We start from the raw sequence: 57,671 nt of genomic DNA on the forward strand, positions 1-57,671 counted from the left end.
TAAAATTAAAAAACTCAATAAAAAATTAACCACTATTTATATTAGCCACTCAGACCCTGATTATTATTTCGGCTTAGAGACAATTACAAAAGCCTTTCCTGAAGCTAAAGTAATTGCAACATCTGAAACCGTTGCCGCTATTAAAGCGACTAAAGATGGCAAGCTCGCTTATTGGGGAAATGAGTTAAAGGGTGAAGCTCCGACCCATGTGATAGTCCCCGAAATCATCAAAGGGAATAGCTTTACTGTTGATGGCGAGAAACTAGAGATAAAAGGCCTTGACGGTGCTTCGCCAGATAGAACTTATGTGTGGGTTCCATCGCTAAAAGCCGTTGTCGGTGGTGTGATTGTTTCAGACAATATACACGTTTGGGTGGCTGATACACAGACTAAGGCATCACGCCAAAATTGGCAGCAAACGTTAGAAAGTATCAAAGCACTGAACCCGACGATTGTCGTCCCTGGTCATTTCACGGGAGCATCTAAATTGGATATTGGTACGGTGACATTTACTCAGCAATACTTACAAGATTTTGAAACCGCCGCGCAATCGAGTAAAAACTCGAATGAATTAGTACAGCAGGTTGCAGCTAAATACCCACAACTGGATGATAAATCAAGTTTAGAGCTAAGCGCTAAGGTTATTAAAGGCGAAATGCAGTGGCCTCAATAAATTAGTATCACTCCCTTATAACAACCATTTTGTATATTTAACATACTGAATAATATGCCTAGAAATACAACCGCGAGTATAAGGGAGATTGTTGTATATAACTGTTGATAATAATGATACAACTTAACTCAAATTAACCCCAAATTATTACAGAGGATCAATAATGAAAAATATAACCCTACACTATATTTATGACCCTTACTGCGGCTGGTGTTATGCAGCAGCCCCTTTAGTGGAAATTGCAACCAAACACCCCAGTACCAATGTTGAGATGCATGGTGGTGGCATGTTAGCCGGTGATGCGCGTTTGCATCTTGATGATAATTTTCGCCAATATATTATGCAATCAGATAAACGTATTGCAGCGATGACAGGGCAAGTTTTTGGTGATGACTATATAAAAATGCTCCATGAACCTAATTTAGTCATGGACTCCCTACCACCACAAACCGCTATTTTAGCTGCAACCAAGCAAGGTAAAGGCTTTGAGATGCTTAAAACCATTCAAAAAGCCCATTATATTTCTGGGCGTCATATTAATGATACGGCAGTGCTTGCTGAATTAGCCCAAAAGCTTAGCTTGAATGCTGAGCAGTACACCAGTGATTACACGCAATGTGAACAAAATGAAACTGCAAAACACATACAGAATAGTAAAGCATTGCTCGCCCAGTCTGGTGCGTCAGGTTTCCCTACGCTGTTAATTCAGCAACAAGGGAAATGGTTACGGGTTCCTTTACAAAATTACCTTGGGTCACCAGACAAATGGCAGCAATTTTTAGACTCGTTGGTCGCTGCTGCGTCTTAACCCTTACATTTAGTTGTCGCTAACCAATACGCAGTATAGATAAATACAGCAAGATACTTGCACTAATGATAATTGTAGGCCCGAATGGTATGGTTTGGGCTATTTCATTTACTAACGGCTTAGCACTTACACAACTTGGAGAATGACCCCCTTGGCTTATTTTCGGCAATACCCAATGAGCGAATGCATAATGTAACAGCCCTAAACAAGCCGCAAGCCCTATAAAATAAGGTAATAACCATACCCCTAACCATGCAGCACACGCTGCAATTAATTTTAAGTCCCCTCGCCCCATCTGTGGTTGTTTTTTAATTTTTTCCACGAGTGTAACGGTAATTAGCATCATAAAATAACTCAATATAACTGCATAGATAGCCGAAATGACATTGCCTTGGGGTAAGTTAATTTGATATAGCAAACCAGACCACAATAAAGGATAGGTTAGTACATCCGGTAAATAACCCATTTTATAATCAATAATAAATAACGGTGTTATTAAATTAATAAAAACCACTAAAAACAACATTACCCATAAACTATTAAATGACCCAATAATAATACAACCGAACACCCCATATAGAATAAGTAAAGTATGAAGTTTAATTGTTATTTTGTTTTTCCCAAAACACCAAACAGGGAGATAAATAAGTAACTTTTGAGTCATTAAAACGGATAAAAACAACACAACAAGAAATATAACATCTTGTTTGCATAGATGAAATCCAATTGACTCAATAAAAAAAAGCCTTTCATCCCCCTGCCAGGAAGATATCATATTTGTCATATTATCAATAAATGATTTAATATATGATAATAAAAAATAAAATAATTCCTTCATTTTATACTTCCTTCCATTACGGAGCCAAAATAAATATACTCGCTATTCTGGCTTATCCCAACACTTTAATTCCGTGTTATTTCGTCGGTTTATTCGACATTTTCAGGTTTTATTTTTTTGAGTAATTATTGATAAAATTGCCACCGCACAGACGTACTACAATTAGCATTTTTTTCGTTATAAACTAAGCGCTAGTGCTTGTGTTTAGAGATTCAATCCCCATATTCATCAAAGCTATCTTATTTATTAACCTAGTCTGTACTAAGGAAAAGCTATGCGCATCCCACGCATTTATCACCCAGAGCCTCTTAAAACGAATATGACAATTTCTCTTGGTGATGACGCCACAAACCATGTAGGGCGAGTACTACGCATGACTGCGGGGCAAAAACTCGAACTTTTTGATGGTAGCAATCAAACGTTTGATGCTGAAATTACTGAAGCGACTAAAAAGAATGTATATGTTCGCATTGTAGATAGCCGTATTGATGATAGAGAGTCCCCTCTCGATTTGCATTTAGGGCAAGTGATGTCCCGTGGAGAAAAGATGGAATTTACCATCCAAAAATCCGTAGAGTTAGGGGTAAATATCATTACACCACTGTTATCAGAGCGTTGCGGCGTTCGCTTAGAAGGTGAGAGGTTAGCGAAGAAATTACAACAATGGCAAAAAATTGCTATTGCGGCCTGTGAACAATGTGGGCGCAACCGTATCCCAGAAGTCCGCCCCGTACAAACACTTGAAGATTGGTGTGCAGAAGATGATGGCGCATTTAAAGTTAATCTTCATCCTAGGGCAACAGAAAGCATCAATACACTGCCAACTGAATTGAAAAAAGTCAGGTTGTTAATTGGCCCTGAAGGGGGGTTATCAGCCGATGAAATCGCAATGACAGCAAATTATCAATTTACCGATATACTGTTAGGGCCTAGAGTATTACGAACAGAAACGACTGCGCTAACCGCTATCACTGCACTGCAAGTGCGCTTAGGTGATCTGGGTTAAGGAGAAAAAATGATCAAGCTCGGTATAGTGATGGACCCAATTTCATCCATCAAAATCAAGAAAGACACCAGTTTTGCGATGATGTTGGAAGCTCAGCGTCGTGGTTACGAAATCCATTATATGGAAATGAATGACCTGTATTTACACCAAGGTGAGGCTAGAGCACAAACTAAAATAGTCACTGTCGAAGAAAACCCTGACAAATGGTATGAGTTTCATGGTGAGCAAGACATCGCACTTGGTTCACTTGATGCTATTTTAATGCGTAAAGATCCGCCTTTTGATACCGAATTTATTTACGCTACCTATATTTTAGAGAGAGCAGAACAAGCGGGCTCTTTAATTGTCAATAAACCGCAAAGTCTGCGTGACTGTAATGAAAAATTATTTACCGCTTGGTTCCCTGAGCTGACACCAGATACGTTAGTCACTCGTAGCCCACAAAAACTGAGAGAATTCCACCAGCAACATGGGGATGTTATTTTCAAACCTTTAGATGGCATGGGTGGCGCTTCCATTTTCCGTCTAAAACAAGATGACCCAAATGTTGGTGTCATTATTGAAACGCTAACCGAACATAGTTCCCGTTACTGTATGGCTCAGAACTTTTTACCATCAATTAAAGACGGTGATAAACGTGTATTAGTTGTCGATGGCGAACCTGTTCCATATTGCTTGGCACGTATCCCTGCACAAGGTGAGACTCGTGGTAACCTTGCCGCTGGTGGCCGAGGTGAAGCTCGTCCTCTTAGTGAAAGTGATTGGGCCATCGCACGGGCTGTCGCGCCAACGCTGAAAGAAAAAGGCTTAATTTTTGTTGGTCTTGATATTATTGGTGACCGTCTGACTGAGATTAACGTTACTAGCCCAACCTGTGCGCGTGAAATCGAAGCAGCATTCGATATTTCTATCACGGGTATGTTGATGGATGCGATTGAACGTCGCCTAAAAAAATAAGCCATAAATGGTTAAAAAGGCCTGTTTAGGTCTTTTTAACTGGTTGTTTTAAAGTTGTTATTAAATTCAATGGAGCCTTAGTTTGAATCTGCAAAACCATTTTCTTATCGCCATGCCATCCCTAACAGACCCTTATTTTGAACAGTCTGTTGTTTATGTGTGTGAGCACAATGAAAAAGGGGCGATGGGGATAGTAATTAATAAGCCTATTGATGATTTTTCCGTCGATACAATGCTCAAAAAACTTGAAATTACGATATCTGATAAAGTTAATAACCGTAACTTAGAAAGACCTGTAATTGCTGGTGGCCCTGTGGCAGAAGAACATGGGTTTATCTTACACACACCAATAACTGGTTTCTTATCTAGCCTACACTTAAATGAAGATGTCATGGTCACCACCTCCAAAGATATTTTAGAAACGCTTGGTGGTGAGGATTCCCCCGAGAACTCCCTCGTAGCACTCGGCTATTCAAGCTGGGAACCGGGTCAACTTGAACGAGAAATTATGGAAAATAGCTGGTTAACGGTGGAAGCTTCCCCTAAGCTCATTTTTGATACCCCTATTAATGAACGCTGGGCTGCTGCTGCAAAATTAATCGGTGTTAATATTCATACTATTTCAATGCAAGCGGGGCACGCTTAATGTCTGGAAGAACTTTGCTCGCCTTTGATTTTGGAACTAAAAGTATCGGTGTTGCTATTGGGCAAGAAATTACGGGCACTGCTCGACCATTGGCTTCTTTAAAAGCCAACGATGGTCGCCCTGATTGGCAACAAATCGAAAAATTACTTAAAGAGTGGCTTCCTCAATTGGTCATTGTCGGCCTGCCACTTAATATGGATGGAACCGAGCAACTCGTCACAAGCCAAGCTCGTAATTTTGCCAACCGCATTCATGGTCGCTTTGGTGTCAAAGTCGAATTGCATGATGAACGGCTATCCACTGTAGAAGCAAAAGCTGGTCTTTTTGAGCAAGGTGGTTACCGTGCATTAAGCAAAGGAAAAGTAGACTCGGCGTCTGCTGTTGTTATCCTTGAAAGCTGGTTTGAGCAAAACTAAGTGGGGCTCCCTTACTGAGAGCCCACTAAAAGTAGAGGACTAACTGCCCCCTAAGATAGTCTTTAATATCACTGGGCTATTTTTATTTGGTAAGTTACTGATTTTGTATCTTGGCTTTTTACTTGCAAAGGATACTCAGTTCCCCATAAAAATGTTGCTGATTTATCTGTATTATGGGGTAATATCAAATTCATTTCTAATGGTATATCCGACACTATACGGTAATTATTTTTCGGCTGTGGGTATTCATGGTGCGCCGAAATATAACCCGTAAATATATCAATATTTCTTTCATTACCAATATCTAAGTAAGGAGCATCTTTGTGCTTTTGAAAGTACGGTGCGTACTTACTCGCAACAATAATAAATGAGTCTGTATCGACCACTTCTTTATTGTTATAGCGAATATTCGAAATTCTCCCTACCGTAGCCCCTTCATTTTTCTTACCGTATAAATCATATAACGGTAATTTGCTAATATTTACATCATAGGTTAGCCCCATAATTGGGTAAAATAAAAAGCTATGAGCATTAGTATTAATTAATGGTGTAGACTCATCTATTGGCATATTATAAATATTTGAGCTCATTTCCAACCATTCGATTAATTGTTGCTTGTTTACCTTTAATGCAGATAAAGAAGCGGGATAAAAAATCTTGTTTAAATCCCTATTGGTTATTTTCCTGTCTTGTATGTCAACAAAAAAACTTGCATCATTTAATGAATAAGATGGTGAAATAGAAATTAACACCTTATCGCTTTCACTCGTAAAATTTCGCATATAATAACGAAGGGAGTCCGCAAGTACAGTTGTTAGGCTTTCATTTCCAATCAGATTAAAATTATTATTGATTTTAAATTTGTCTTGGCTTACTTCTTTGTCTAAGTCACTTTTTAAGTCTTGTTCTGTATCATTTATGCACAACGATATTTTCTCAATAGTACTCTCTTTAGCAACAGAATTTTTTCTATCGACTTGATATCCTTTACTACTTTTTATATCCCACTTATCATTATTCTTTTCTAGAACAAATTTAATAGCGGATAGTGACTCCCCCCACTTACCCGGTTGAGCCGCTGGCTTGCCAAACATTTTCCCATCCTTAACATTAATATTTTCATTAGCTGTTATTTTTTCAGAAGGAAAAACTTCATGAGTATGACCAAATAAAATACCGTCTATATTCGGATTTTTTGCAAGATAAAATGCGACATTTTCCATACCATGTTCAACTTGTGATACATCAATACCTGAATGAGATAAGGCAATAACCAAGTCAGCCCCATCTTTTTTCGCCTGAATAGCAGTACTATTTGCAGCATCTAGCATATCAGTAAATGTAATCTCACTTTCAAGTTTGCTTTTATTAAAAAGCATTGTTTGCATAGGAACTAACCCTAAATATGCGATTTTCAGTAAATGCTTATTACCCGCGTCATCTAAAACCTCTTTTTCCTGAATAATATACTCAGGATAAAGGCTTTTTTGTGACGTATTATCAATAACATTACTTAAAACTACTGGAAAGTTCGCTCCAGAATAAGACCATTTCAAAAACTCAGCACCATTATCAAAATCATGATTACCAGGGGTTGCTACATCATAATTAAGTGCATTTAAACTACAGATAACAGGAGATATACGATAATAGCTTTCATTTTGGTTATAGCGTTTAATAATATGATTCCCTAATGGGTTGCCAGATAATAAATCACCAACATCAACTAAATAGGTGTTTTTATTATCATGCCTAAAATTTTCAATCGCACCAACTAGCGATTTCAAACCATATTTTTCACTTTTTAGATTATTAAAATAATCCTCATCACTTATGAAAGAGTGAATATCAGACGTACCAAGGATATTAATTTCCACTAGGTTATCAGCATAAGACAATGGGATGATAATACTTAAAAGTAATGCAACAGAAAATTTATTCTTCATATTAGTCACTCAAAGTTAATTCCTACAAAAAGCGCTAATCACACCAGCTTCTTATAAGACAATATACTCTTAATAATTCAATATACATGTAGGCAATAAGCAAAGTTAGACCTGGAGCTTAGATAAGCTAAACGACTCAGCAAACTCAGTATAATCAACACAATGTAACTTGAAGTATGTACAAGTAGCTTAATGCGTTATCCAGTTATCACACGCAAGTTGTGCTACTTTCATTTCTATATCAAAAGGAACAGGTTGCGGAATATTTTTTAATGCTTTGCTATCTAAAGCAATTTTTTCTAAACTTAATGTTTGTAAAGCGAGGCCTAAATCCATAACTTCAATAGGATTACCATTTCCTGCAGACAAATTAACAAGGTTTGCATCCGACATTAGGAATATATTTTTACCCGTTTTCAATTGGTATTTATTAATTTTAGGTATGACCTCTTCACTATTATTACTTAAATTCTTCAATGCATTCACATCAATTTCACGTTGGAAATGCCCCGCATTAGCCACAAGCACATTATTTTTCATTGCAGAAAAATGTTCTGTAGTAAGTATATTATCTCGCCCAACGACACTCACAACAAAGTCGGCATCCTGTAACGTACTGATTAATTCAGCAGTTTGAAAACCTTCTAAATGAGCTTCTAATCGAGTAAGCGGATTTGTATCTACTACCGTAACATGTGCCCCCATTCCCCTAAAACGCTGTGCCACACCAGAGCCACAATAACCATATCCAATCACCACTACTTTTTTACCGTGTATCATTACATTAGTTGCATGAGCAATACTTTCCACAACAGATGAGCCAACACCATATCGATTCTCTATAATTCTTTTAGACTGAGTATCATTAATAATTAATGTTGGCCAAAGCTGAGATGTGAAATCTTCCCTTAACCTATTTGCTCCTGTGGTTGTTTCTTCCGTCGCACCAATAATTACTTTTTGTAATGCCTTAAATTTAGGATCGGTAAGAACCAGCTCATGTAAATCTGCACCATTATCGGCGATGATATCCGGCTTCATTTCCAAGACATTTTTGCAATAGGCTATATGGTCTTCAAAAGATTCATCTCTCCTCGAAAAAACACTCACATTCATATATTTTACTAATGCTGCCGCTGTTTCATCTTGTGTAGAACCAGGAGAACCTGTAATAGCAATTTTTGCGCCACCTTTTGTCAAGGCTTCAAGCCATACCCCTGTTTTTGCTTCAACATGTAAACAAATACCAATTGTCAGACCTTTAAATGGTTGTTCTTTTTCAAGTCTTTCAATTAAACTTTGCATAATAGGCATATGTGCTTTGGCCCAATTAATACGTTTTATTCCTTTATCTGCTAAATTAATATCAGCAATAGAGTATTGATGAGTATCTAACATAATATATACCTCAATATTTTTACATTTTTATGAATAAGCATGCTGTTTTTTTCTATTTGAAAAAAACATGTACAGTACATAAATAAATGTGAATGTAATCGTATAGCTAGTGAATACAATCCAAAACATTTTCCAATCTACAACCCCATTTATCGTATTAAGATCTAATACCCAGCCACTCAATATGGCACCTAAGAAAGTACCAAATCCATTAACTAAAGTAGTAAATACGCCTTGTGCTGTAGAACGAAATTCAGGTGCTATTTCTTTTTCCAAGAATAAAGAACCCGAAATATTAAAGAAATCAAAGGCGCAACCATATACTAACATTGAAAGGAATAATGCTATTGTTCCTATATAGGTAAAATCACCATATGCAAATAACCCGAAGCGTAAAATCCAAGCTATCATGCTCAACAATAAAACTTTTTCTATCTTGATATACTTTAATAAAAAAGGAAGTAACAATATAAAAATCACTTCTGAGAATTGCGATATTGATAAAAAAATTGTCGGGTAGGTTGAAAAAATAGAGTTTTGAGCCTCTGGTGCGGCAGCCAGATCCTGCAAAAAGGGTACACCGAGAGTATTCGTGATTTGTAAAACAGCCCCTAGCAGCATAGAAAAAAACAAGAAAACAACGACTTGAGATTTCCTAAATAAGACAGCCAAATCACTAAATTTAAATGAATGAGGATCACATTCCAAATTATGGTTATCTTTATTTACCGATATAAAAATAACAGAATAAAGGCTTAAAGCCACGGAAGCTATTGCTGCTATATACAATTGATAATAACTCATTTCTAACTTTAATAAGCTAATAATCCACATTGCAGCTATAAAACCAACAGTTCCATACACCCTGATTTTTGGGAAATAATTTTCTGATTTTAATTTTTCCCTATCCAGTATTTCAAAAATTATACTATTACAGATTGACATTGTTGGCATATAAAAAATCAGATGAACTAATGTCATGGCGAAAAGCAAACTAACCGAAGTACTATGTGCCATTGCAATCAAAAAAAACGCCGATATTAAATGAATGGTAACATAGACGAATTTTCTATTATTAATTTTATCTGCAATTAGCCCCATTAAAATAGGTGAGCATAGTGATGCAATGCCTAAAGAACTAAAGACTAACCCAACATCTCCACCTGTAAAGTGGAGTGTATTAAACATATATGAAGCAAATGTAACTAGCCAAGAGCCCCATATAAAAAACTGCATAAACGAGACTATTTTTAATCGAGTAATTGTGCTCATAATAATTTATTTACCTCACTCAATATTACGTAAACACGTTTATATACAATGTACATTCGGTATGGCTAATAAAAACATTGATTCTACTACTGAGCATTTTCCTCTAAGGCATTTCTTGGTTTTAATTAATGTACTGGGTATTAAACAAGAATAAAGTGATATACTTCACAGCAAGTAATACGTATGACTCGACATGGATCACATAAAAACATAAAGCTTGCAAATTAATAAGCCCAAACAAAATTTATCATTTAGTATGAGCGTATTAGATCATTTTTAATTCGTTTAGAATAACGCGTCCATCTGTTTATAAAGTATTTTTTATGTTTTCACTCTTGATATGGAGAAAAAATGTCTACTGTTAACAGTAAAGATGTCGCCCGTTTAGCTAACGTCTCACAGTCGGCTGTATCTCTTGTATTTAGTGGTCGTTACCAAGGCCGAGTATCTGAAAAAACCCGTGAAAAAATCCTCTGTGTGGCAAAAGAGCTAGGCTATCAGCCTAATATCAATGCGCAAATTTTACGTAGTGGAAATTCACGTACCGTTGCATTTATTGTCCCCGATATTCAACAACCCTATTTCGGAAAAGTCGTTCATGCTGCAGAGCTTTCAGCAACCAAATCCGGGTATTCTTTAATTCTTTTAGATAGTTATGCCAACAAACAATGGTCTGAACATTTATTTTCATTATTTCAAAGTAAACTAATTAGTGGCTGCATTATTTATTCATGTGAAAAAAAACATATCGAATTATTAGAAAATTACCGAGATAAGCTGATATTCATAGAGTCTGATGATGAAAAAAATAATGACATTCTTTTAGATATTGATAAAACGATCAAATCTGCGTTCTCTATTACGCATAAAATGAAACGGTTTAAGGTTGGTTTTTTTAGATCTGATATCCCAAGGCAACATTTTCTAAATCGCCATAAATTATTTAACAATGAATTCGAGTCATTAAACTATGTAGAAAAATCTAAATGTGTCATTTACTCATCCTTTAACCTTGCTGAAGCAACCCAAAATGCAGCATCTTTACTTCAGCAAAAACCCAATATTGTATTTTGCGATGATGACTTATTAGCTGGTGCGCTTTATCGAGCAGCAAAGCAGCTTAACATCACGATTCCTAAAGATGTTGCCGTGATCGGATTCAATGATACTGACCTTTGCAATTATTTAAACCCCGAACTGTCTACGGTTAAAATACCCACTCAGTATATAGGCGAATTAGCGATAAAAATGCTTTTAGATAAAATTTCTGACCGGAAAGAACCAATAAAACAAGAAGTTATTAAATTGGAAATCATTACAAGGGGTTCAACACAGTTTTGATTATCGAGTTCGGGTTGCCGTTATCTTTTACTGCTGTCACTAGTGTGCCTATTTTGTCAGCATCACCGTCTGTTATGAATCAATCGGCCTTTTGCTATTATCTGGGAAAGCAGATTTAAGGACACTGTTAGAAAATGCTTTTTTATCAAGCTTAACCAGTATTTTTTTGAATTCCCCCTATGCAAAGGTGCCGTTCTGACGCGATTTGCTTTACACTATGGTCAATAACCGCAATTCATCTACTTGGTAAATAGACCTGTATGTGAATACACCAATATTGAATTAAACTATATTGAATAAAACAATGACCATTCAAAATAATATCTCTGATGTCACAGCACGTATTGATCTTGCCGCCGCAGAGTGCCAACGCTCACCACAAGACATTACGCTGCTTGCTGTAAGTAAAACCAAACCTTGTGAAGCTATTTCAGAAGCCATTGAGGCTGGTCTTTTCCAATTTGGTGAAAATTATGTTCAAGAAGGTGTTGAAAAAATTCAATATTTTTCAAATAGGAATGACCTTGTTTGGCATTTTATCGGCCCATTACAATCCAATAAAAGCCGCCTAGTTGCCGAACACTTTGATTGGTTTCACACCCTTGACAGGGCAAAAATCGCTCAACGATTGAACGACCAACGTCCTAGCGATAAAGCCCCTTTAAATGTTCTCATCCAAATCAATATTAGTGATGAGAATAGTAAATCGGGGATCACCTTAGCGGAATTAAACGAACTAGCCGCCCAAGTCGCCACTATGCCTAATCTGGTATTACGTGGTTTGATGACAATCCCTGCCCCCGAAACAGATTACGAACGCCAGTGTGCCACATTTCGCAAGATGGATGCTGCATTTAAGCAATTACAAACAAATTACGCTACCGTCGATACACTTTCTATGGGTATGACTGATGACATGCGCGCAGCAATTCATTGCGGCTCTACTTTGGTACGTATAGGAACCGCTATTTTTGGCGCTCGCCAGTATCACCAATAAATAAGGAGAACAGAATGCAACATCGTAAAATTGCCTTCATCGGTGCCGGAAATATGGCTCAAGCCATTATTACAGGTTTGGTTAACCACGGTTACCCTGCATCCATGATCACGGTTTGTTCTCCAACCCCTGTACGCCGTGACAAACTCGCCGAACAGTACGGTATAATCAGTCGCCATGACAACCTAGCCGCAGTGCAAGCCGCCGATGTGATTATGCTCGCAGTCAAACCACAAATGATGAAAGAGGTCTGTGAGCCACTGCAACAAGTTACCAATTTTGACCAAAAATTAGTCCTCACCATTGCTGCGGGCATCCCTGCTGAACGCTATAACGAATACCTCGCACACCCGCTTAATTTAGTGCGCATTATGCCAAATACGCCATCATTAGTGGGTAAAGGCGTTAGTGGGTTGTTTGCTCAAGGGCAAGTATCAGAGCAAGACAAAAAATTCGCACAAGAACTCATGCAAAGCGTTGGGACAACAATTTGGTGCCAAAAAGAGCAAGAGATCAATAATATTATTGCGATTACAGGCAGTTCCCCTGCTTATTTCTTCTTATTTATGGAAGCAATGCAGCAAAAAGCGCAACAACTCGGTTATGATAGTGTGCAAGCCCGTGAATTAGTCCTCAATGCCATAGAAGGCTCTGTGGAACTAGCTAAATCACAAAGTGATACAGCCTTTTCAACATTACGTGAACAGGTCACCTCTAAAGGCGGTACTACCGCGATGGCTTTAGAACAATTTTATAATGGAAATCTTCCGCAAACTGTTGCCAATGCAATGCAAAGTGCAATTGACAGAGCCGAAGAGATGGAAAAACTTTTTTAATTTAATCGCGGAATTTGCCATGAAGACTATCGTTTTTGTTGTCACTACTCTGATCCAGCTGTACATTTTTGTTTTACTACTGCGTGTTTGGATGCAATGTGTACGTGCCGATTTTTATAACCCATTTTCAAAATTTGTCGTTAAGGCAACTCAACCCATTGTTGGGCCATTACGTCGAGTGATCCCCGCTATTGGCTCAGTCGATACCGCTTCAGTTGTTGTCGCTTTTGTGCTGGCATTAGCTGCAATTATTTTCGGTATGTGGGCAACTAATTTACTGCCAATTTTAGGTGTTACGATCCTACCTATGGGGGTTATTTTATTATTAACCTACGCAGGTAAATTGATTTTCTGGATGATTTTAATCCGCGCTATTTTAAGCTGGGTCAGCCAAGGCCGTAACCCTGTTGACTATTTATTGTACCAATTAACAGAACCATTAATGGCACCAATCCGTCGTATTATTCCAGCAATGGGCGGGTTAGACTTCTCAGCCATGATTGTGATGTTTATCTTGATTGCGCTTAACTATTTGCGTGTAGATATTTCCTTATGGATTGACCCATCACTCACAGCAATGATGTATTCCATTGGTATTATGTAAAAATGAGTTCTAAATGATGCAAAAAGTTGTTTTAGCCACCGGCAATCCGGGAAAAGTGAATGAGTTAGCCGACTTACTCCGTGATTTTGGTATGGATATTGTCGCGCAAACTTCATTAGGTGTTGAATCTGCTGAAGAAACAGGTTTAACCTTCATTGAAAATGCTATCCTGAAAGCCCGACATGCTGCGGCGCAAACGGGCTTACCCGCAATTGCCGATGATTCAGGGATCTCTGTTGATGCACTGGGAGGAGCTCCGGGTATCTACTCCGCACGTTATGCGGGGGAAGAGGCGAATGATGAGCAAAACCTTATAAAATTACTTAATGCAATGGAACATGTGCCTGATGGCCAACGTCAGGCACAATTTAACTGTGTTTTAGTGTATTTACGCCATGCAGAAGACCCGACCCCCTTAGTATTCCACGGTCGTTGGCAAGGCATTATTACTCGTGAACGTAAAGGCCAAGGGGGTTTTGGTTATGACCCTATTTTCTATATTCCTGAATTGGGTTGTACTTCAGCGGAGTTAACTAAAGCAGAAAAACAAGCCATTTCACATCGCGGTAAAGCCCTAACAATGATGTTGGAAGCATTAAAAAATGCTTAAACAACCACCATTGAGTTTATATGTTCATATTCCTTGGTGTGTGCAAAAGTGCCCATATTGTGATTTCAATTCACACACCCTCAAAGGGGAAATTCCCCAAATGGAATATGTTGAGCACCTATTGGCAGACCTTGATATTGATGCGCAATTAATTGGTGAACGCCCTGTCAAAACTATTTTTATTGGTGGGGGAACCCCGAGTCTGTTAACTGCCGAGTCCATGCAAGCCTTGATGGATGGTATTCGCCAACGTATCCAGTTAGATGTACAAGCTGAGGTTACCATGGAAGCTAACCCCGGAACGGTAGAGGCAGACCGTTTCGCTGGCTATCAAGCTGCGGGGATCAACCGAATTTCCATTGGTGTGCAAAGCTTTGGTAATGATAAATTAATAACATTAGGCCGCATTCATGGCGCTGATGAAGCAAAGCGTGCCGCTCAATTAGCGACAAATTTAAATTTGAGAAGCTTTAACCTCGATTTAATGCACGGCCTCCCATCTCAAACTCGCAATGAAGGTTTATCTGATTTACGTCAAGCTATTGAGCTTGCCCCACCGCATTTGTCTTGGTATCAGTTGACCATTGAACCTAACACTCAATTTGGGTCACGCCCTCCCACGTTACCTGACGACGATACTCTGTGGGATATCTATACAGAAGGTCATAAATTATTGAGTGCAGCTGGTTATCAGCAATACGAAACGTCAGCTTATGCCAAACCGGGTTATCAATGCGAGCACAATCTTAATTATTGGCGATTCGGTGATTACCTTGGTATTGGCTGTGGAGCACACGGTAAAATCACGTTTGAAGATGGAAGAATTTTACGTACAGTAAAAACCAAGCACCCTCGTGGCTATATGGAAGGTCGTTACATTCATCAATCCTATGATGTTGACACCAAAGATAGGCCATTTGAATATTTTATGAACCGTCTCCGCTTACTTGAAGCAATGCCTCGTGATGAATTTACCCAATATACTGGGTTACCCGAATCAACAGTTAGACCAGCTATTGATGAAGCATTAACAAAGGGTTATATCACTGAGACGGATAACGAATGGCAAATTACAGAACATGGAAAACTGTTTCTCAACTCGTTGTTAGAATTGTTTTTAGATGAGGAATGATTTTTAAGCAAAAAATCGTTTGTTAAGCGAAGGTATATTTTCTCGTTCATTGAAAGCCCGCATCAACACCTGATGCGGGCTTTTTATTTAGAGATAAAAAAGAAATAAACGACAATAACAATGAGGATAGTAAATATTACCGTAGCCAATAAGACAACGGCAGATATTAATTACAGGGCATTAACGACAGCATTCACTTGTTCAGTTAAGCTGACTAAGCCACCACCTGACAAGTACCACAAGTCAGATTGTAAATAGGTAATCTTGCCATCTTTATAAGCTTTCGTTTCTTGAATGTTTGTATCTTCAAAAACGGTTTTATCTAATTTGCCTGCGCCAATCGCTTCACTACGGTCAATAATCAGGATCACATCAGGATTGGCTTGTGCGATGGCTTTGCTATCGACCACACGGCGTTTAGACTTATCGGCATTTTCATCAATAGGTAATTCAGCACGCTGTGCTTTCACTACGTTATAGACAACAGCTTGGTTATTTGGGATCAGCTTGCCATCATTATGCATTAACACTAATACTTTTTTATTTGAATCAGCGGCTTTTTTCTGAGCATCTGCAATGGTTTTATCTAATTCGACCAGTTGTTCATCAACTGATTTTTGATTGCCATACAATTCACCAATTACCCCAAGATTTGCCTTTACTGATTCCATATAATGTTTACTATCGGAGCCTAGGTTGATCGTTGGTGCAATATTTGATAGCGCCTCATAAGATTTGCCTTGGCGGCCCGTGATCACAATAAGATCAGGTTTTAACAGTGCAATTTTTGCTAAATCGGGCTGTTTCATCCCACCTGCATTTTCCATTGACGCTGGAATATTGCCTTTAACATAAGCAGGTGCATTTGCTGTTGGTAACGCAACGACTTTATCACCTAGGCCTAGTTTTTGCATTGAGTCATAAACACCGAAATCAAATAAAACCACCTTTTGTGGTTTTTTGGCCACCTCAGTTTCACCTGAAAGATGTTTAATCGTGACTTTTTCAGCACCTTGCGCTGTCACCACATTGGGTGTGAAAGCAGCCGGTTCCGCGCTAAAAGCCAAAGGAGCAGAGAATGACAATACAGAAACAAGTACTGCAGGAATGAACTTTTTCATTTAAACGATCCCAATTTAGTCATTAAGCCAAACCCGCATTGTAAAGAGAGTGACTTAGATGTCAACTAAATAAGAATCAATTTCATTTTCATTACCATTAATGATGCGAATATCACATTTATAATGAGAAGTTACAGAGAATGAAATAATAAAACAGTAAGATGATTTTATATCTTACTGTTTTTATACGGGATTAACTATTTAGTTAGCTTTGAGCGAGTTAAGTAGTGAAACGCGTTGTTGTTCCATTGAAGTCACTTTAGCACAGACTTGCTGCCCAAACTGTTGGAAGCTTTTTTCTTGTGTTTTCCATTCGGACTCAAGCTCTTGCTGCAACCCACCTAGATTACCCAACATCCCTTGCAAGGCCTTGCTTGCATCGCCCCCAGATAACAATTGTTTGCGCCCCATTTCATTGATGCTATCTTGCAAAATACCACCTAAGCTTTCATTAACCAGCTGACGCCCTTTTGTTTCTACTGTTTTCATCGCTTCATGATGGAATACATAACCGTTAGGGCGAGTCTCAATGATTTGATCAATTTGCCCATTCAGTTCTTTTTCTAGTTTAGTCAACCGGTTACGAATATTGCTATCCCCCCCAATGACTTTAACAACCACTTTATCAATGGTTTCCCTTGAAGTAGATAATTTTTTTTCTGATTCTTGTTTTATCCAAGGTAAATCACTACGGATCATCGATTGATAACGGATAGCTTGCTGTTTTTGCGTTTCTGTCGCGGCAATATTGTTACCATTGAGTGTGATATCGCCGTCTGGGGTAATTTTTAAATCACCGCTACGGCCAATGACCTGTACGCTTTCTGGCGTCATAAAGATGTCATCTTTCGGAGTGACAGAGCAATTATAATCTGCAGCTTGGCTTGTCGCGCAGGCAAGGAGTGAAAACGCAATTAATGTACGACGTAACATAAAATCTCCTAGTAAAACGTTATATCAACGACTAATGGCTTCAACCAGTGGCGTTAAAAAACAGAACGTCCAATTCGCTTTGATAATAACTCTAAGGCAGCACAACCAGCCAGAGAGTTCCCCGCCGCATCGAGTTCGGGGGACCAAACTGCTACAGTGAATTGGTTTGGTACCACACAAACGATACCACCGCCAACACCAGACTTGCCGGGCATTCCTATCCGAAATGCAAATTCGCCAGAGCCATCATACATACCACATGTCATCATCAACGCATTGATTTGCCTTGATTGTAGTGGAGTGATGATTGGGTCAATGGAACAAGATGACATTCCTTGTGATGTTAAATAGGAAAAACATTTCGCTAATTCAACACAGTTCATACTTAGAGAGCAATAATGAAAATAAGTTTCGAGAACGGTTAAAACATCGTTCTCAAAATTACCAAAGGATTTCATTAAATAAGCAATTGCGGCATTACGGCTTGCATGTTCCAGTTCTGAGCGGGCAACCACTGTGTCATAGCTTATATCAGGTTCACAAGACAATTTTCGAACAAACTCTAGCATCCGTTGCTTAGGCGCACTTAAACGAGATTGCAACATATCGGCGATCACTATCGCTCCCGCATTGATAAATGGGTTTCGCGGGATGCCTTTTTCCATTTCAATTTGAATAAGGGAGTTAAATGGTAACCCAGAAGGTTCTTTACCAACGCGACTCCAAATTTCATTTTCTTCATAGCGTGTCATCGCCAAGGTGAGGCTCAACACTTTAGAAATGGACTGTATTGAAAAGCGCTGATATGCCTCGCCCGCAGTAAAAATATCACCATCTATAGTGGAAACAGCAATACCTAATTGATGAGGCGGCACACAGCCCAAAGCAGGGATATAGTTTGCAACGCAGCCTTTTCCAATAAGTGGGCGTACTTGGTCTAGGATATCGTTGAGTAGCTGGTTAGAAAACATGGCGCTCAAAACGTTGACTCCAGATAATGTTTACTACAGAAAATAAAGGCACCCAATTTTGGATGCCTCTTCAAACTAGTGAAAATTGAGTTTATTCAATGAGATAAACCCAATAAAATCATTCCCACCAAACATCAAACAACTCAGAAACAACGACGTCGTTCATGCCTTTTGATTTTAGCCAGTTTTCAACAATTTGACGGTGCTCTTCGGTACACTTACCAATTTTTTGTAAGCAAACGATCCCTTCCCAACTCATGTAGCCACTTGCTTCAAACGCTAAACCATTCGGCTCAATCGCTTCTGCAATCAGTTGGTCAACGGTGCTGTCAACTTCCTCAATCGGCGTACCTTCTTTAAAGCTCCATTTAACAGTGAAGCCTAACTCTTGGAATTCATCCAAGCGCATTTTTTTACGTAAACGACGACTACGTGGTTGTTTAGCCATTATTTGATCCTCTCAAACATTAAATCCCATACACCGTGCCCTAACCGCTGGCCTCGCTTTTCAAACTTTGTTTCTGGCCTTGTTGCAGGACGAGGAACGTAATCACCTGATGATGATAAATTATTATAGCCTTCGACACTCGTCATGACTTCAAGCATATGCTCAGCATATGGCTGCCAATCAGTCGCCATATGGAAAACACCGCCAATTGTTAATTTACTGCGAATTTTTTCCGCAAAAGGGACTTGAACAATACGACGTTTGTTGTGCTTGGCTTTATGCCATGGGTCAGGGAAAAACAACTGAACCATTGCCAAGCTACCATCAGGGATCATGTAATCCAATACTTCGATAGCATCATGGCACATCACGCGTAAATTAGTGACATTCTCTTCTTTTGCTGATGCTAAACATGCCCCAACCCCCGGCGCATGAACTTCAATACCTAAAAAGTTTTTATCTGCATTTTGTGATGCCATGGCCACCAATGAAGCGCCCATGCCAAACCCAATTTCCAATGTCACTGGATTTGAGTTCTTGAATACTTTGGCAAAATCAAAAGGCTGATTGATAAAATCAATGCCTTTCTCTGCCCATTCTTTTTCTAATGCGTCTTCCTGACGTTTTGTCAGACGCCCTTGACGGCGGACAAAACTACGGACTCGGCGCATAACCCGCCCTTCTTCATTATATTCGGGGGAGATTACATTATTGATCATAATAAAGGTTCTAAAAAATAGTTGCCCAATTAAGTTAATGTGCCAACAATCAAGTGATATTAAGGTGATTCATTATCAAACCTATCAATTCCTACCCTAAATACCCCAAATGGGAGCCTTTAGCCCCCTTTGAGACACAAAGGATATCGGAGTTTAGCAAAACTTCTGCAAGGTTGCAGTTGATAATTAGCTAACTTTACACTAAACCACACAATAGCGGTTTACAGCCCCCGTAGTCTATGTTGCAATTCCTACCATGACTGGCAATATCAATAAAAATAAAATTATCAATGGAAGCTCAACAATTTTCATCTGCAGTGCTCGGCTGGTATCACAAATACGGCCGTAAAACCTTGCCTTGGCAACAGGAAAAATCATCCTATCATGTGTGGTTGTCAGAGGTTATGCTGCAACAAACCCAAGTAAGTACTGTCATTCCGTATTTTGAGAAGTTTATTGCTCGTTTTGAGGATGTCACAGCCCTTGCCAATGCGCCGCTTGATGAAGTATTACACCTGTGGACAGGTCTTGGCTACTACGCACGGGCTCGTAACCTACATAAAGCCGCACAAATGGTCGCCACTCAATATAATGGCCAATTTCCCCGTACATTCGATGAAATACTTGCTCTACCCGGTGTTGGGCGTTCAACAGCAGGGGCGATTTTGTCATTATCACAACAGCAGCACTACCCTATTTTAGATGGTAATGTTAAACGCGTGTTAGCTCGTGCCTATGCGGTTGATGGCTGGCCGGGGAAAAAGGAAGTGGAAAACCGCCTGTGGGATATTAGCACTGACGTCACGCCAAAAGTTGGGGTCGAGTTTTTTAACCAAGCCATGATGGATTTAGGGGCTATGGTCTGCACCCGTAGTAAACCTAAATGTGAAATTTGCCCTGTTAATTTTGGCTGTATTGCTTATGCGAATCACTCATGGTCGAACTACCCCGGAAAAAAACCGAAACAAAAGATCCCTGAAAAAAGTGCTTGGTTCTTAATTATGCAACACGAAGATAATGTATGGTTAGAACAACGACCGCCATCAGGCATCTGGGGTGGGCTATTTGCCTTCCCTCAATTTGAGTCTTTAGAGCAACTTAATCAATGGTTAAAAGATTCTGGCCTTGAATATAACTCGCCAGAGCAATTAATTTCCTTCCGTCACACATTTAGCCATTTTCATTTAGATATTATCCCTGTAAAAGTTAATATTCAGGCATTTAATTCTGCCATGGATGAAGGCAAAGGACTCTGGTATAACTTACACTTAGGTGCAACTATCGGTCTTGCTGCCCCAGTTGAAAATTTATTAAAGCAGCTTGCCTTACTACCTGAAATTTGAGGAAAAAGTTAATGAGTAGAACCATTTTTTGTACATTCTTACAACGTGATGCTGATGGACAAGATTTTCAGCTTTACCCAGGTGAGTTAGGAAAACGTATTTTTAACGAGATATCGAAAGAAGCATGGAGTCAATGGATGGCTAAACAAACCATGCTCATTAATGAAAAGAAACTCAATACCATGAACCCCGATGACCGTAAAATGTTAGAACAAGAAATGATCAAGTTCTTGTTTGAAGGTCATGATATTCATATTGATGGTTATACGCCTGAAAAATAATCTGTTTGTCTACCTACTCAGTAGGTAGACTCTTGCACCAAGACTGTGAATCGTATGAAAAAACTATTTGCGCTGAGCTTATTGATCCCTCTAATTGTTTCATGTTCTAGTAATCAAAAGTCTGACTTTAACCCTAATCATGTCAAAGACACCAATGGGTTCGATATTTTAATGGGGCAATTTGCCCATAATATTGAAAATATTTGGGGCATTAAAGAAGTGCTGATTGCAGGTCCAAAAGACTATGTGAAATACACAGATGAATACCGTACCCGCAGCCATATTAACTTTGATGCAGGGACTATCACCGTCGAAACTATTTCAGCAATAGAGCCGTCTGAACACTTAAAAAAAGCAATTGTCACCACATTATTGATGGGTGATGACCCCAACTCTATCGACCTTTACTCTGATATTAATGATATTCCCCACAGTAAAGAGCCATTCTTATTTGGCCAAGTACTCGATAACACTGGGGAAGCTATTCGTTGGGAATGGCGTGCAACAAAGTTTGCTGATTATCTAGTCGAAAATAAAATGCAGCGCCGGCAGTCTGGTATGAATGTTGTTTGGTCAGTGACCATGCAATTAGTCCCGAATCATTTAGACAAACGAGCTCATAAGTATTTGCCATATATTAAAAAATCAGCCGCAAAATATGGTGTTGATGAATCACTAATTCTGGCGATTATGCAAATTGAATCAAGTTTCAACCCTTATGCTGTAAGCCGTTCGGATGCTATGGGGTTAATGCAAATAATGCCAAATACTGCGGGTAAGGATGTTTTCCGCTCACAAGGTAAATCCGGTGTTCCTAGCCGTAGTTATTTATTTGACCCTGAAAAAAATATCGATACTGGTACAGCCTATTTGGCGATATTACAAAACAGTTATTTAGGCGATATCCGTAACCAAACATCACGCCGATATGCCGTTATAACGGCCTATAACGGCGGTGCTGGCAGCGTATTGCGTGTCTTTCACAGTGATAAAAAACAAGCAGCACAACGTATTAATAATTTAGAGCCAGGTGAGGTATATGAAACATTGTCCACTAAACACCCTGCCGCTGAGTCACGTAATTATCTAATTAAAGTGAATAAAGCTCAGAAAAATTACTTACGCTAAAAGCCGATAAACATCAACGCCAGCCAACCCTAAAGCCATTTCAGGCTGGCGTTGACTAATAACCTTAGTCTTTTTATGTGTTTTCGGTTAAAAACTAGCTAACATGTTGAAAAAAAGCGCATACAGTCAAAAGTTTATTGAAAGCGCCTTGACTCAACCAATGAAATCAGGTTTAATACGCTCCGTTGCCCGGATAGCTCAGTCGGTAGAGCAGGGGATTGAAAATCCCCGTGTCCTTGGTTCGATTCCGAGTCCGGGCACCACCTCATTATTAACAGACGTCAATCGACGTCTGTTTTCGTTTGTAAAGCCCGCTAATTTCAACACTCTCCTAAGTTCCAATTCAACTCGACTCTATCTATTATCAACTTCATTGTCCGAGTGTTGTTTAAGAGTACTCGATATTGTACTCACATCCCCCTCAGGAAGCTCACTATAACTGTGACTGATATATGTGATATTGCCAGCGTAATGTCATTAGGTAAAAATTGACGCTTACCTATGTGAGGCCCATACCTATGTGAGGCCCATACCGATGCTCTCTAGTTTATCGTGGGCTGCAACAATTTTTATCTGTTAAAAAACCTACTCAGTTTTAGGAACCAACAGAATAACCACCAATTAAGTTTACCAATTAGTTAAAATTTACATAAAAATTAGCTTAATATTATTTTAATAATCACCTCTGCATATAAAAACAATACATTTTCCGACTATATAACTTCATTCCAAAATATGATACAAATAACTTAAAAATGAAATGAGTGAGCAATATGAAAGATATTAATAAAAAATTAAAATATATTAATTTTAGAAATAACGGAACATTTTTGATTGCCGCAATAGTAAACTCAACTATCTGTTTTTCTTTATTTGGCACCATTGGTGGAGTATTTGGAGTTATAACAACATTATTCTCTAATATCGTCTATGATGCAAAACCTGATAGCAGCAATATTTTTTACATCTTTTTTCTATTATGTTTGGTTATCGTTGGTGGGGGCATTGGTTTTCTACTAAAGCTAACCATTTATTTTTATATCTATTTATTTATCCTATCATATTGTTATTACCTTTTTTACAAAAAAGATGATTATTTAGATCGCACATTTCCATTTTTAATTATTTTTTCCTGTATGGGAACAACGTTAGACTCTATTAGCATTGACTTGCCAATGGCATATCTCTCGGGGGTTGCCGTTAGTTTAGTCATTTTTAGCCTACTGAAACATAAAAACAATGAAATTCATGCGTTTAAAAATGGGTTATTTTCAAAAGAAATTTATCATAGTGACGAAAAAATATATATAAGAGCCTTCTTTTTCAGCTTTTTTCTATTCTTAAGCCTTTCAATACCCGACTATCTAAATCTATACAAACCTTATTGGGCTCCTCTAACATTCATTATGTTACTCCACCCAAAAGAAATGAATATAATAAAAGTTACGTTACTTAGGTTTTTAGGAAGTCTATTAGCAGCAGCTTTTGTCATCACTATGTTTAGTATAACAAAATCAAAAGAAACTTATATTTACTTATCTGTATTAGCTTTAACCATATTTTTTATCCCTACATTTTTCCGTTTAAATTACATGCTAAAGACCTTCTCTATTACTGTATTTGTTTTACTTCTTCTTGAGGAAACGCTATTTTTACATAACCCAACTTATTTACTTCCCATATCAAGGGTATATGAGACATTTATAGGTGGGGTTGTAGCAATCCTTGCTAGCTTGGTTTTAAACATTATAAGGATTATAAAGAAAAGGAAAATCACAAGTTAATAGTAAGGAAAAACAGGGAAGCTTCTTATTTATAAACCATGAAGCTTCCTCTCTTTTTAGACCACAACAGACGCTAGTTATGACAAAAAAGCAAATGTAGCTTTATCAAATTTTTGTATATCTATGCACTTATTTTTCACGTCTATTACAATACCAATGGCTAAACCAACGTGTAATGTAAATATAAATCAGAATAACTAATGTAACAATAAAAACATCCATATCTAGAGTTTTAGTATCAAAGCCAATTATACTTATGAAGATCACAGGTGATAATATTAAAAGTATTATATCAAAAAATAATTGTAATCTATAAGGCTTTGAAGTGATCCCATGCCATATTGATTTACCTATTTTCATTTCAAAACCTCTTATTCTCTTATAAATTTAAAAATATTAGTATGATAATTAACTATATTGCTTATTACCTACTGAGTATCCGATATAAATCGCAACAAACCCGATAACGATACTTAAAACCAAATAGCTTATTGCAACTAAGAAGAACTGTGGGTACTTCATTATTTCCACTGCTCCATACACAAAGCTGGAAAATGTCGATAACCCTCCCATGATCCCTGTAGCTAAAAAAGCATTCATCCCTTGGCTTATTTTATTTCTCATAAGTAAGCCTGCAACAATACCCAACAATAAGGATGCGACGATATTTGCTATAAATATGTCAAGAGGGAAATGGTCATTCATGGTTGGAACAGATATCATCAATAACTCGCGACAAATTGCACCAATTGCACCACCAATAAAAACTAAGATCATGATATTCATTTTTAGCCCCTGTTAGTTTGCTAACCAAGCACCAGTAAATGCCGCAGCTAACCCAACTAAAACCGAAAGTAATAAATAAAATAAGGCGAGCAATTTTTGTCTAGTTTGAGTTAACTTCAAGGCATCAAGCTGCATACTACTGAACGTTGTATACCCCCCCAGTAATCCAGTTAAAATTGCTGATTGTAGAAATGCACCATAACGGTCATCCCAATCGATCGCAAAATAACGGCTTAAAAAACCAATAACAAATGCTCCTGAAATATTAATAATGAATGTTGATAATGGGAATTTCCCATGATAACGCTCCCCCACTAAGCGACCAATCCACCACCGCAGTAATGAACCAATACCGCCGCCAAAACCGACTAATAAAATATCAACAGCTACCATTGCAACGCCCTCTATTTAATATCATAGATATAAAGACATCGTTTTTAGAATTTAAATTAAAGCACACACATTAATTGAACATCGTTAATCAATAATCGTTAAATGACGATATTAAATAGCCAGTAATCTTATTTAGCTTTATAAGATAATTCATTCTGATATTGCCATATTCCAAACCAATGTACACACCTTTTCCAATAGGAACTTATTATGACTAAAAACAATCATCGATAATGGTCTTTCTTCCGAAAGTTGAATTAAAAACTGCCATATATCTTTCTGTAAATGCGCATCTAACTGTGCGGTAATTTCATCCGCAATTAATATTTTTGTTCTTGGGTCTAAGGCTCTTAATAAGGCAATTCGAGCAAGTTCACCACCAGAAAGCTCACTTGGCCTTCTAACCAACCACTCTGATTTAATGAACAACCTTTCAAGGTAGTATGGGTCAGGCTCCCAAGCATCCCTAACACTTTCCCCTACTGTCCGGTACGGGTTAAAACATTTTTCAGGGTGCTGAGGAACTAACTGAATAGGACAATATTCTTTTTGAGATAAACTTTTGCCATTAAATAATACATTTCCTTGGGTCGGTATTTGCCATTGTGCTAATACACGGCCCAAGGTTGTTTTACCAAAACCACTCGGTGCTGAAATCCCTAATCGCTCATTTTTATCCAGTGAAAAAGAAAGCGAATCCCATAAGGTTCGGTTATCTTGCTTTATACATAAGTTTTTAACTTCTAACATATTTTCAGCTCTCTATAAGCTAATAGATGGATAACCAAACAACAGCAATAAAAATACAAATGATGGAAATAATACCGCCAGATCTAGTGAACTCTAAAAACGATATTTTAATGCCGTGGGCTGAAGATTGTTCAACGGCAATAATTCCAGCAATACTACCGAATATAAATATATTACCTGCAAAACAAGCACCTAAAATTAACGCTGCACCGAGTAGATCAACATTGCCATGAGGGTAAACAAACTGGATCAATAAAATAACCGTTGGTGTGGTTCCGACAAAAATACTCATCACGATAGTGACTAAAAATAACGTAATCGGGCTATTTAGGTCGATACCTTTACCCAATAAGTAATGTAGTATCTCTTGAGGAATACCCGTATTTGAAAATGCGGCATTAATAATAAATAGCCCCATCATTAGCAGAATTAAGTCACCATCAACATGCTTTAACATGTCACTGGACGCTATTTTTCTGTTTAACAATAAAAAGCATGCTGCCGATAATGCAACAAGCTCACGCGGCAAATCACTGAATAAAAAAGCCAAAATAACAGCAAATAAAACTGTAGCGGCCTTTATTGTTTCCCACCAATTAAATTCAATAACTGAAGGCTCACCACTAGACATTAATGATTTTTTATCTTCAGATAAATACCAGCGGTTACGATAAAGTAAGGAGATCACACACCATACAATTGGAATTGAAAATAATACTGGAATAGCCGTAATATTGAGTATTCCAATAAAAGATAAGTCCAATCCTTGTGCAACAACCATATTTTTAGGGCTACCAATTAAAGAACCGGCGGCACCATTATTGGCAGCAAAGCAAAAGCCAAGTAAAAAAGGAATAGGGTTAAGGCCTCGAGATAACGTGATAGACACCAATAAAGGCGTCATTGCAACGACAACAATATCGTTTGTAAGTACTGAAGCAAGAAGTGCCCCAACAATAATGAAAACCGCCATTAATTTGGGTGGGCTAATATTTAAGCTAGCGACTTTTTGAGCCGCTTGGTGATAAAAACCTGATACCGTAAATGATGCGGATACCACCATTAAACCAAATAATAGCCCAATTGCACTGTAATCAATGGCATCCCAAGATAATTTTGGCGAGATAATCCCAAACCCTATCATGGCCAATGCACCCGCTACAGATGCGCCAGTACGGTCAATTTTAATCCCAGGGAAAGTCCCAAAAGCCATTGCGACGTACACTAAAATAAAAATAATAACGGTTAGATCCATAATAAATTCTCTATCTCTTATCTATATTTTTATTTCTTCGTATAAATGATAAAGCTGTAGATATTCCATAACAGCAATTATACAATTGAGACCCTTGCATACTACGAATCTAAGATGTTGTTTGAAAAGATAATATTTTCCATCACTTGGTTATTAATATTTTCTCCAAAAATCATTTTAATCAACACTTCACTCCCTAAAGATGAGAGAGAAATAAGCAAGTCTGCATGCAATAACTGCATGTTTTCGTAATTTTTATCATCATTGACAGCAATAACACTTTTAATGTTTCCGCCAACAATTTCTTTCGCCGCTAACATAGAAATAGTATTTTCAGAATCAGAGCTACCTAGAATAAATAATGCTTTAGCCTGGCCTAAATTAGCGCTATTTAATGTATGTTTATTTATTTTCTCCGTGGCAATAACTTGCGCATTATCTGGATAGTTCTTTTTCTGTTCTTCATGGCAAAGTACCATGACGTCTAAGTCGCGTTTTCTTAATCCGTGGTAGGTGTTTAAAGCTAAAGGGCTTGCGCCAACAATAATGTAATGGTTTTTCATACGAAATAATCTCTTCTTAACAATTTCTTGTGTGCTCTTTGCAAATACCCCTAGGAAATAGACAATAGAGGTTGTAAAAATTGTAATACCTAAAATAACAATCGAAATTGTAAATAACCTAGCTTCAACACTAATCGGAATAATATCGCCAAACCCGACTGTCGTCATACAAACTAAAGCGAAATAGAATGCGGATGAGATATCAGTAACATGAGGTTGAAATTGTTCGCCTAAATACAAAGTCCCAAATACAGAATAGCCCAGTAGGACGCTTAAGCTCATAAAAGCAACAAAGCCAGCGCCAGATAAGCTATGGCGATTAAATGCTTTCCAATTTGCAATGGCAATAATCAACACTATTAGTGAAAAGGTTCCAGTCAGCGCATTTTCTCTCGCTAATACCAAGTTAATTAACATAATAATGAACAGCATAAAGCAGCTAAATAACCAACCTATACGTAGTCCTAAATAAACAGGAATAGCAAGAATAATGAGCACTACACCAATAGCAAACCTTGGAATATCTAATAATTTAACTAAACCTAAAGATTGTAGCCAATCAACAAAACCTAGATGCTGCGAGTATAAATGGAAATCATAAGTTGAAATGATGGGGGAAATAATCAAGCCCCCATCAGCAAGTATTAATAATGAGAGCACTATGCGTAGCATTCTCATATTTTGAATATATTTATATATTGCATTTTTTTTCATAATTGAATACCAAAAAGTTTTATTGCAATATTATTGCCGATGCTTAGGCATAATATCTTGGTTCGGTACTAAAAATAGCCATGATGCTAGAACAAATGGCATCGTTAAAGTCGGGATACCAAATGGTTCAAGAATAATGTCGAGTGCGCCTTGAACAAATACGGTGAATATCACACCAACGATGGCATAAACCACCACCCGATAGCTCGGTTTATTAAACGTAGAACCTAGAGCAATCGCAGTTAATACAGCGCTAAATGAATATAAACCAGTGTGAATACTCGCAAAATCACCTTTTAAAAAGGTCGCAACGATAAAAGCAAGAAGAGAACCAAATACGGCAAATATCGCCGCCCACATAGAACTCACCGCTAGACCAATTACAAAAATGATACCGACAACCATGCTGCTAAGTAAAAATACTTCAGAAACACCACGAAAAATATCAGCGATTAGGTCACTGTGAGGAATTGACCCAATAGGTTCAATAAGTTGTTTTGGCAGAGCAGGAGTTGGTAACGCAACGCCTTCAATACCTAAGAAGTTATAACTCGCGAGCAGAATAATCCATGATACTAAAACAAAAGGAGCAGTTAATGCTGCGACTTTCCAATTTTTTAGAAAATCCATTAAAGAGATAGTGGCTATAACGGAAACAATGCTCCCTAATACGATAGTTAACCAAACAAATGGGGTATTCTCTAAAAAAGTCGGTAGTGCAACTCCAACTAAGCAGCCATTATAACCATAAAGCCCTGAACGCAACGATTCAGTATCTAACTTACTAATATAAGCTGTAAGTGTAGCGACAACGGTGCCTAACAAACAACCTAGAGCGACTTGCGGCATCCCTTCTAAAAAAGCACCGATGAAAATCGCAATAAAAAATAGAAGTCCGGTTAGTGCGTTATTTTGAAACATAACTTGAGCACAGCCACGCAAAACGATATCAATAAATTGTATCGCTATATTTTCGCTGGCCAACTTATTCCAAGCGTTCTGGTTTATTGTTTTTTCCATCGTGAAATTCCTTAATAGGAATATCAGTAGAGAAATTATAAAAATCACTCTACTGATAATATATTAATAAATTACCTAGATAACCCAAAAGGTTATTTCAGTCACTTTATGACTACTGTGTATCTCATTGCTAAAAAATATTTAACGCCATAAAAAAGGTTCTTGTAGCGAAATACCTAATATTTCTTCTCTCGCTATTTGCCAAAAATACCTGACGGCATCCTTCACTTTTGGACTATCAACCCCCAATGCTTTAAATATTAACCCACACTCATTCGGTAATTGAGTTGCCCCAAAAGCAATTTCATTTTTCGGGTCATATATCGCATCTAACCGTTCTAAAATGCGTTCATGATGAATTTTAGGTGTCAGTAAAATCACATTGCCAAAAGTATCGAAGCTATCCATAACCGCAGTAATGTTTAGCGGTGCCTTTTTGGGCTCTAAAATATATTTTTCAACAAACAACTCTTTATTTAACGATGACTCTGCTCGAATATGTGATGAAAAAACATCAAACCCAAACTGCTCATCTGGGTGATGATATTTTCGACCTGACATCAGTATTTCTGAGTAAATCATCGTTGCACTTGGATGAATATTAATCCGCGTGTCAGTAATAAACCGAGAATTACGGTGAGGAATGATTGGGTCTGGTAAATATTCTAAATACCCATCTTCCTCAACGACAATATTCTGGTACTGTGTGGCGTAGTTCGCTTCCATCATATGAACTTTGGTCGCAGACTGCGTTGTCACATGAGCACAAGCCCCCTTTTCAACAATAATATCAAGGGCTTGTCGGTCACCTTGTAATAGGCTACCTGAAGTTGAAATCATCGTGACACAAGGCAGTTGGGGCATCAGTTCATCCCAATAAAGTGCTTTTTGCACTAATGAGGGAACACGACGCTCCATTTCCACCAGCTCACTACGATATTCACCTTGAGCAAACCTTAATTTTAAGTAACCACTTTTACCAACAGCACCACTTTGCATTTGTTTCGGTTCATCTTGATATGCGGCGAGTTCAGGTGCATTGCTGCCTAAAATATGAGCTTTAACACGCGTTGGAGTATTTGCTATATCTGCCCTGAAATTCGTCATCTTTACCCCCTTGGAACTTGGTGCGTAAAGAGAAATTTATCCATGATCATATCAACCAACTCAATAACCCCTTCCCCTGTTTTACAGTTGGTTAGTACATAGGGACGGTCGCCACGAACGATTTTCGTGTCGTGTTCCATCACTTCAAGGCTAGCACCAACATAAGGCGCTAAGTCAATCTTATTAATAACTAAAATATCAGCTTGTACTAAACCTGGGCCATTTTTACGTGGAATTTTTTCACCTTCAGCTACATCAATGACATAGATGTAGAAGTCTGCTAGTGCAGGACTAAAAGTTAAAGTAAGGTTATCGCCACCACTTTCAATCATGATCACGTCGCTATCAGGGAAACGTTCTTCCATATCTTCAACTGCAGCAATGTTCATGCTTGGGTCTTCACGTACCGCAGTGTGAGGACATGCCCCCGTTTCAACACCTAAAATTTTCTCTTCATCAAGAATACCTTTCAAGGTACGTTTTACTTGTTTCGCATCTTCGGTCGTCACAATATCGTTTGTGATGATTAGCGGCTTAATGCCTCTTTCAATAAGGATCGGGGTGATCACTTCAATAATTGCAGTTTTTCCTGAGCCAACAGGCCCACCAATTCCGATCCGAGTCATTTTTTTCATCGTTTTTCCCCAAAATTTTTAGTTGTTCGTTAGTTCATAAACAAACGGACAAATGATTTAGTGTGTACCGCAGCTAAGACATCAATAACAGGAACATATGAGGACATTTGTTCTATGTCACCACAGGCTGCGATGTCACAAAAAACCTTAATTTCTTCATTTAATTCAAAAAGAATATGCTGAGTTTCATAGTGAGTGATACGCATTAATCGCATCGCCGCACTTAAAATTGTCATGGCAATACCATATTGGTGCATCACGACAACATCTCTTTCTGTTATTCCTTGTACTGCCATAACCATGGCTTGTATCACCGGCTGGGTTCCCGGAACCTCATTCGCTTTGATTTTTGCAAGCCATCCACTCACTAGTGGATCTTCAAAAATATGAACTGAGATTTCAGCGAGTTTTTTCCCCATTCGGGTTGTCATTATTCGTGCTTCTTCATTCAGCTTGCGGTTATTTACAGCCCAATCAATTTTCGCCAATGTGTCGCTATCTTGAGCAAGAGTGGCGCGATGTGCAGCCACAATAGCAATGCAATCTGAATGTGCAGCAACCTTCAAAGACGTGTGAACAAAGGATTTCAGCGTTTCTTTGTCGTGGACAACACCTTTTTGAATGGCGGATTCAACCCCATTTGAAAATGTAAATGCACCAATTGGCAATGCTGAATCACCAAACTGCATAATTCTAATTAGGTCAGATGCTTCCATATCACTTTCCTTACTCATTAACACGAACGTTATTTGTGTGTATGAGAGTGCCCATGGTCATGATGATGATCATGGTTGTGATCGTGGCTGTGCCCATGACTATGGCTGTGTCCGTGGATCTGCCCTAATTCCACATGAACATGCGTATCCGTTTCTTCTGCCCCACCAAATAATAAACGCGCTTCAGAGTGGCTCAATTCAGGTAAAATAGTTTCGCCCTTCACGAAGGTAAAGGTGTCTTCACCAAAACCATGCGTTCGCATGACCGACCCCATTACCTTTTCACTTACCGTTAGCGGTACGTAAACAAGGTCTCCCTTTAAAACGGCTTTCCAGTGTTGGTTACCTAATGCATGCCCTAATTCGAAGCTAATACGAATATGTTCTTCTGTACTTAGATTTTTTAGGTGGGATAAGTTGACCATCATGACGTCACGTAAGGAGATCTGAACTATCGTCATTGCGTTGGTAGCTTCATCAAATAGCAAAACGTCGCCATCAGATAACAAGACATTCCTGTCCAGCGCGATACCTAAATCTTGGCCTTTTTCGGTATTTTTACGGCAGCGGCTTTTCTGAGCTTCTCGTTGATCGAGGATCAAAATATCAACATCAGCATTTTTCTGACGTGCTTGCCACACTGGGTCTTTTTTAACATTGCCAAGAATATGTTCAATAATGATCATAATATTACCTTTTATGTTAATTCTGCCCACCACCGGCGGGCAGATAATCCAAACATGTACTGATTAGCTAAAGAAATAACGTTGGTTCATTGCAGCTTCGCTAATCGGCTGGCAAGTTGCGTGTTCACCATTCACTTTTACAGCAAAAGTTTCAGGATCAACTTCGATATTTGGTGTTTCACCGTTACGCACTAAATCACGTTTCCCGATTGCTCGGCAGTTATTGACTGCAACCACTTGGCGCTCAAGATCGGCTTTTTCTTTAATGCCATCATCTAATGCTGCTTGTGAAACGAAAGTCACACAGGTGTCATTGACAGTTTTACCCATCGCACCAAACATTGGACGATAGAAAACAGGCTGAGGTGTTGGCAAGGATGCATTTGGATCACCCATTGCAGCCCAGTTGATCATGCCACCTTTAATGACCAGTTTTGGTTTAGCCCCAAACATACGTGGGTCCCATAATACGAGATCGGCCATTTTGCCAACTTCAATCGAGCCTAAGATATGGCTGATGCCTTGAGCAATTGCAGGGTTGATAGTGATTTTTGCCACGTAACGCAGAACACGGAAGTTATCATTACCCGGAGCATCTTCAGGTAGCTTGCCACGGGAAGCTTTCATGGCGTTCGCAGTCTGGACAATACGTAGCCAGTTTTCCCCCACACGCCCCATCGCTTGTGAGTCACTTGAGAACATCGAAATAGCGCCCATATCATGCAGCACGTTTTCTGCTGCAATGGTTTCAGGGCGAACACGGCTTTCCGCAAATGACACATCCGAAGGGATATTTGGGTTCAGGTTATGGCATACCATGATCATGTCAAATAGCTCTGACTGGCTATTCACGCCAAACGGTAACGTTGGGTTGGTTGAACTTGGTAATACGTTAGGTTGGCTAACAACTTTAATGATATCTGGAGCATGTCCACCACCCGCACCTTCTGTATGGTAGGTGTGAATAGTTCTACCTTCAAAGGCCTCGATGGTGTCTTCAACATAACCACCTTCATTTAAGCTGTCTGTATGCACTGAGATTTGTACATCAAATTCATCAGCAATACGTAACGCATGACGAATAGCGTTCCCTGTTGCGCCCCAGTCTTCGTGAACTTTCAGCCCCGCACCACCTGCAACTAATTGTTCGATAAGTGGCTCACGTGTATACGAGTTACCTTTCCCTAAAATACCCACGTTAATAGGTAAACCTTCGATAGCACGTAACATAGAGCGCATGTTCCAAGGGCCTGCCGTCACTGTTGTACCGTTAGTTCCATCAGTTGGGCCAATACCGCCACCAAAGAAAGTTGTCACACCATTTGATAACGCGGCATAGGCTTGTTGCGGAGAAATCAAGTGGATATGGGTATCAATACCGGCAGCCGTTAGGATTAAATGTTCACCAGAGATAGCATCCGTAGATACCCCGACAACCATGCCTGGTGTGATGTTATCTTGAATATTTGGGTTACCACTTTTCCCTACACCAACAATTTTACCCGCTTTAATCCCCACATCGGCTTTAATGACACCTAAACGTGCATCCACGATGGTGACGTTAGTGATAACTAAATCCAAAACGCCATTGTCGCTGGTAAAAGTGTTATTTGCTCCCATACCATCACGTAAAGATTTACCTCCACCATAGACAGACTCTTCGCCATATCCACGTAAATCTTTTTCGATTTCAATATATAAGTCGGTATCGCCTAAACGAATTTTATCGCCTACTGTTGGCCCGAATAAACCGTTGTATTCTTGTCTAGAAATTTTTGGCATGTTATTTACCTTTAATGTTAAGAAGGTGCATTGTTATTCATCATTACTGACATCTAACGCGCTTACTGTTCCTTATGCTTAAAACCACGAGCAATTGCTTTATTTAAGGCGATTGCTTTAGCAGGACGTTCAGTAGCGGCAACGTTGTCACCCGCCCAACCATCAACAAGGTTATTAAACCCATAGACACTTTGTTTTCCGCCATAAGGGATCAGTGAAACTTCTACTTCATCACCTGGCTCAAAACGAATTGCCGTTGTAGAGGCAATATTTAAACGCTTACCGTAAGCCGCTGCACGGTCGAACTCTAATGCATGGTTAACTTCAAAAAAATGAAAGTGGGAACCAATTTGCACAGGCCTGTCACCGGTATTACGGACTTTAATTTTTGTTTCAGGTTTGCCAACGTTGAACTCAATAGGCTCATCTGCAAAAATAACACCACCTAAAGGAGTCGGGGCTTTAATGTTTGTTTTTGAATTACTCATATTTCACCTCATCCTTCATTTATTTAATCGGATTATGGACGGTCACTAAGCGAGTACCATCAGTAAAAATAGCTTCTACTTGAACATTTGGAATTAAGTCTTCCACGCCATCCATAACGTCTTTTTTTGTTAAAACAGTCGCTGCTTCTTTCATCACATCCTCAACGGTTTTACCATCACGGGCACCTTCAAGTGCAGTAACCGTGATAATGGCAACGGCTTCGGGATAATTTAATTTCACGCCACGTGCGCGGCGTTTTTCAGCCACATCAGCAAGTGTGTAAACCATCAATTTTTCAATTTCTCTTGGGGTTAACTGCATAACGCCTCCTCAATTGATAAAGCTTAGTGTTAATACTGATAAGTAATCATTTTATGAGCGAATAACTCATTTTATTTTTAAATATAAATTGAGTTAAATATCTAATAACGACGAGTTAAATAAATAAAATTCACACCAATAAACATTCAAATTAAGACAGTCGAAATAAGAGTTTTTATTTATTAGTGACTTCCTACATTTAATTTTTAAATAATATTTATTCACTGAGTCCAATTCATAAACTGTTGTTCAGGCAAAGAATTCCATAGAGATTGAAACCACTTCCCTCCTCCGCCTTGCTTTAATATTTCACTGCTGAGTACTTCTTCTAAAACACCATTACGCAATAACGCAATGCGATCAGCAAAACGCACCGCCATTGCAAGGTCGTGAGTAACCCATAAAACACCTTTACCAGCAAAGCAAAGAGATTTGATATGTTGTAGAAGTTGTATCGCATGTTCATCATCTAGCCATGATGAAATTTCATCCGCAAGAATATATTCAGCTTGGGAGAGCGTCGCGCTACAAGCGAGAACGCGTTTTGCCATTCCCCCTGAAAGCTTATTGGGATAACTATGAATTAAATCTGCTTGTAAATTGTATTGCTGTAAATGCAATGCAACGTCATGCATTTTAATATGCTGCCCACTTAATACCGCAGCACGTTCAAGTTGAGGGCCTATCTTAATGAGTGGATTTAATGCACTAACCCCTTGTGGGATATAGCACAGTGAATTACCGCGATATTGTTGTTTTGACTTTTCTGTCAACTGGCACCCATTTAATACAATATCACCGCGACAACGCATATTTTCAGGTAATAAACCTAAACTACTTTGTAGAAGTAAACTTTTCCCTTCTCCACTTCCTCCTACCAATGCAACCATTTCACCTGGCGCAATATCCAATGAGATATCTTGTAAAAGTGGAGACCAACGCTTTTTGCCTAGCCAGCGAAATTTCGCAACATCAATCGTTAGGTTATCAAAACTTAGCATCAATCGCTCCTCAACCATAATTGTTGTACCGCTTTAGCAAACTGATCAAATAACAGCACTAACCCAACTAATGCGACGCCCGGAAACATGGCTAACCACCACGCACCAGTACTTAAGTAACGCAATGCATCGGAAAGTAAAATACCTAACGATGCTTCATGTGGAGACAAACCAAAACCCAAAAAACTCAATGCCGCACTGTGTAATATCGCATGTGGGAACATCAATAACGTCCCTACTAACCATTGTGAAAGGATCATCGGTAAATAGTCATATCGGCATCGGTAAAGCGCACTATTTCCAATCCGTTTCGATAACATGATGTAATCTGTTTGTTGCACTCGAAGCAACTCGGAACGTAAGACCAACGTTAGCTTTGGCCAGTGAGTCAAAGCAACAGCCCAAATTACGCCCACTTTTCCACCACCTAACGTAAAGCAAATCAATATCAATAATAGCAAGTGAGGCAAGGCTAACAGGGAGTCAATACAGCCACGAATAACATAATCCATCGTCCTACTGAACGAAGATAAACTTGCCATCACAAGCGCTATCACTCCACTCGATAATGCTGCGGTGGTGCCAATTTGTAAGCTGGTCGCTATTCCTTGAAATACTCTGTCCCACAAGTCTCTACCTAAATTATCCGTACCGAATAAATGTGCCCATGAAGGCGCTTGTCGACGGTCGAGTAAATTCACATCCACATCAGTTTGAGAAAGCCATGCGGCATAAGCCCCTAAAACCAATAAACATAACAATGAAATAACTAACTTAATTAAGGCTTTATTTGGGTTATAAGTCATGGCTCTCGGAGTACCCCTTTATTCACTCTCTTAAGCATCATGTCAGAGATACTATTACTAAAGAAAATCACTACCGCACATAGCATCACGATCCCCATTAACAAAGGGATGTCACCACGTAAGCCAGCATCAATGGTTGCTTGGCCTAATCCAGGATAAGCAAACACTTTTTCTGCTAGTAATGCTCCGCTGAGCAACTCACCAATAGAGGCGAACTGTAAACATATTGCGGGTGTAATCGCATGTTTTACCACATGAAAGCTTATCATCGACCACCCTTTATCCCCTTGAGCTTTCGCGTAGTGGATAAACTCACTGTTCATCACCTCAGCAACTTTCGAACGAGTATGCAGCGCTATATTACCAATGCCTAACATCCCTAGAGCCACTACAGGTAACACAAGATGATGCACTTTTTGTGACAGTGTGGATGATTGTTCATCTAAGCCAATCGGCCAAGCGCAACAAATCGGTGCCCACTGTAGTGAAACAGCAAAAAGTGACAATAACAGTAAACCAACCCAAAAAACGGGGATCGACGCCAATAAATAAGATAGCGTTGAAATAATTTTATCTGGCCATCTATTTAGGTAGCGCCCTGCTATCAGCCCCAAACCAAAACCAATCACCCCAGAAAACAGCCACGCCGATAATAACAAAGCTAACGATGGCGCTAACCTATCGGTAATCACCTGTGATACAGGGATGTTATAGAGCATGGAATACCCCATATCACCTTGTAACAACTGAGAAAACCAACGCCAAAACTGCATCCACAATGGTTGGTCAAGCCCCCAGCGAGCCGCAATCAACGGATACTGGTCTGGGGGAACATGCATTAAATCATTACCAATATAGGCTTTAATTGGGTCTATAGGTGAATAGCTAAGGAGAATAAAAACCCCAAATGCAGTCACCACTAATAAACAGATAAACCTGAACAAAAGCCCTATGGTTGTCCGCATTACTTGCAGGTCCAAGCCCAGTCATCAACATTATTCAACACTGACCATGAACCGTGGATTTCAGGTGCCCCTTTACCTAGCTCAACACAGTTATTCAATAAATAAAGATGTTGTACGTTCATTAACCAAGCCCAAGCGGCGTCACCTTGAATACCAGTTCCTGTTTGTCCATCCCAATCCACTTTTTGCCAAAATGGAATAGCGGCATCTTGATCTGGTTGGCGAAGTGCTTCTTCTATCACCTTATCAACTGCGGGATTTTTATAGTAACCTGCGTTATAAAACCCGACACCCGCCGCTTTGCTGCTGTAGTTATGCACCAGTTCCATTGGGTCAAGGCTCCCCCACCCAAATAATGTTGGGTTGGCATGCATGTACTTTTCCACGGTTTCCCAACTGCCTGATTTTAAATCCATCTCAATACCAATCGGCTTTAAGCTAGCCCTTACGGCTTGAGCTAAATCACGACGAGTGCTATCACCACTGGCATACCACAGTGTCAATTTCGCAACCTTACCGTCTTTTTCTCTTAAGCCGTCTTTATTAATTTTCCAGCCAGCGTCTTCCAGTATAGATTTCGCTTTTTCAATATCTCCATCTTTAAACGAAGATTGAGGGTTATTCCAAGGCAAGCCTTCAACGCCCGTATAAGCAGGTATAGCAAAGCCTTCTAAAACAGCATCTGCTAATAGTTTGCGGTCAATGGCGTAATTGATCGCTTTGCGAATAGCAACATCAGAAGTAATGTCGTTACCAATTGGGTCGCCTGAGGCATTTTTCTCGCCCGCTGGCGGAATTGGGAATGAGATCCCTCGGTTTTCAACACTATGGCGTTCAATTAGTTTCATACTTTTGACATCTTTAGCATTACTCGCGACAGCTGCGGGAATGCGTACAATATCTAGCTCACCACTTTGAGCGGCAGCAAAAGCGCCATCTTCATTGAGAAAGACAAAAACCATTTTATCGAAATCGTTTTTAGGCCCCGCATAGAAAGGGTTTCTTTCTACGATTAATTGCTGGCCCGGCTGGAAATTCACTAAACGGTAGGGGCCTGCTCCGATAGGGTTATGTGCATATTTTTTTGCATCATATTTATCTGCTGAAACAATGCCTAATGAACCCAAAACGTTAATAAAGGTACTTTGGGGTGAGGATAATGTGATTTTAACGGTTGATGGGTCAATCTCCTGCGCTTTAGCAAAGTTCCCCATATCCACTTTTCCACCACTTGCTGCTGCATTGTTATAGGTAAAAACGACATCTTTTGCCGTTAAAGGGGAGCCATCGGAGAATTTAAGTCCATCCTTTAATTTTAATGTCCACTCTTTACCATCATCTGAATGTTCATATTTCTCAAGCATGTAACTATGCCATGACAAATCCGCTTTTTGCTTGAGTAATGGGCTATGTAAAAGTAAATAGCTGCCGTGGCTCCAACCTAACATTGGGTCAAAACCCTCGGTTGGTTCAGAGCCAATCGCTAGACGCAAAGTTTGTGGTTGCTGTGTATCGGTCGCAGCATTTGCACCCATCGATAGCCCCATAAAACAAATAGCCTGAATAGCTATTGCTATTTTCTTTTTCATATACCCATCCTAAATTACCAGCTGTATTTAGCAGCTACCCCAACCGGTGGTTCAAATAAACCCACCAATTAGGATAAACTGCAAGAAACAATATATTTGCTAACTAATCTGCTTTTTCTCGGTACGCGTCTTCGTCAAATCCAACAATATCTAAATTGTCACCAACCGCATTTTGGTCGACTCTAACTGGCGTAAATTTATTGATTATCCAAAGAATTAAGATTGTAAAGACAAAGGACCAAATACTGGTAAAGACAACAGCTACAGTTTGCTTCACAATTTGCATGCCGTTACCTTCAATTAACCCCGCGGGACCTTTCGCATTCCAAACCGTTGATGCAAATACACCGACTAAAATTGAGCCTGTAATACCACCGACACCGTGCACACCGAAAACATCTAATGCATCATCTAAATGGCGTCGGACTAAGAAAACACAGGTATAGCAGACGATACTGGCAATAACCCCAATAATTGCTGCAGAACCTATTGAAACATACCCCGAAGCCGGTGTGATAGTAGCTAACCCTGCTACAGCCCCTGTTAAAAAACCGACAAGTTTAGGTTTTCCTGTATGGAAGCGTTCAATAATAAACCAAGTAATTGCTGCAAATGCGGCGGCGATATCTGTAGTAATAAACGCTGAAACAGTTACAGTATTGACTTGCAATTCAGAGCCCGCGTTAAAACCATACCAACCGAACCACAATAAAGCCGCGCCAAGTGCAATATACGGAATATTGTGAGTACCATCCGATTTAACGACTCTTTTACCGACATATAACGCTGAAGCAATTGCAGCGAAACCTGCTGTTGCGTGAACGACAATACCACCCGCAAAATCAACAACCCCCCATTTAGCGAAAATACCATCTGGGCTCCAAACCATATGAACGAACGGTGCATAGACAAATAATGTCCATAGGGTTAAGAATACGAGATAAGCAGGGAAATTAACTCTATTTGCGAAAGCTCCGGTAATTAAGGCTGGAGTAATAATCGCAAACATCATTTGATATCCAAAATGAACCAGTATTGGTAAGCCGCCATCATTACCGGTATACATCGTTTGAGGGCTTATGTTATTCAAGAATGCATAATAAAATGGGTCACCGACAATCCCATTAATCTAGGGACCGAACGATAATGAATAACCAACAACAAACCAAATAATTGCCACCCACCCCATAGAAAAGAAACTCTGGGACATAATGGTAATAACGCTTTTACGAGAGACTAATCCACCATAGAAAAAAGCAAGTCCAGGAGTCATTAGCATAACAAGGCTCGTACAAAGCAGCATAAATGCAGTATTTGGGACATCCAAAATTGACAATATATTCTCCATGGATACTCCTAAATTAACATAACAATATTTAAATATTAGAAATGATTTATAATTGAAACTATACTCATAATAGAGTGAGCAGTAAGATTATCAATAAAAAAATCGAAACTAAATTCAATAAAAACAATTAGTTCATTTTTCAATTGTCAATAAATGATATTCCTCTGTTTTTTAATATCCAAATAAAAAGCACCTACTATATTTTTAAATTTTTCGTTAGCATTAGCAAATAACTACTCGACTTATCCGGCAAGCTTTTTCATCCCAAGCCTGCTACTTCACAACATATCGATAAAAACAAACCCTTTAATTACAGATGGTTATATAAAAACCAAAGCTTACCCTAATATATGAGCAGCCCCTAAGGGAAAAAGCTATAGAAAAAATTACCTATAACAGTAGGCTGATTTTGCCATATCACAGATATGTAAAAGCTTAGTATTTAATACAGTTCCGATAATCAATTTTTAAGTAAAGTCAAAACTTATTGACGCTCATTCTCATTTTTAGCTAACGCTGAAGAGAATACATTAATAATATTTTGTCTATTAAAGTACTTTTTTCTTTTAACCACAAATAACCAATCCAAATAAGACAATCTAAAAGAGAGTAAATTAAAGTTTTCTTTAAAGAAACCTAAACATGTTTTCCAAATAGGTGTTGGTCACACACCCAAAAATACTCCCTCAGCAACGATAAGCTTAAACATTCACTAAAAACTAAAGCTATTTTCCAGGGTAAGACCCCAAGCGCTGATAATCATTGACGGAATACAAGCTAAAATTAAGGCTACATAATTAATCTGGCTACCTAAATAGAGGTCTTTTATACACCTTATGACTTAATTACCAGCTAAGACCCCATCAATATCATCGTAGGATAACGCTCAATATATCCAGATGTTATGTGTCATAAATTATTCCTTTTCCATTACAAATGCCGTAAATCTTCTGGAATATTTTTCTTTAAAATACGCCAAAAATCCTCTGCTGTTTTATTCAAGCGAGTATCCATGCGGTAAATGTAAGCTTGAATAGGTATCGTTAATTCTGGGGTGTTGAGACAGACTAGTTTTTTTTCTTTTAACTCATTAACTACCGAGTAAATCGGCAACCATGCAATTCCATGACCATCCAATGCCATATTTTTTAGCAATTCGCTCATTGATGACATAAAGAGTGTTTTAGAGTTAATCGCACCAAACTCACTTAATCGACGATTAACTAACCTTCCCATATAAGAAGCACTGGTGTAGTTCAATAACGGTACTTGAGGTTGGTAGATATCAAATAACGGTTTGCCAAACTCATCCGCTGCACAAATTGGGTACAACTCGGACTCAAACACATTTAAACAAGAAAATGGCGACTGCATTAAATCCTCATCATAAAATGAAATGATAAAATCGCTCTTCCCTTCTCGCAACGTATTTACCACTTGAACCACATCAATGGCTTCAACATGATAGACAAATTCTTCCCCATAACCTGATAATGCATGAACTAACTTAGGCAATAAGCTTAATGACAGCGAATGCGCCGCAGCAATTTTAATATTGGGCAGACTCAGCACATTGTGCCCAGATAATTCATTTAAGTTACATTCTAATTGCTGCAATAAGCTACGAGCTTGGGAATGGAATATTTTACCTTCTTCAGAAAGCTGTAAAGGGGATGTGGTTCTATCAAACAATTCAACACCTATTGCTTCTTCTAATGCCTTGATTCGGCGACTAAAAGCGGGTTGAGAAATATTTCGTTGTTCTGCTGCATGAGAAAAATGCCGACATGACTCCAGTGTTAAAAAATCATATAGCCACTTTGTTTCTATATTTTTCATGTTATTAAGCCTTAAGTGGACTTGCTGTTAAAATATAAAACATTAAAAGTTTTTTTATTGATATCTTAAGTTAATTGTTAGTTAAAATATTAAGCTGATATTGTAGATTCATTATTTGTATTATGCATAAGCCTACCATTTAAAACATTAACAAAAATCAAAAACTAATTTTATTTATTTCATATCTTTTCCACAAAGCCAATGCTACTCAGCCTTTCAGCTTACATTATTAAAATAATTTAATTTTAGGATTAATTTTTAATGCGTATCTTGCATCAAACCATACTTACTTGCATTTCTCTTCCTAGATAAACATTGATAAATATTATCCACAGATTAATCAGGGATAAATAGGTTAATAGCTAATTAAATATTAACTTATATGTTAAATAATTTAAGTAATATAACATCTCACTACCCTTATTTTATAAATTAAGGTGTATGAGGCAGGAGTATTAAAATGAAAGGTTTAATTGGAGTGTTAGGAGGAATGGGGCCTGCTGCCACCGTCGATTTATTTAATAAATTTGTGAACTATACTGTCGCAAATAAAGACCAAGAGCATATCCCTTTAATAATATCATCCATTCCTGATATTCCAGACCGTACTGAAGCGTTATTAAACCATGGCGTATCCCCCTTACCCTTAATGACTGATTATTTAAAAAAACTCGAAACTGCTGGTGCTGAATGTATTGTTATCCCTTGTAATACTGCACATTTTTGGTTTGACGAGCTAAAGCAGGCCTGTCACGTCGATATGCTAAGTATTGTTGAAACGACAATGATGGAAGTACTAGCCACTAAGAAAAAACATATCGGTTTATTAGCAACCAATGCCACTATGCTTATGGGGTTATATCAAAAAAATATAGAGAGTGAAAAATTAAAGTGTATTACACCAGATATTAAAAGCCAAGAAATGGTAATGAAAAGCATTTATTTATTAAAGTCGGGAAATAAAAAAATGGCGGAATCCATCATGAAAGAACAAGCCGAATTATTATTTTCTCGAGGTGCTGAAATTATTGTTTTAGGTTGTACTGAAGTTCCCGTCATTCTAGAAAATGAAACAAATAAATACCCTGAAAAATACATTGACTCAACCAGCTCATTAGTCAGAGCCAGTATTCATTGGTATGAAAATAGAGTTGGACGACAAAATCTAATGATAAATAGAAACGCATAAAAACATTTATAACTCATATTAATTATCAAAAATTAATTTTTATATTACTAATGACAATATATTGTCTATTGGAGACGATTATGGTTTGGCTAGAAATCATTGTGGTATTAGGCGCAATTTTCTTCGGTATACGTATGGGAGGAATAGGTATAGGGCTATGCGGTGGATTAGGTTTAGCCGTCTTAACGATTGGATTTGGTTTACCTATAGGCTCTCCCCCTGTCGATGTTATTTTAATTATTATGACCGTCGTAGTTGCAGCGTCCGCATTACAAGCTGCTGGAGGTATGGATTACTTGGTACGCCTTGCCAGCAAATTTATGCGTAAAAACCCTAAGTATTTGAATATTATAGCACCAATTACAACTTGGGTAATGACTATCATGGCAGGAACCGGCTTTATTGTGTTCTCCATGCTCCCCGTGATTGCTGAAATTGCGAAAGATTCGGGTATCCGCCCATCCAGAACCTTAGCAGGCTCAGTTGTTGCATCCCAAATCGCCATTTCTGGTTCGCCAATCAGTGCGGCGATGGCTGCCATGTTAACCATTATGGAAGGGAATGGTGTTACCTTTATTGTGGTTATGTCTGTTTGTCTACCTGCCTCTTTCGTCGCAGCAATGGTCGCAGCATTTATCGCATCACGCCAAGGCTGTGAACTAGAAGATGATGAGGTTTATTTAGAACGCCTACAAAAAGGGTTAGTTCATAAATACGAAGAGAAAAAAGGCGAGAGCACTACGAGAGAAAAATTCTCTGTCGTCCTATTTATTATTGCGACGTTTGCTATCGTTATACTAGCTGCATTCCCTCAATTGCGCCCTGGTTTTGATATTGGTAAACCCATGGGAACTCGAGATATCATCATTATCTGTATGCTCAGTGCTGCGTGTTTAATGGTTGTTTTTTGTAAAACATCGCCAAATTCAATTGTTTTAGCGCCAACTTTCCGTTCAGGAATGAGCTCCCTCGCGGTCATATTAGGTATCGTGACTTTAGGAACTACATTTGTCGATGCGCATATGGACCAAATTAAAGCCATCGCTGGAGATGTATTATCCGCCTACCCTATTTTGTTAGCTTTAGTGCTATTTTTTACCTGCGCATTACTCTACTCACAAGGTGCCACCACACCATTAATTATTCCTTTAGCCATTGCCTTAGATGTTCCAACATGGGCTATATTGGCATCTTTTGTCGCCGTCACTGGGGTTTTTGTTCTGCCTACCTATCCAACGTCTTTAGCCGCAATAGAGTTTGACTCAACCGGTTCTACACGCGTCGGAAAATACATTTTAAATCACCCATTTATGTTACCAGGGCTAGGCGGAATAATTGCAGGTGTCGCCTTCGGTTTTATCATTGCACCGATGGTCGTTTAACCTTCTGCTTTCGGTGCGAGAGAATCCCCCTCGCACCGCTTTATTTAATAGTAGTTCGACAGTTTCCTTAACAAAATGAAGTTAAATATTGGCTCTAATTGGCTTTATGCTTTGCTTGATAAATTACAACAAAGTATAAAGCTCTTTTTTTGTAAAAGTCATTCTTAATAAAAATAGTAGCAATAACCAATCAAAATTATCTATTACTCTGTTTAGTCTTTTTAAATAAAATTTTATTTCTTAAAATAATGGCTATTTCACCAATATAGATCACTTTATTTGATAATCATTAAAATTATTTTCATTGAAAAATGTGAGCTGAAATGTTTTTGCATGCATTCCCCTCTTCTGAAAATAGTTAAAATAATTATACTCGGCGTTACATTCATTTCTTAAAAAGAAGTAAATCGAGAAATGAGAATTTTTTTATGTTTAATTTCATTGCATTACAAACATCCATAGCGTTCCCATTTACTAATGAAAACACTTAGAGAGACGACTAAAATTAGGATTTAAATCACAAATTTTAGTTTTTTAAATACCTAGTTTCAAAAATGACGACGTCGTCATATTAAAAAAAATTTATTTTATCTATAACATTAAATAACCATTTTTCTTACATTCGTACCGTTATTGATAGTTAAGCGTTAAAAAATCAAGTCATGAGTTATAAAAAAAACGCTTAATGTTGACGTCAACATTAGGGCTAACAACTAGAAAGAGGTTTTAGAACATGAGTAAGCTACCTGAAAAAATGAAAGCCGTTGTTTGTCATGGTCCCCATGATTACCGATTTGAAAATATAAAAAGACCAATACCAGGATATAGAGAAGTTGTTATCAAAGTCGATGGGTGCGGGATCTGTGCTGGTGACTGTAAAGCGAATGATGGTGCTCAAATGTTCTGGGGAGATGACCCGTGGATCAAAGCACCTGTAGTGCCAGGCCATGAATTTTATGGTCGTGTCGCTGAATTAGGTGAAGGCTCTGCCGAAAAATTTAAATTAAAGGTAGGTGACCGCATACTAGCAGAACAAATCGTTCCTTGTTGGGAATGCCGTTTCTGTAAATCTGGTAAATACTGGATGTGTGAAACCCATGATATCTATGGCTTCCAAAAAGAAGTTGCCGATGGTGGTATGGCTGAATATATGCGGTTTTCTGAACGTGCAATTATTCACAAAATCCCTGATGAACTTTCGGATAAAGATGCCGCTTTAATTGAGCCAATGGCTTGTGCTATTCACACGGTACGCCGTGGTGATATTGACTTAAATGACGTCGTCGTCATTGCCGGTGCTGGGCCTCTTGGATTATGCATGATCCAAGTTGCTAAACTGAAAACTCCGAAAAAACTGGTCGTTATCGATGCTATTGATGAACGCCTTGAGCTAGCAAAAAAATTTGGGGCTGACGTGGTGATCAACCCGCTTAAAGAAGACGCCATCAAACTAGTTAAAGAGATGACCGAAGGCTACGGTTGCGATGTTTATATCGAAGCGACAGGCGCACCTATTGGCGTTACTCAAGGCCTAGAAATGATCCGTAAATTGGGGCGTTTCGTTGAGTTTAGCGTCTTTGGCAAAGAAACAACCGTTGACTGGTCGATTATTGGTGACCGTAAAGAATTAGATATCCGCGGAGCTCACTTAGGCCCATACAGCTATGAAGTCGCTATCGACCTATTTAGCCGTGGTTTAGTCAGTGCCGATGATATCGTTACCCACTTCTACTCCATCGATGATTGGGAAGAAGCCTTTGTTATGGCCAAATCGGCAGACTCAATTAAAGTCGTCATTAAACCATAAATATATTAACCGTTTGTCGCAATTGATAATTCAAATAAACATTAAACAAAGTAATACCCTACATATAATTAAACGCTCGTTTAGGAGAACATCTTATGTTGAGTAAATTCAAAAAGTTAGCTGTAGCTGCAAGTGTACTAACCTTAGGTATGGCGTTTAACGCTACGGCTAAACCAGTTTCCGTTGGCATGTCGTTTCAAGAGCTAAATAACGAGTATTTTGTCACCATGAAAGAAGCCTTAGAGAGCGCAACAGGCGATATGGGTGCACAATTATATATTTCTGACGCCGCTCATGATGTCTCAAAACAAACCAGCGATATCGAAGATATGTTACAGAAAAAAATCGATATTTTGCTAATCAACCCAGCCGATAGTGTCGGTGCTGAAACTGCAGTACTTGCAGCGAAGAAAGCCGGCGTCGTTGTCATCGCTATTGATGCGCAAGCAAATGGGCCAATAGACTCTTTTGTAGGCTCTAAAAACTACGATGCGGGCTTAATGGCAGGTAAACGCCTAGGTGAAGCACTTGGTGGTAAAGGTGAAGTCGCTATTTTAGATGGTATTCCAGTAGTCCCAATTCTAGAACGTGTTCGCGGTTTCGAAGCCGCCATGAAAGAATATCCAAATATCAAGATTGTGACTAAATTGAACGGTAAGCAAGAGCGTGATACTGCAATGAATGTCACAGAAAACATGCTACAAGCTAACCCTACACTAAACGGGATCTTCAGTGTTAATGATGTCGGTTCTTTAGGTGCATTAGCCGCAATTGAATCCTCTGGTCGTGATGTGAAATTGGTCAGTGTTGATGGTTCACCTGAAGCTGTTGCTGAAATTGCAAAAGGTAACTCTCCGTTTATCGCAACTTCTGCGCAGTTCCCGCGTGACCAAGTCCGCATTGGCTTAGCAATGGGGCTAGCAAAATATTGGGGCGCTAACGTACCGAAAGAAGTCCCTATTGATGTTAAGTTAATCGACAAAACTAACGCTAAAGATTTCCACTGGTAATCGTTCGTTTTATAAATAATGTATTGCACCCATATCCTATGTATAGGTGCAATACATCTCCAATAACAATTAATAATAAAATGCATATTGGAATATTTATCTTCCAAATGACTTTGTTACCCATTTTTAAGCGGTGAAGAAAATATAGGGAAGCAATATGATGCAATTATTAGCATTAAAAGATGTCAGCAAAACTTTCCCTGGGGTTAAGGCGTTAGATAATATCAATCTCTCTTTGGAAAAAGGAGAGGTTCACGCATTATTAGGTGAAAATGGCGCAGGCAAATCAACGCTAATGAAAGTTTTATGTGGAATACATAAACCTGATAGCGGGCAAATTCTGATTGAAGGTAAGGAACATACGTTTCATAACTACAGAGACGCCATTAAAGCGGGTGTGGGTATTATTTTCCAAGAGTTTTCACTAATTCCTTATTTAAATGCTTTTGAAAATATTTTTTTAAATAGAGAGTTAAAGAATAAACTTGGTTTATTAGATAGAAAATCAATGCGTAAAAAGTCTCAGGAGATATTAGCTGAGCTAGGTGTGAATATTAATATTGATGAACCTATTAGCCATTTAAGTATCGCAGAACAACAATTTGTCGAAATTGCAAAAGCTCTTTCTTTAGATGCAAAAATCCTCGTATTAGATGAGCCTACAGCGACATTAACACCAAATGAAGCCAATCATTTATTTGATGTGATGCGTGATTTAAAAGCTAAAGGGGTTGGGATGTTTTTTATTTCTCACCATTTAGAAGAAATTTATGAGATCTGTGACACTATCAGCGTATTACGCGATGGTCAATACATCGGTTCGCGTAAAGTCGATGATACCGATTTAGATGTGATTATCGAAATGATGGTCGGTCGTGAAGTAGAAAATATTTACCCTCATAAGCGCCAATTTGATCAACAAGAGGTCATTTTAGATGCTGAGGTCCAGCGTTTTGCTAATAGCCCTGTAAACCATATTCAGTTAAAAAAAGGGGAGATATTAGGGTTAGCTGGTTTAGTCGGCTCAGGCCGTACCGAAACCATTCTTGCCATGATTGGTGCTGATAAATCCTATAAGAAAAAAGTTATTTTAGAAGGTAAAGAAGTCAAAATTAAATCAGCTGCGACGGCTTTACAATTAGGAATTGGTTTATTACCTGAAAGTCGAAAAACTCAAGGACTTGTTTTGCCTTTCTCTGTAAAAGAGAATATTTGGTTAAATAACCACGCTCAAAAATTATTTTTAATCCAAAATAAAAAAGAACTCACTTTATCTATTGAATTAATTTCTCAAGTAAAAGTTAAAACACCAGAGCCTCACACTGCCGTTTCCACTTTAAGTGGTGGTAATCAGCAAAAAGTTGTTATTGCTCGCTGGCTAAATAAGCAAGCTAAAATTCTTATTTTCGATGAGCCTACTCGAGGAATTGATGTTGGTGCGAAATCAGAAATCTATCAGTTAATGCGCTCTCTGACTGAAAAAGGGATTTCTATCATTATGATTTCATCAGAGTTGCCAGAAGTTATCGGTGTTAGTGACCGAGTTTTAGTTTTTCGAGATGGTGAAATTGCCGCTGAGTTAAATGGGGACGATATAAACTCAACTCAGATCATGGTACATGCAGCCGGCAATATTATATAGGATAATGACTATGTCTAATCAAAGTGCTATTCCATTAACTAAAAATAAATTTAGTTTTTCTAAGCTAACAAAAATACCTGCATTTTTACCACTCGTTGGTTTAATTCTTTTATTTACATGTATGTCCATTTTTAATGAGCATTTCTTAACGGTAAATAATCTTTCAACGATTGCTCGTCAGGTTTCAATTAATGCCATTATTGCTATTGGTATGACATTTGCTATTTTGACCGGGGGGATTGACCTGTCAGTCGGTGCTGTTATGGCTCTTTCTGGAACTTTAATGGCGGGTTTAATGAAATATTATGGCATGGACCCCTATGCCGCAATCGCTCTTGGCCTATTATCAGGTATTGCATTCGGTTTTATTAATGGAATATTAGCCGCTTACGGTAAAATGCCACCTATCATTGTCACACTTGGTGCCATGATAATCGCCAAAGGCTTAGCATTAATTTATACCGGTGGCTATCCTGTTTCAGGGCTCCCCCAAGAATTTGCTTTTTGGGGACGTGAAGAATTAATGGGGATACAAGTTCCTATTTTATTAATGCTGGGGCTTTACTTAATTTTTTATGTTGTTTTAAACCACGTTTCATTTGGTCGCTATATTTATGCTATCGGAGGTAATGAAGAAGCCGCTCGTCTTAGTGGTATCCGTGTCGAACGCTATAAAATGTTAGTTTATGTGATTAGTGGTTTTACCGCGGCATTCGCTGGCCTTATTTTTACTTCCCGTGTTATGAGTGGCCAACCTAATGCAGGTGTAGGCTTTGAATTAGATGCTATTGCCGCCGTTGTGCTTGGTGGTGCATCCATCGCTGGTGGCCGAGGAATGATTATCGGAACCTTAATTGGAGCAATGATATTAGGTGTTCTCAATAATGGCTTAAATTTACTCGGTATTTCCCCTTATGTACAATATATTGTAAAAGGCTTAATTATCTGGGGAGCAACATTAATTAGCTCAATGAAACGCTAAGCTAAACTTTTATTAAAATAATATAATAAAAAAATTAAAGGGCCTCTAAACGAGGCCGCTTTAATTAGTACACAACCAGTTTACCATCTACAAATATTTGCTTTGTTTGGTGATTTTTATTTGTTTCACGCTCTATTTCAGAAAATAATAAATCTGTAGTTAACTCACCAAGGTAAACAGAGTCATGATGAACACCTGAAATAGACAGGTGATAAGTATCAGCATATGGCGGTAAATCGACTGAAAAATAACGGCAAGACAAGCCTAATTCTAAAATAATTTTATACATACCTGCTGTGATAATACCATTAAGCCCCACAATATACATATTAGGTGTGTATAGTTCTTGAACCTTTTCCCTTAAATAAGCTTCATCATTTTTATTAAACATATAGCTACTGTATAATACATGAATGTTCCCCCTATTTGGAAAGGCCTCATATATTCCTGATAAACGCGACAAACTAATTTCCGAGTCTTTAGGACCAGAAACAATTAACGTATTATCACAATCTTGCTGACTCAAAAACTTACCTGTTAATGCCCCAATTTCAAAGTTTTTCAAAAATAAACCCGAGTATTTATTTTCATAGCCATAAATTGCACGGTCTACAAAAACTAAAGGTACATTGTGCTGGTCAATTAAAGAAAGGTAACTTGGTTGATAGCCTTTATCATCGCGAACAGGAGATAGCAGAATCCCACTAGCCTTATAGCTAACTAAGGTCTCAATAGCCGTTTTCTCTGCTTTTTCATCGCTATCCGAGTCAAAGATCATCACCTGATAGCCTTTTTCTTTCGCTAAACGAGAAACTGTTTGAATTAATACAACATAAAATGGGTTAAATGTGCTATCAGTAACCACACCAATTATGCGGCTATTTTTATTCTTCAAATTCCGAGCGAAAAGGTTAGGAACATAATTTAGCTCTTGAGCTATTGCCAATATTTTATCTCGAGTTTCTTTCTTTACCATTTCTGGATGGTTAAATGCCCTTGAGACTGTAATATCCGTTACATTAGCACGCTTAGCTATATCTATTATCGTTGTTGAGCTATCTTGCTTTGCCATAATTATATTAGTTAACCTTTAATGACCACCCCGATGAATATAATATTAGTTCATATCAATCTTTATCAGGGCAGAAAAAATGCGATTATTCATTATACCTATTTGCGGATGAAGATAAATCGATTTTATGCCATTATGATAGGTTAAACTACGGTTTATCAAAAATAGTGGCATACCACATAGATTAATCGATTACCTATTAATCCCTTAATAAATCAAATGAAATTCAACTCACTTAATGATGAAATAAACAAGACTAATGCAACAATAATGACCAATATTGAAAATATCGTTTTAATCATTTTAGCTGAAAGATAATTAATTATTAACCTCCCTATTAATAAACCAATAATACAAGAGACAATAAAAATAGAGCTAATTTCTTTTGGATAGGGGAATCCATTTAATACATTAATAAAAATACTAATACTACCAATACAAAAAATCACCAGTAATGATGTTGCGATAATACTCTTCATATTTAAATTGGTAAACTTCCGTAGTGCTGGGACTATCACAAAACCCCCACCCACCCCGAGCAGCCCTGTCAATAACCCAGAAATTATACCAATACCACCAAGTACAGCAGCAGTTTTGATATTCCAAATAAATTTTCCTGTTTCTTGATTAATTTGGCAAACTGAATGCGTTAACTCACTTGGTTCGCCCAAAAAACCTCGATAAGCCACATAAAACATAACCATGCTGAAAGTGAGCGTTAACCAAACCGGAGAGATAATATGGGAAAGATAGATACCATATTTAGCCGTAGGTATGCTTAATAACGCAATCCAAATAGCAGCTTTATATCGAATAGTTTTATTTATAAGCCCTTGAATTGCACCAACCAAAGCAGCGAGTGTCACAGCCAAAAGACCAACTGGAGCGGCTAAAGCTACACTCCAGTTCTGGCTTACCATCAGGGCGGGGACAGCAAGAATCCCGCCACCGGCCCCAGTTAAACCAAGTAAGCAACCGATTAATACACCTTCTAAAATAAGTATTAACATTGTGAATGTCTTGTATGAGTAGTTAGAGTTAACTTAACGCAAAAAATCGAATATTACTAACTATCGAGCACCTGCTTCAATACCATTAATACATTATTTAAGGGTACCTCTCCTGCAATCGTGTGAACTAACCGAGTGTTCTGAAAAATTGCGATAGTGGGTACAGTTTTTATCCCGTACTTAGGTGCTAAAGTTGGTGATTGTGCAATATCGACAACCCCAAAAACTATTTTTTTATCATCAATGTGGTTCGCGACTTGTTGGAAAATAGGTTGCATGTTCTTACATGGTACACACCAAGAAGCCGAAAAATAAACAATAACGCACTGCCCAGGTTGTTGTTCAGGCTGATAAAGCATACGTGAAAAATTGTCGCTATCTAATAACAAGATATTAGACATTATTTCCTACCTTTTGTTATGTATTATTTTGTTTAATTAGAATATCGTGGTTGTTTTATACTATTACTGACTTTGAGCGTTACCTGAAATTTAAGGGTAACTCACTTACTCATCATAGGGAGAAACCTATGTTACACCAACATTCAGATTCTAGTTTAGCGTTAAATTTAGATTCAGGTCACCATCTAGAAATTGATTCATTAATTTCATCGCCATTTTCCTATAGTGTTATTAGTGCATATAACAATAAGTTAGCGGAGTTCCCATCATTAATAACCCAATGTAAATCATTAAAAGTCCTTAACTTATCTTGTAATGAACTTAAATCAATCCCTACTGACATAGCAAGCCTTTGTTATCTTGAGATGCTAGATTTAGGGCATAATAGCATTAATGAGGTCATTACCGAAATTGGTAACCTAAATAAGCTACAATTTCTTTATTTAAGCGATAATGGTATTAAAAAGCTTCCTGAATCATTATCAAACCTACACGACTTGTTATATTTTAATGCCACTGATAACCAATTAAAAAAACTTCCTGACCAATTTTCTAAGTTAACAAATTTGAAAGAATTAAGATTATATAACAATCAAATTATAGATTTAACAAACTCGATCACGCAGCTATCAGGTGTCCATGAGGTTTATTTAATGAATAATTCAGTAACTCATATACCCGATGATATTTTAGGTTTAGCTGCAATAAGAATACTCGACTTAAATAATAATAAAATTGATAACATATCTTCAAAGATATCAAGTCTTAAACATCTTCACACTCTTAATTTAAGGTTTAATAAACTATATTCACTACCGAGCTCTATTGGGGAAATTGAGTCACTTCAATATCTAGATTTACGTGCTAATCAGCTTAGTAATTTACCCGATAGCCTAGTAAATATACCAAAACTAATGAAGCTAGACTTACGATGGAATAATTTTAGTATAGAACCTGCGATTGTAAAAATACTAAGAAGCCGAGGTTGTACTGTTTTTATATAAGCTTGTTCATATTATGAGTTTGCAAAGATAACCATTGTGTATATTTATGATGTTTTAATAAATTTTGCCATCTGAGTAGAGGTATATCTTGCTTCTGATTAGCCTTGTCACGAAGGATTATCTCACCTTCCGATACCGCAGCATGCGTGGTATTGCTGTCTTTCCCTTTGTTATTCACATTGGTCAGCAGTGAACCCACCACTTTGATAGTGCCCATTGCTCTCATGTTTTACACGATGGACTCAAAAATCATGTAAATAGCTAAAAGCCCAAAGGGCAAGATATGATTGGTTATTTTTTAAATTTGGCGAGCGCCTAAGAGAAGAGCATACCGATGATTGGCATGACGGGGAGTAGCTACACCTCCGTGAGCCGCTCCAGTAACGTCAACTCGTTTCAAAATCATACCGTTAGAGTCATAGGTCGCATAGCTTGTAATATTCCCTTGGTTATCAGCTCGATAAACAGTACCGTTTTTAGGTCCATTTTCAATTTGGAACCTTCCACTTACTTGTTGAGCCCTTTCTAAAGGACCACCTGCAAGGCTAGTCGCGTTTCGAGGTGGTCTCTGGTGATTATTACCTGTATTTTGTGGTGGCTGAGAGCTATTTTCTGAATCTTTTTGTTTTCCACCTTTATTACCACTTCCCTTAATCCCAGCAACCGATATTCCCGCGCCCGGCACTGCGCCACCAATTCCAATATTTTCACCCGCTTCTTTGGCGAGCAATGCTCCTTTAGCCGTTATCGATAATGAATCATAAATCGCTTGGGCACTTTGTGCATTTTCCGCTTTCACAAAATTAACAAGTTGAGCACGATCTTCACTACTCAAATCATCAACAAGGGCAGCCCATTTCAGACCGTCAGCAACATCAATACCGCCATTTAAATCAGACCACGCACCGATAGCATCAAACGAATCCCCATTTTTAACTTCAGCAACAGTTTTATCTCTGTTGTACTCACTGATTTTGCCGTATTTAGCATAAATGCCTTTTTTATCTGCGCCGGTTCTATCCGCTTCTTCAAGTTCTCTCACCATATCAATGACATTTTGAGAGCTCAGATAGTTATTCTCAACAACAACTCATTCCATTGCGATTTAGCCAGATAAAAACATAACTCAGTCAGTTAAAAGCCGACTTCTCCAGTGCATTTTTACCATCAGAGACGATTTTCCCGACGTGCGTTTTATAGCTCTGTCGCTGATTTAGGTAGGAATAAAAACACAGATAGCTCAAAAATAAGTGGTCAAAACTAGTCAATATTCAGTAGGTTACTTACCGAATAGTGGTAAAGCCAACCCCAGCCCGCAACTGATTGCTATAGGTAATTTATTGAATTGTATGGTATTTTAGACGGTTAACCACTACACCCTCACTCGCCAAGCCGGACAGTTGATTATCCGATTGGCTGAGGAGTGAGGTAGATAAAATAGATCCCAGTGTGGCGCTGGTTTTTTTTATAAAAACAATAGGGTTTTATTTAACTATTTTTTCTTTAAAAAACTAGACAGCCAAATACCTATAGCTCCTATGCTTCCACCAACAATGCTCATCTTCATTATTCCCCATATTTCAGCTGAGTCTAGGCTAAAGTCAGTTCCTTTAATTATGGTGAGTATAAAATTAATTACAGCGATAGAAATAATACTAGCAACAAATACACCAGCGATTAATAGCAGCAAGAAGACAAATAAAAATTTCAATTTCATTTTTCATTGCCTTCTTTTAGCTTATCATTGATTTTACTATTAGTATTTTCAGTAACGACAGAACTAGTAATATTACCAGCGACCCCAGGTAATTCGGCAGGTGATAGATCTTTTGATAAGCCTAATTGCCCTTTATTTGCGCCACCTTGTAACTTCGGATTATATTTAGGATCAAAACCATCGGAGACCCAATATCCCCACTTATTAGTACCTAGCTTAATTAACTTGCCTGCTCCATAGCCAACCCCGGAACTAAGCCCTGATGTCAGCCCACCTTCTAATGGATCCTCATCTTTCAGTACACTTGATGTTGCGCCACCTAATCCATTGATTCCCACCGTTCCAACTAAACCTGTGTTAGCTGTAAACCCACCGACATAGGAAGCAATAAGTACGTCATCTGGATTGATATTACCAGTCAATATGTACTGAATACCTGCATTCGAGGTTCCACCTATAACCGCTGTCATCTGCATTCCACCCGGCAAATAGACTAAACCGCCTGCTGCTAACACTTTTGCATAAGCTCTGTTCATCGCCATACCGCGACGACAAGATTCTGAAGCAGGATTATCAGCGCACGACATCACATCTTTTCCGTGCTCTTGAACATATTGGGTATGTGTTATTTCATTTCCACCGAATAAGTTATTCTCAACCGTGGTCTTCCCTGCCTCGGCGGCATTGCCTGCGCTCGATGTATCGCCACCCACTAATCCGCCGGCTATTCCCGCAGCCAAACTCGCAAAGGCGCTCACTGTCGCTTTTTCGTCTTCCGTCAGCTCACCGACCGTTTTACCGTACAGTTCTACCGACAGCATCCCCATCGCTTCACCCGTCATGGCTCCCAGCGATTGTGCCCCTGCATTTTCACCTTTTGCCAGCGCTAATGCAACATTCGCAATACCATGGGCCGCTAAACGCCCTGCTTTATTTTCCTCTCCAATATTCTTGGCTATCTGATTGGCGATATACGGTGCACTCGCATTCGCCACCGCTTTATTCACATCACCACTCACCAAGCCTTGGATTAACGCCGTCCCTGACTCCACGATACGGCGATTATCACCACCAACGCCCCATTCTGACCCTTGAACCGCTTTCTCTATACGATCATTTAATACCGCGTTCCGAATGGCCGTTTCATCCCCTTTTAAGTTCGGATCTTTGATAGAAGCAATGGCTTTCTTACGCTCATCGTCTGTCATTGGCGTTTTATCAAAGTTTTTCCTTTCGTTCTTAGTGGCTTCTATCCTTTCATTCGTCACCGCTATATCAGTAATCTGCTTACCTAACTCGCCCACTAACTGCGTTTTCTCTATCCGCTTTTGCTCTTTCTCTTTATCAAAAATCGTATTGAGTTTTTCATGAGCATTGTCTGTATCTCGGCTTAATTCGCTGACATCTTGTTTCTGATTGTCTTTATCGCGAATAACAATGTTACCCTCCGATACCGCAGCATGCGTGGTATTGCTGTCTTTC

Annotated in this window: 57 protein-coding genes, 1 tRNA gene and 1 pseudogene (2 of these 59 cut by a window edge); 24 read left to right on the forward strand and 35 right to left on the reverse strand. The window is 38.5% G+C overall.

Features of this window, described 5'->3' with window-relative positions:
- Nucleotides 1-673, forward strand: partial view of an MBL fold metallo-hydrolase gene (locus ACPEH5_RS05775; protein ID WP_042848716.1) — the 3' portion only. The gene continues 200 nt to the left of window position 1, outside the view; only the last 673 of its 873 coding nucleotides appear in the window; its start codon lies beyond the left edge, outside the window; its stop codon occupies nucleotides 671-673.
- 163 nt (nucleotides 674-836) lie between these two features.
- Complete coding sequence (locus tag ACPEH5_RS05780; protein WP_166687058.1) at nucleotides 837-1,481, forward strand: DsbA family protein; 645 nt, start codon at nucleotides 837-839, stop codon at nucleotides 1,479-1,481.
- 19 nt (nucleotides 1,482-1,500) lie between these two features.
- On the opposite strand, the gene ACPEH5_RS05785 is transcribed toward ACPEH5_RS05780, so the two are convergent.
- A complete protein-coding gene (locus ACPEH5_RS05785) occupies nucleotides 1,501-2,319 on the reverse strand; it encodes a prepilin peptidase (protein ID WP_226619186.1) in 819 nt (272 codons plus the stop codon).
- A 274-nt stretch (nucleotides 2,320-2,593) separates the two neighbouring features.
- On the opposite strand from ACPEH5_RS05785, the gene rsmE reads away from it, so the two are divergent.
- From rsmE to ruvX, 4 genes are all read left to right on the forward strand, one after another.
- The gene (rsmE, locus tag ACPEH5_RS05790) at nucleotides 2,594-3,325 is read left to right on the forward strand and encodes a 16S rRNA (uracil(1498)-N(3))-methyltransferase (protein ID WP_042848719.1); all 732 of its coding nucleotides are present in this window, start codon (nucleotides 2,594-2,596) and stop codon (nucleotides 3,323-3,325) included.
- 9 nt (nucleotides 3,326-3,334) lie between these two features.
- Nucleotides 3,335-4,282, forward strand: coding sequence for a glutathione synthase (gene gshB, locus ACPEH5_RS05795; protein WP_166685463.1), 948 nt, complete (start codon nucleotides 3,335-3,337; stop codon nucleotides 4,280-4,282).
- A gap of 82 nt (nucleotides 4,283-4,364) precedes the next feature.
- Complete coding sequence (locus ACPEH5_RS05800) at nucleotides 4,365-4,928, forward strand: YqgE/AlgH family protein (protein ID WP_042848721.1); 564 nt, start codon at nucleotides 4,365-4,367, stop codon at nucleotides 4,926-4,928.
- Nucleotides 4,928-5,344 carry a Holliday junction resolvase RuvX gene (ruvX, locus tag ACPEH5_RS05805; RefSeq protein ID WP_042848722.1) on the forward strand — a complete coding sequence of 139 codons (417 nt, stop codon included), beginning with the start codon at nucleotides 4,928-4,930 and terminating at the stop codon, nucleotides 5,342-5,344. The genes ACPEH5_RS05800 and ruvX overlap by 1 nt, the downstream gene beginning before the upstream one ends.
- 68 nt (nucleotides 5,345-5,412) lie before the next feature.
- Here ruvX and ACPEH5_RS05810 read toward each other — a convergent pair whose 3' ends face one another.
- From ACPEH5_RS05810 to ACPEH5_RS05820, 3 genes are all read right to left on the reverse strand, one after another.
- On the reverse strand, nucleotides 5,413-7,290 hold the full coding sequence (locus ACPEH5_RS05810; protein ID WP_166687057.1) for a metallophosphoesterase: 1,878 nt from the start codon (nucleotides 7,288-7,290) through the stop codon (nucleotides 5,413-5,415).
- 189 nt (nucleotides 7,291-7,479) lie between these two features.
- Complete coding sequence (locus ACPEH5_RS05815; RefSeq protein ID WP_071547812.1) at nucleotides 7,480-8,688, reverse strand: adenosylhomocysteinase; 1,209 nt, start codon at nucleotides 8,686-8,688, stop codon at nucleotides 7,480-7,482.
- Nucleotides 8,689-8,715: 27 nt separating this feature from the next.
- Complete coding sequence (locus tag ACPEH5_RS05820; protein WP_281110682.1) at nucleotides 8,716-9,960, reverse strand: MFS transporter; 1,245 nt, start codon at nucleotides 9,958-9,960, stop codon at nucleotides 8,716-8,718.
- Between the two features lie 351 nt (nucleotides 9,961-10,311).
- On the opposite strand from ACPEH5_RS05820, the gene ACPEH5_RS05825 reads away from it, so the two are divergent.
- The 6 genes from ACPEH5_RS05825 to hemW all read left to right on the forward strand — a co-directional run bounded on the left by ACPEH5_RS05825 (nucleotide 10,312) and on the right by hemW (nucleotide 15,480).
- Nucleotides 10,312-11,301, forward strand: a complete 990-nt coding sequence (locus tag ACPEH5_RS05825; RefSeq protein ID WP_042848727.1) for a LacI family DNA-binding transcriptional regulator — start codon at nucleotides 10,312-10,314, stop codon at nucleotides 11,299-11,301.
- A gap of 304 nt (nucleotides 11,302-11,605) precedes the next feature.
- Nucleotides 11,606-12,298 carry a YggS family pyridoxal phosphate-dependent enzyme gene (locus tag ACPEH5_RS05830; RefSeq protein WP_048608256.1) on the forward strand — a complete coding sequence of 231 codons (693 nt, stop codon included), beginning with the start codon at nucleotides 11,606-11,608 and terminating at the stop codon, nucleotides 12,296-12,298.
- Between the two features lie 14 nt (nucleotides 12,299-12,312).
- Entirely contained in the window at nucleotides 12,313-13,134 is an 822-nt protein-coding gene (proC, locus tag ACPEH5_RS05835; RefSeq protein ID WP_042848729.1) for a pyrroline-5-carboxylate reductase, read from the forward strand.
- Between the two features lie 19 nt (nucleotides 13,135-13,153).
- Nucleotides 13,154-13,738, forward strand: coding sequence for a YggT family protein (locus tag ACPEH5_RS05840; protein WP_042848730.1), 585 nt, complete (start codon nucleotides 13,154-13,156; stop codon nucleotides 13,736-13,738).
- Nucleotides 13,739-13,754: 16 nt separating this feature from the next.
- Complete coding sequence (gene rdgB / locus ACPEH5_RS05845) at nucleotides 13,755-14,348, forward strand: RdgB/HAM1 family non-canonical purine NTP pyrophosphatase (protein ID WP_042848750.1); 594 nt, start codon at nucleotides 13,755-13,757, stop codon at nucleotides 14,346-14,348.
- Nucleotides 14,341-15,480, forward strand: coding sequence for a radical SAM family heme chaperone HemW (hemW, locus tag ACPEH5_RS05850; RefSeq protein WP_042848731.1), 1,140 nt, complete (start codon nucleotides 14,341-14,343; stop codon nucleotides 15,478-15,480). The genes rdgB and hemW overlap by 8 nt, the downstream gene beginning before the upstream one ends.
- 170 nt (nucleotides 15,481-15,650) lie before the next feature.
- Here the strand turns inward: hemW and ACPEH5_RS05855 are convergent, their stop codons facing one another.
- The 5 genes from ACPEH5_RS05855 to trmB form a co-directional block, all read right to left on the reverse strand.
- Nucleotides 15,651-16,601: a siderophore ABC transporter substrate-binding protein gene (locus ACPEH5_RS05855; RefSeq protein ID WP_042848732.1), complete on the reverse strand. Its 951-nt coding sequence runs from the start codon at nucleotides 16,599-16,601 to the stop codon at nucleotides 15,651-15,653.
- Nucleotides 16,602-16,802: 201 nt separating this feature from the next.
- Complete coding sequence (locus tag ACPEH5_RS05860; RefSeq protein WP_042848733.1) at nucleotides 16,803-17,534, reverse strand: DUF2884 family protein; 732 nt, start codon at nucleotides 17,532-17,534, stop codon at nucleotides 16,803-16,805.
- 53 nt (nucleotides 17,535-17,587) lie between these two features.
- Nucleotides 17,588-18,514 (reverse strand): glutaminase B, encoded by a 927-nt coding sequence (gene glsB, locus ACPEH5_RS05865; RefSeq protein ID WP_042848734.1) that lies wholly within the window; start codon nucleotides 18,512-18,514, stop codon nucleotides 17,588-17,590.
- Between the two features lie 109 nt (nucleotides 18,515-18,623).
- The gene (locus ACPEH5_RS05870; RefSeq protein ID WP_042848735.1) at nucleotides 18,624-18,953 is read right to left on the reverse strand and encodes a YggL family protein; all 330 of its coding nucleotides are present in this window, start codon (nucleotides 18,951-18,953) and stop codon (nucleotides 18,624-18,626) included.
- Entirely contained in the window at nucleotides 18,953-19,672 is a 720-nt protein-coding gene (gene trmB / locus ACPEH5_RS05875; RefSeq protein ID WP_042848736.1) for a tRNA (guanosine(46)-N7)-methyltransferase TrmB, read from the reverse strand. The genes ACPEH5_RS05870 and trmB overlap by 1 nt, the downstream gene beginning before the upstream one ends.
- Before the next feature lie 290 nt (nucleotides 19,673-19,962).
- On the opposite strand from trmB, the gene mutY reads away from it, so the two are divergent.
- The 5 genes from mutY to ACPEH5_RS05900 all read left to right on the forward strand — a co-directional run bounded on the left by mutY (nucleotide 19,963) and on the right by ACPEH5_RS05900 (nucleotide 24,208).
- The gene (gene mutY, locus ACPEH5_RS05880; RefSeq protein WP_048608261.1) at nucleotides 19,963-21,015 is read left to right on the forward strand and encodes an A/G-specific adenine glycosylase; all 1,053 of its coding nucleotides are present in this window, start codon (nucleotides 19,963-19,965) and stop codon (nucleotides 21,013-21,015) included.
- A gap of 11 nt (nucleotides 21,016-21,026) precedes the next feature.
- A complete protein-coding gene (locus tag ACPEH5_RS05885; protein WP_042848738.1) occupies nucleotides 21,027-21,296 on the forward strand; it encodes an oxidative damage protection protein in 270 nt (89 codons plus the stop codon).
- Between the two features lie 54 nt (nucleotides 21,297-21,350).
- Nucleotides 21,351-22,424 carry a membrane-bound lytic murein transglycosylase MltC gene (gene mltC / locus ACPEH5_RS05890; protein WP_042848739.1) on the forward strand — a complete coding sequence of 358 codons (1,074 nt, stop codon included), beginning with the start codon at nucleotides 21,351-21,353 and terminating at the stop codon, nucleotides 22,422-22,424.
- Between the two features lie 187 nt (nucleotides 22,425-22,611).
- Nucleotides 22,612-22,687: transfer RNA gene (locus ACPEH5_RS05895), tRNA-Phe, on the forward strand.
- A gap of 510 nt (nucleotides 22,688-23,197) precedes the next feature.
- A complete protein-coding gene (locus tag ACPEH5_RS05900) occupies nucleotides 23,198-24,208 on the forward strand; it encodes an FUSC family protein (RefSeq protein ID WP_240133349.1) in 1,011 nt (336 codons plus the stop codon).
- Nucleotides 24,209-24,616: 408 nt separating this feature from the next.
- On the opposite strand, the gene ACPEH5_RS05905 is transcribed toward ACPEH5_RS05900, so the two are convergent.
- The 19 genes and pseudogenes from ACPEH5_RS05905 to hypT all read right to left on the reverse strand — a co-directional run bounded on the left by ACPEH5_RS05905 (nucleotide 24,617) and on the right by hypT (nucleotide 42,973).
- Nucleotides 24,617-24,994 (reverse strand): CrcB family protein, encoded by a 378-nt coding sequence (locus ACPEH5_RS05905; protein ID WP_042848762.1) that lies wholly within the window; start codon nucleotides 24,992-24,994, stop codon nucleotides 24,617-24,619.
- Between the two features lie 12 nt (nucleotides 24,995-25,006).
- Nucleotides 25,007-25,387, reverse strand: a complete 381-nt coding sequence (crcB, locus tag ACPEH5_RS05910) for a fluoride efflux transporter CrcB (protein WP_042848763.1) — start codon at nucleotides 25,385-25,387, stop codon at nucleotides 25,007-25,009.
- A gap of 150 nt (nucleotides 25,388-25,537) precedes the next feature.
- Nucleotides 25,538-26,137 carry an ATP-binding cassette domain-containing protein gene (locus ACPEH5_RS05915; RefSeq protein ID WP_071547770.1) on the reverse strand — a complete coding sequence of 200 codons (600 nt, stop codon included), beginning with the start codon at nucleotides 26,135-26,137 and terminating at the stop codon, nucleotides 25,538-25,540.
- 19 nt (nucleotides 26,138-26,156) lie between these two features.
- On the reverse strand, nucleotides 26,157-27,392 hold the full coding sequence (locus tag ACPEH5_RS05920; RefSeq protein WP_042848765.1) for an SLC13 family permease: 1,236 nt from the start codon (nucleotides 27,390-27,392) through the stop codon (nucleotides 26,157-26,159).
- 101 nt (nucleotides 27,393-27,493) lie between these two features.
- Entirely contained in the window at nucleotides 27,494-28,669 is a 1,176-nt protein-coding gene (locus tag ACPEH5_RS05925) for an ion channel (protein WP_042848766.1), read from the reverse strand.
- Nucleotides 28,670-28,699: 30 nt separating this feature from the next.
- Nucleotides 28,700-29,689, reverse strand: a complete 990-nt coding sequence (gene yut / locus ACPEH5_RS05930; RefSeq protein ID WP_042848767.1) for an urea transporter — start codon at nucleotides 29,687-29,689, stop codon at nucleotides 28,700-28,702.
- Between the two features lie 141 nt (nucleotides 29,690-29,830).
- Nucleotides 29,831-30,796 (reverse strand): urease accessory protein UreD, encoded by a 966-nt coding sequence (locus tag ACPEH5_RS05935; protein WP_042848768.1) that lies wholly within the window; start codon nucleotides 30,794-30,796, stop codon nucleotides 29,831-29,833.
- Nucleotides 30,797-30,798: 2 nt separating this feature from the next.
- On the reverse strand, nucleotides 30,799-31,431 hold the full coding sequence (ureG, locus tag ACPEH5_RS05940) for an urease accessory protein UreG (RefSeq protein ID WP_042848769.1): 633 nt from the start codon (nucleotides 31,429-31,431) through the stop codon (nucleotides 30,799-30,801).
- A gap of 29 nt (nucleotides 31,432-31,460) precedes the next feature.
- Nucleotides 31,461-32,147, reverse strand: coding sequence for an urease accessory protein UreF (locus ACPEH5_RS05945; protein ID WP_042848770.1), 687 nt, complete (start codon nucleotides 32,145-32,147; stop codon nucleotides 31,461-31,463).
- 29 nt (nucleotides 32,148-32,176) lie between these two features.
- The gene (ureE, locus tag ACPEH5_RS05950; RefSeq protein ID WP_042848771.1) at nucleotides 32,177-32,833 is read right to left on the reverse strand and encodes an urease accessory protein UreE; all 657 of its coding nucleotides are present in this window, start codon (nucleotides 32,831-32,833) and stop codon (nucleotides 32,177-32,179) included.
- A 63-nt stretch (nucleotides 32,834-32,896) separates the two neighbouring features.
- Nucleotides 32,897-34,615 (reverse strand): urease subunit alpha, encoded by a 1,719-nt coding sequence (locus ACPEH5_RS05955; protein ID WP_281110683.1) that lies wholly within the window; start codon nucleotides 34,613-34,615, stop codon nucleotides 32,897-32,899.
- A gap of 62 nt (nucleotides 34,616-34,677) precedes the next feature.
- Entirely contained in the window at nucleotides 34,678-35,103 is a 426-nt protein-coding gene (locus ACPEH5_RS05960; RefSeq protein ID WP_042848773.1) for an urease subunit beta, read from the reverse strand.
- A gap of 19 nt (nucleotides 35,104-35,122) precedes the next feature.
- Nucleotides 35,123-35,425 (reverse strand): urease subunit gamma, encoded by a 303-nt coding sequence (locus ACPEH5_RS05965; protein ID WP_042848774.1) that lies wholly within the window; start codon nucleotides 35,423-35,425, stop codon nucleotides 35,123-35,125.
- A gap of 221 nt (nucleotides 35,426-35,646) precedes the next feature.
- Nucleotides 35,647-36,426: an ATP-binding cassette domain-containing protein gene (locus tag ACPEH5_RS05970; protein ID WP_042848775.1), complete on the reverse strand. Its 780-nt coding sequence runs from the start codon at nucleotides 36,424-36,426 to the stop codon at nucleotides 35,647-35,649.
- Nucleotides 36,426-37,232 carry an ABC transporter permease gene (locus ACPEH5_RS05975; RefSeq protein ID WP_042848776.1) on the reverse strand — a complete coding sequence of 269 codons (807 nt, stop codon included), beginning with the start codon at nucleotides 37,230-37,232 and terminating at the stop codon, nucleotides 36,426-36,428. Before ACPEH5_RS05975 ends, ACPEH5_RS05970 begins: the two co-directional genes overlap by 1 nt.
- Nucleotides 37,229-38,212: an ABC transporter permease gene (locus tag ACPEH5_RS05980; RefSeq protein ID WP_370661901.1), complete on the reverse strand. Its 984-nt coding sequence runs from the start codon at nucleotides 38,210-38,212 to the stop codon at nucleotides 37,229-37,231. The genes ACPEH5_RS05975 and ACPEH5_RS05980 overlap by 4 nt, the downstream gene beginning before the upstream one ends.
- The gene (locus tag ACPEH5_RS05985; RefSeq protein ID WP_071547765.1) at nucleotides 38,197-39,786 is read right to left on the reverse strand and encodes an ABC transporter substrate-binding protein; all 1,590 of its coding nucleotides are present in this window, start codon (nucleotides 39,784-39,786) and stop codon (nucleotides 38,197-38,199) included. Before ACPEH5_RS05985 ends, ACPEH5_RS05980 begins: the two co-directional genes overlap by 16 nt.
- 103 nt (nucleotides 39,787-39,889) lie before the next feature.
- Nucleotides 39,890-41,134 (reverse strand): annotated as a pseudogene (locus tag ACPEH5_RS05990) (ammonium transporter).
- Between the two features lie 930 nt (nucleotides 41,135-42,064).
- Nucleotides 42,065-42,973 carry a hypochlorite stress DNA-binding transcriptional regulator HypT gene (hypT, locus tag ACPEH5_RS05995; protein ID WP_042848780.1) on the reverse strand — a complete coding sequence of 303 codons (909 nt, stop codon included), beginning with the start codon at nucleotides 42,971-42,973 and terminating at the stop codon, nucleotides 42,065-42,067.
- A 460-nt stretch (nucleotides 42,974-43,433) separates the two neighbouring features.
- Between hypT and ACPEH5_RS06000 the strand changes: the two genes are divergently transcribed.
- From ACPEH5_RS06000 to ACPEH5_RS06025, 6 genes are all read left to right on the forward strand, one after another.
- Nucleotides 43,434-44,162: an aspartate/glutamate racemase family protein gene (locus ACPEH5_RS06000; RefSeq protein ID WP_131680460.1), complete on the forward strand. Its 729-nt coding sequence runs from the start codon at nucleotides 43,434-43,436 to the stop codon at nucleotides 44,160-44,162.
- An 80-nt stretch (nucleotides 44,163-44,242) separates the two neighbouring features.
- Complete coding sequence (locus ACPEH5_RS06005) at nucleotides 44,243-45,544, forward strand: anaerobic C4-dicarboxylate transporter (protein WP_042848782.1); 1,302 nt, start codon at nucleotides 44,243-44,245, stop codon at nucleotides 45,542-45,544.
- Nucleotides 45,545-46,277: 733 nt separating this feature from the next.
- Entirely contained in the window at nucleotides 46,278-47,351 is a 1,074-nt protein-coding gene (locus ACPEH5_RS06010; RefSeq protein WP_042848783.1) for a zinc-binding dehydrogenase, read from the forward strand.
- A 149-nt stretch (nucleotides 47,352-47,500) separates the two neighbouring features.
- Nucleotides 47,501-48,361 carry an ABC transporter substrate-binding protein gene (locus ACPEH5_RS06015; RefSeq protein ID WP_370661211.1) on the forward strand — a complete coding sequence of 287 codons (861 nt, stop codon included), beginning with the start codon at nucleotides 47,501-47,503 and terminating at the stop codon, nucleotides 48,359-48,361.
- A gap of 157 nt (nucleotides 48,362-48,518) precedes the next feature.
- Nucleotides 48,519-50,003: a sugar ABC transporter ATP-binding protein gene (locus ACPEH5_RS06020; protein WP_042848784.1), complete on the forward strand. Its 1,485-nt coding sequence runs from the start codon at nucleotides 48,519-48,521 to the stop codon at nucleotides 50,001-50,003.
- 4 nt (nucleotides 50,004-50,007) lie between these two features.
- The gene (locus ACPEH5_RS06025; RefSeq protein WP_370661210.1) at nucleotides 50,008-50,985 is read left to right on the forward strand and encodes an ABC transporter permease; all 978 of its coding nucleotides are present in this window, start codon (nucleotides 50,008-50,010) and stop codon (nucleotides 50,983-50,985) included.
- A 64-nt stretch (nucleotides 50,986-51,049) separates the two neighbouring features.
- Here ACPEH5_RS06025 and ACPEH5_RS06030 read toward each other — a convergent pair whose 3' ends face one another.
- From ACPEH5_RS06030 to ACPEH5_RS06040, 3 genes are all read right to left on the reverse strand, one after another.
- Nucleotides 51,050-52,057 carry a LacI family DNA-binding transcriptional regulator gene (locus ACPEH5_RS06030; RefSeq protein WP_048608281.1) on the reverse strand — a complete coding sequence of 336 codons (1,008 nt, stop codon included), beginning with the start codon at nucleotides 52,055-52,057 and terminating at the stop codon, nucleotides 51,050-51,052.
- 215 nt (nucleotides 52,058-52,272) lie between these two features.
- Complete coding sequence (locus tag ACPEH5_RS06035; RefSeq protein WP_166687308.1) at nucleotides 52,273-53,067, reverse strand: sulfite exporter TauE/SafE family protein; 795 nt, start codon at nucleotides 53,065-53,067, stop codon at nucleotides 52,273-52,275.
- A gap of 56 nt (nucleotides 53,068-53,123) precedes the next feature.
- Nucleotides 53,124-53,468 carry a thioredoxin family protein gene (locus ACPEH5_RS06040; protein ID WP_166687307.1) on the reverse strand — a complete coding sequence of 115 codons (345 nt, stop codon included), beginning with the start codon at nucleotides 53,466-53,468 and terminating at the stop codon, nucleotides 53,124-53,126.
- A gap of 128 nt (nucleotides 53,469-53,596) precedes the next feature.
- Here ACPEH5_RS06040 and ACPEH5_RS06045 point away from each other — a divergent pair, with 128 nt between their 5' ends.
- Entirely contained in the window at nucleotides 53,597-54,472 is an 876-nt protein-coding gene (locus ACPEH5_RS06045) for a leucine-rich repeat domain-containing protein (RefSeq protein ID WP_166687306.1), read from the forward strand.
- Here the strand turns inward: ACPEH5_RS06045 and ACPEH5_RS06050 are convergent.
- The 4 genes from ACPEH5_RS06050 to ACPEH5_RS06065 form a co-directional block, all read right to left on the reverse strand.
- Nucleotides 54,465-54,689: a hypothetical protein gene (locus tag ACPEH5_RS06050; protein ID WP_042848790.1), complete on the reverse strand. Its 225-nt coding sequence runs from the start codon at nucleotides 54,687-54,689 to the stop codon at nucleotides 54,465-54,467. The two genes, ACPEH5_RS06045 and ACPEH5_RS06050, sit on opposite strands and share 8 nt — an antisense overlap.
- A gap of 81 nt (nucleotides 54,690-54,770) precedes the next feature.
- On the reverse strand, nucleotides 54,771-55,517 hold the full coding sequence (locus ACPEH5_RS06055; protein WP_042848791.1) for a polymorphic toxin type 24 domain-containing protein: 747 nt from the start codon (nucleotides 55,515-55,517) through the stop codon (nucleotides 54,771-54,773).
- A 447-nt stretch (nucleotides 55,518-55,964) separates the two neighbouring features.
- Nucleotides 55,965-56,189, reverse strand: a complete 225-nt coding sequence (locus ACPEH5_RS06060; protein WP_042848792.1) for a hypothetical protein — start codon at nucleotides 56,187-56,189, stop codon at nucleotides 55,965-55,967.
- Nucleotides 56,186-57,671, reverse strand: the end of a protein-coding gene (locus ACPEH5_RS06065) for a hemagglutinin repeat-containing protein (protein ID WP_281110684.1). The gene runs 9,893 nt beyond the window's last position; only the last 1,486 of its 11,379 coding nucleotides appear in the window; its start codon lies off the right edge, out of view; it ends in the stop codon at nucleotides 56,186-56,188. Before ACPEH5_RS06065 ends, ACPEH5_RS06060 begins: the two co-directional genes overlap by 4 nt.

Source organism: Providencia sp. NPDC089933 (assembly GCF_049545585.1).
Taxonomy (GTDB): Bacteria; Pseudomonadota; Gammaproteobacteria; order Enterobacterales; family Enterobacteriaceae; genus Providencia; species Providencia huashanensis.

What these genes read in the sequence shown, in the direction of transcription:
- ACPEH5_RS05780 (WP_166687058.1), top strand. Translation starts at nt 837, where the DNA reads ATGAAAAATATAACCCTACACTATATTTATGACCCTTACTGCGGCTGG.
- ACPEH5_RS05785 (WP_226619186.1), bottom strand. Translation starts at nt 2,319, where the DNA reads ATGAAGGAATTATTTTATTTTTTATTATCATATATTAAATCATTTATT.
- rsmE (WP_042848719.1), top strand. Translation starts at nt 2,594, where the DNA reads ATGCGCATCCCACGCATTTATCACCCAGAGCCTCTTAAAACGAATATG.
- gshB (WP_166685463.1), top strand. Translation starts at nt 3,335, where the DNA reads ATGATCAAGCTCGGTATAGTGATGGACCCAATTTCATCCATCAAAATC.
- ruvX (WP_042848722.1), top strand. Translation starts at nt 4,928, where the DNA reads ATGTCTGGAAGAACTTTGCTCGCCTTTGATTTTGGAACTAAAAGTATC.
- ACPEH5_RS05810 (WP_166687057.1), bottom strand. Translation starts at nt 7,290, where the DNA reads ATGAAGAATAAATTTTCTGTTGCATTACTTTTAAGTATTATCATCCCA.
- ACPEH5_RS05815 (WP_071547812.1), bottom strand. Translation starts at nt 8,688, where the DNA reads ATGTTAGATACTCATCAATACTCTATTGCTGATATTAATTTAGCAGAT.
- ACPEH5_RS05820 (WP_281110682.1), bottom strand. Translation starts at nt 9,960, where the DNA reads ATGAGCACAATTACTCGATTAAAAATAGTCTCGTTTATGCAGTTTTTT.
- ACPEH5_RS05825 (WP_042848727.1), top strand. Translation starts at nt 10,312, where the DNA reads ATGTCTACTGTTAACAGTAAAGATGTCGCCCGTTTAGCTAACGTCTCA.
- ACPEH5_RS05830 (WP_048608256.1), top strand. Translation starts at nt 11,606, where the DNA reads ATGACCATTCAAAATAATATCTCTGATGTCACAGCACGTATTGATCTT.
- proC (WP_042848729.1), top strand. Translation starts at nt 12,313, where the DNA reads ATGCAACATCGTAAAATTGCCTTCATCGGTGCCGGAAATATGGCTCAA.
- ACPEH5_RS05840 (WP_042848730.1), top strand. Translation starts at nt 13,154, where the DNA reads ATGAAGACTATCGTTTTTGTTGTCACTACTCTGATCCAGCTGTACATT.
- rdgB (WP_042848750.1), top strand. Translation starts at nt 13,755, where the DNA reads ATGCAAAAAGTTGTTTTAGCCACCGGCAATCCGGGAAAAGTGAATGAG.
- hemW (WP_042848731.1), top strand. Translation starts at nt 14,341, where the DNA reads ATGCTTAAACAACCACCATTGAGTTTATATGTTCATATTCCTTGGTGT.
- ACPEH5_RS05855 (WP_042848732.1), bottom strand. Translation starts at nt 16,601, where the DNA reads ATGAAAAAGTTCATTCCTGCAGTACTTGTTTCTGTATTGTCATTCTCT.
- ACPEH5_RS05860 (WP_042848733.1), bottom strand. Translation starts at nt 17,534, where the DNA reads ATGTTACGTCGTACATTAATTGCGTTTTCACTCCTTGCCTGCGCGACA.
- ACPEH5_RS05870 (WP_042848735.1), bottom strand. Translation starts at nt 18,953, where the DNA reads ATGGCTAAACAACCACGTAGTCGTCGTTTACGTAAAAAAATGCGCTTG.
- trmB (WP_042848736.1), bottom strand. Translation starts at nt 19,672, where the DNA reads ATGATCAATAATGTAATCTCCCCCGAATATAATGAAGAAGGGCGGGTT.
- mutY (WP_048608261.1), top strand. Translation starts at nt 19,963, where the DNA reads ATGGAAGCTCAACAATTTTCATCTGCAGTGCTCGGCTGGTATCACAAA.
- ACPEH5_RS05885 (WP_042848738.1), top strand. Translation starts at nt 21,027, where the DNA reads ATGAGTAGAACCATTTTTTGTACATTCTTACAACGTGATGCTGATGGA.
- mltC (WP_042848739.1), top strand. Translation starts at nt 21,351, where the DNA reads ATGAAAAAACTATTTGCGCTGAGCTTATTGATCCCTCTAATTGTTTCA.
- ACPEH5_RS05900 (WP_240133349.1), top strand. Translation starts at nt 23,198, where the DNA reads ATGAAAGATATTAATAAAAAATTAAAATATATTAATTTTAGAAATAAC.
- ACPEH5_RS05905 (WP_042848762.1), bottom strand. Translation starts at nt 24,994, where the DNA reads ATGAATATCATGATCTTAGTTTTTATTGGTGGTGCAATTGGTGCAATT.
- crcB (WP_042848763.1), bottom strand. Translation starts at nt 25,387, where the DNA reads ATGGTAGCTGTTGATATTTTATTAGTCGGTTTTGGCGGCGGTATTGGT.
- ACPEH5_RS05915 (WP_071547770.1), bottom strand. Translation starts at nt 26,137, where the DNA reads ATGTTAGAAGTTAAAAACTTATGTATAAAGCAAGATAACCGAACCTTA.
- ACPEH5_RS05920 (WP_042848765.1), bottom strand. Translation starts at nt 27,392, where the DNA reads ATGGATCTAACCGTTATTATTTTTATTTTAGTGTACGTCGCAATGGCT.
- ACPEH5_RS05925 (WP_042848766.1), bottom strand. Translation starts at nt 28,669, where the DNA reads ATGAAAAAAAATGCAATATATAAATATATTCAAAATATGAGAATGCTA.
- yut (WP_042848767.1), bottom strand. Translation starts at nt 29,689, where the DNA reads ATGGAAAAAACAATAAACCAGAACGCTTGGAATAAGTTGGCCAGCGAA.
- ACPEH5_RS05935 (WP_042848768.1), bottom strand. Translation starts at nt 30,796, where the DNA reads ATGACGAATTTCAGGGCAGATATAGCAAATACTCCAACGCGTGTTAAA.
- ureG (WP_042848769.1), bottom strand. Translation starts at nt 31,431, where the DNA reads ATGAAAAAAATGACTCGGATCGGAATTGGTGGGCCTGTTGGCTCAGGA.
- ACPEH5_RS05945 (WP_042848770.1), bottom strand. Translation starts at nt 32,147, where the DNA reads ATGGAAGCATCTGACCTAATTAGAATTATGCAGTTTGGTGATTCAGCA.
- ureE (WP_042848771.1), bottom strand. Translation starts at nt 32,833, where the DNA reads ATGATCATTATTGAACATATTCTTGGCAATGTTAAAAAAGACCCAGTG.
- ACPEH5_RS05955 (WP_281110683.1), bottom strand. Translation starts at nt 34,615, where the DNA reads ATGCCAAAAATTTCTAGACAAGAATACAACGGTTTATTCGGGCCAACA.
- ACPEH5_RS05960 (WP_042848773.1), bottom strand. Translation starts at nt 35,103, where the DNA reads ATGAGTAATTCAAAAACAAACATTAAAGCCCCGACTCCTTTAGGTGGT.
- ACPEH5_RS05965 (WP_042848774.1), bottom strand. Translation starts at nt 35,425, where the DNA reads ATGCAGTTAACCCCAAGAGAAATTGAAAAATTGATGGTTTACACACTT.
- ACPEH5_RS05970 (WP_042848775.1), bottom strand. Translation starts at nt 36,426, where the DNA reads ATGCTAAGTTTTGATAACCTAACGATTGATGTTGCGAAATTTCGCTGG.
- ACPEH5_RS05975 (WP_042848776.1), bottom strand. Translation starts at nt 37,232, where the DNA reads ATGACTTATAACCCAAATAAAGCCTTAATTAAGTTAGTTATTTCATTG.
- ACPEH5_RS05985 (WP_071547765.1), bottom strand. Translation starts at nt 39,786, where the DNA reads ATGAAAAAGAAAATAGCAATAGCTATTCAGGCTATTTGTTTTATGGGG.
- hypT (WP_042848780.1), bottom strand. Translation starts at nt 42,973, where the DNA reads ATGAAAAATATAGAAACAAAGTGGCTATATGATTTTTTAACACTGGAG.
- ACPEH5_RS06000 (WP_131680460.1), top strand. Translation starts at nt 43,434, where the DNA reads ATGAAAGGTTTAATTGGAGTGTTAGGAGGAATGGGGCCTGCTGCCACC.
- ACPEH5_RS06005 (WP_042848782.1), top strand. Translation starts at nt 44,243, where the DNA reads ATGGTTTGGCTAGAAATCATTGTGGTATTAGGCGCAATTTTCTTCGGT.
- ACPEH5_RS06010 (WP_042848783.1), top strand. Translation starts at nt 46,278, where the DNA reads ATGAGTAAGCTACCTGAAAAAATGAAAGCCGTTGTTTGTCATGGTCCC.
- ACPEH5_RS06015 (WP_370661211.1), top strand. Translation starts at nt 47,501, where the DNA reads ATGGCGTTTAACGCTACGGCTAAACCAGTTTCCGTTGGCATGTCGTTT.
- ACPEH5_RS06020 (WP_042848784.1), top strand. Translation starts at nt 48,519, where the DNA reads ATGATGCAATTATTAGCATTAAAAGATGTCAGCAAAACTTTCCCTGGG.
- ACPEH5_RS06025 (WP_370661210.1), top strand. Translation starts at nt 50,008, where the DNA reads ATGACTATGTCTAATCAAAGTGCTATTCCATTAACTAAAAATAAATTT.
- ACPEH5_RS06030 (WP_048608281.1), bottom strand. Translation starts at nt 52,057, where the DNA reads ATGGCAAAGCAAGATAGCTCAACAACGATAATAGATATAGCTAAGCGT.
- ACPEH5_RS06035 (WP_166687308.1), bottom strand. Translation starts at nt 53,067, where the DNA reads ATGTTAATACTTATTTTAGAAGGTGTATTAATCGGTTGCTTACTTGGT.
- ACPEH5_RS06040 (WP_166687307.1), bottom strand. Translation starts at nt 53,468, where the DNA reads ATGTCTAATATCTTGTTATTAGATAGCGACAATTTTTCACGTATGCTT.
- ACPEH5_RS06045 (WP_166687306.1), top strand. Translation starts at nt 53,597, where the DNA reads ATGTTACACCAACATTCAGATTCTAGTTTAGCGTTAAATTTAGATTCA.
- ACPEH5_RS06050 (WP_042848790.1), bottom strand. Translation starts at nt 54,689, where the DNA reads ATGGGCACTATCAAAGTGGTGGGTTCACTGCTGACCAATGTGAATAAC.
- ACPEH5_RS06055 (WP_042848791.1), bottom strand. Translation starts at nt 55,517, where the DNA reads ATGGTGAGAGAACTTGAAGAAGCGGATAGAACCGGCGCAGATAAAAAA.
- ACPEH5_RS06060 (WP_042848792.1), bottom strand. Translation starts at nt 56,189, where the DNA reads ATGAAATTGAAATTTTTATTTGTCTTCTTGCTGCTATTAATCGCTGGT.